This window comes from Alphaproteobacteria bacterium (genome assembly GCA_017308135.1).
Lineage (GTDB): Bacteria > Pseudomonadota > Alphaproteobacteria > CACIAM-22H2 > CACIAM-22H2 > Tagaea.
The window spans coordinates 1-56,889 of record JAFKFM010000009.1 but is presented as its reverse complement, the minus strand read 5'-3'; the positions used below and the strand labels follow the sequence as shown (position 1 = coordinate 56,889).

54 protein-coding genes (1 of these 54 only partly in view) are annotated in these 56,889 nt (G+C 63.7%); 33 read left to right on the top strand and 21 right to left on the bottom strand.

Going from position 1 to position 56,889, the window contains the following annotated elements:
* The 4 genes from J0H39_13420 to J0H39_13405 form a co-directional block, all read left to right on the top strand.
* Positions 1-641: the 3' portion of a phosphoadenylyl-sulfate reductase gene (locus tag J0H39_13420; GenBank protein ID MBN9497749.1), read on the top strand. It extends 61 nt beyond the left edge of the window; the window shows 641 of its 702 coding nt (coding positions 62-702); its start codon lies off the left edge, out of view; the stop codon is at positions 639-641.
* A gap of 4 nt (positions 642-645) precedes the next feature.
* On the top strand, positions 646-1,440 hold the full coding sequence (cysD, locus tag J0H39_13415; GenBank protein ID MBN9497748.1) for a sulfate adenylyltransferase subunit CysD: 795 nt from the start codon (positions 646-648) through the stop codon (positions 1,438-1,440).
* 10 nt (positions 1,441-1,450) lie between these two features.
* The gene (gene cysC / locus J0H39_13410) at positions 1,451-3,352 is read left to right on the top strand and encodes an adenylyl-sulfate kinase (protein MBN9497747.1); all 1,902 of its coding nucleotides are present in this window, start codon (positions 1,451-1,453) and stop codon (positions 3,350-3,352) included.
* Positions 3,353-3,494: 142 nt separating this feature from the next.
* Positions 3,495-3,710: a hypothetical protein gene (locus tag J0H39_13405; GenBank protein ID MBN9497746.1), complete on the top strand. Its 216-nt coding sequence runs from the start codon at positions 3,495-3,497 to the stop codon at positions 3,708-3,710.
* Positions 3,711-3,789: 79 nt separating this feature from the next.
* On the opposite strand, the gene cysA is transcribed toward J0H39_13405, so the two are convergent.
* From cysA to J0H39_13360, 9 genes are all read right to left on the bottom strand, one after another.
* On the bottom strand, positions 3,790-4,857 hold the full coding sequence (gene cysA / locus J0H39_13400) for a sulfate ABC transporter ATP-binding protein (protein ID MBN9497745.1): 1,068 nt from the start codon (positions 4,855-4,857) through the stop codon (positions 3,790-3,792).
* A 10-nt stretch (positions 4,858-4,867) separates the two neighbouring features.
* Positions 4,868-5,743: a sulfate ABC transporter permease subunit CysW gene (gene cysW / locus J0H39_13395; protein ID MBN9497744.1), complete on the bottom strand. Its 876-nt coding sequence runs from the start codon at positions 5,741-5,743 to the stop codon at positions 4,868-4,870.
* A complete protein-coding gene (gene cysT, locus J0H39_13390) occupies positions 5,731-6,570 on the bottom strand; it encodes a sulfate ABC transporter permease subunit CysT (protein MBN9497743.1) in 840 nt (279 codons plus the stop codon). The genes cysW and cysT overlap by 13 nt, the downstream gene beginning before the upstream one ends.
* A 5-nt stretch (positions 6,571-6,575) precedes the next feature.
* The gene (locus tag J0H39_13385) at positions 6,576-7,607 is read right to left on the bottom strand and encodes a sulfate ABC transporter substrate-binding protein (GenBank protein ID MBN9497742.1); all 1,032 of its coding nucleotides are present in this window, start codon (positions 7,605-7,607) and stop codon (positions 6,576-6,578) included.
* A 95-nt stretch (positions 7,608-7,702) separates the two neighbouring features.
* Positions 7,703-7,963, bottom strand: coding sequence for a hypothetical protein (locus tag J0H39_13380; GenBank protein ID MBN9497741.1), 261 nt, complete (start codon positions 7,961-7,963; stop codon positions 7,703-7,705).
* 541 nt (positions 7,964-8,504) lie between these two features.
* A complete protein-coding gene (gene uxuA, locus J0H39_13375; protein ID MBN9497740.1) occupies positions 8,505-9,704 on the bottom strand; it encodes a mannonate dehydratase in 1,200 nt (399 codons plus the stop codon).
* A gap of 108 nt (positions 9,705-9,812) precedes the next feature.
* The gene (locus tag J0H39_13370) at positions 9,813-10,652 is read right to left on the bottom strand and encodes a sugar phosphate isomerase/epimerase (protein ID MBN9497739.1); all 840 of its coding nucleotides are present in this window, start codon (positions 10,650-10,652) and stop codon (positions 9,813-9,815) included.
* A gap of 5 nt (positions 10,653-10,657) precedes the next feature.
* Positions 10,658-11,623 (bottom strand): dihydrodipicolinate synthase family protein, encoded by a 966-nt coding sequence (locus J0H39_13365; GenBank protein MBN9497738.1) that lies wholly within the window; start codon positions 11,621-11,623, stop codon positions 10,658-10,660.
* Between the two features lie 17 nt (positions 11,624-11,640).
* A complete protein-coding gene (locus J0H39_13360) occupies positions 11,641-12,453 on the bottom strand; it encodes an IclR family transcriptional regulator (GenBank protein MBN9497737.1) in 813 nt (270 codons plus the stop codon).
* Positions 12,454-12,566: 113 nt separating this feature from the next.
* On the opposite strand from J0H39_13360, the gene J0H39_13355 reads away from it, so the two are divergent.
* The 7 genes from J0H39_13355 (at position 12,567) to J0H39_13325 (ending at position 19,685) form a co-directional block, all read left to right on the top strand.
* Entirely contained in the window at positions 12,567-13,916 is a 1,350-nt protein-coding gene (locus J0H39_13355; GenBank protein MBN9497736.1) for an extracellular solute-binding protein, read from the top strand.
* A gap of 98 nt (positions 13,917-14,014) precedes the next feature.
* Positions 14,015-14,857: a sugar ABC transporter permease gene (locus tag J0H39_13350; GenBank protein MBN9497735.1), complete on the top strand. Its 843-nt coding sequence runs from the start codon at positions 14,015-14,017 to the stop codon at positions 14,855-14,857.
* A 2-nt stretch (positions 14,858-14,859) separates the two neighbouring features.
* Positions 14,860-15,687, top strand: a complete 828-nt coding sequence (locus tag J0H39_13345) for a carbohydrate ABC transporter permease (GenBank protein MBN9497734.1) — start codon at positions 14,860-14,862, stop codon at positions 15,685-15,687.
* 64 nt (positions 15,688-15,751) lie between these two features.
* A complete protein-coding gene (locus J0H39_13340) occupies positions 15,752-16,603 on the top strand; it encodes a phytanoyl-CoA dioxygenase family protein (protein ID MBN9497733.1) in 852 nt (283 codons plus the stop codon).
* 100 nt (positions 16,604-16,703) lie between these two features.
* Positions 16,704-18,458, top strand: a complete 1,755-nt coding sequence (locus J0H39_13335; GenBank protein ID MBN9497732.1) for a GMC family oxidoreductase N-terminal domain-containing protein — start codon at positions 16,704-16,706, stop codon at positions 18,456-18,458.
* A gap of 10 nt (positions 18,459-18,468) precedes the next feature.
* A complete protein-coding gene (locus tag J0H39_13330; protein ID MBN9497731.1) occupies positions 18,469-19,458 on the top strand; it encodes an aldo/keto reductase in 990 nt (329 codons plus the stop codon).
* A 35-nt stretch (positions 19,459-19,493) separates the two neighbouring features.
* Entirely contained in the window at positions 19,494-19,685 is a 192-nt protein-coding gene (locus J0H39_13325) for a hypothetical protein (GenBank protein MBN9497730.1), read from the top strand.
* 189 nt (positions 19,686-19,874) lie between these two features.
* Here J0H39_13325 and J0H39_13320 read toward each other — a convergent pair whose 3' ends face one another.
* Entirely contained in the window at positions 19,875-20,672 is a 798-nt protein-coding gene (locus J0H39_13320) for a helix-turn-helix domain-containing protein (GenBank protein ID MBN9497729.1), read from the bottom strand.
* 79 nt (positions 20,673-20,751) lie between these two features.
* Positions 20,752-22,167 (bottom strand): CoA transferase, encoded by a 1,416-nt coding sequence (locus J0H39_13315; GenBank protein ID MBN9497728.1) that lies wholly within the window; start codon positions 22,165-22,167, stop codon positions 20,752-20,754.
* A 206-nt stretch (positions 22,168-22,373) separates the two neighbouring features.
* Between J0H39_13315 and J0H39_13310 the strand changes: the two genes are divergently transcribed.
* The 8 genes from J0H39_13310 to J0H39_13275 all read left to right on the top strand — a co-directional run bounded on the left by J0H39_13310 (position 22,374) and on the right by J0H39_13275 (position 30,007).
* Positions 22,374-23,336 carry a tripartite tricarboxylate transporter substrate binding protein gene (locus tag J0H39_13310; protein MBN9497727.1) on the top strand — a complete coding sequence of 321 codons (963 nt, stop codon included), beginning with the start codon at positions 22,374-22,376 and terminating at the stop codon, positions 23,334-23,336.
* Between the two features lie 97 nt (positions 23,337-23,433).
* Complete coding sequence (locus J0H39_13305) at positions 23,434-24,636, top strand: thiolase family protein (protein MBN9497726.1); 1,203 nt, start codon at positions 23,434-23,436, stop codon at positions 24,634-24,636.
* Positions 24,637-24,648: 12 nt separating this feature from the next.
* Positions 24,649-25,041 carry a Zn-ribbon domain-containing OB-fold protein gene (locus J0H39_13300; GenBank protein ID MBN9497725.1) on the top strand — a complete coding sequence of 131 codons (393 nt, stop codon included), beginning with the start codon at positions 24,649-24,651 and terminating at the stop codon, positions 25,039-25,041.
* A gap of 34 nt (positions 25,042-25,075) precedes the next feature.
* Entirely contained in the window at positions 25,076-26,275 is a 1,200-nt protein-coding gene (locus J0H39_13295) for a CoA transferase (protein MBN9497724.1), read from the top strand.
* A gap of 36 nt (positions 26,276-26,311) precedes the next feature.
* The gene (locus J0H39_13290; protein MBN9497723.1) at positions 26,312-26,767 is read left to right on the top strand and encodes a tripartite tricarboxylate transporter TctB family protein; all 456 of its coding nucleotides are present in this window, start codon (positions 26,312-26,314) and stop codon (positions 26,765-26,767) included.
* A gap of 10 nt (positions 26,768-26,777) precedes the next feature.
* Positions 26,778-28,286, top strand: coding sequence for a tripartite tricarboxylate transporter permease (locus J0H39_13285; GenBank protein ID MBN9497722.1), 1,509 nt, complete (start codon positions 26,778-26,780; stop codon positions 28,284-28,286).
* Positions 28,287-28,290: 4 nt separating this feature from the next.
* Complete coding sequence (locus J0H39_13280) at positions 28,291-28,929, top strand: polysaccharide deacetylase family protein (GenBank protein ID MBN9497721.1); 639 nt, start codon at positions 28,291-28,293, stop codon at positions 28,927-28,929.
* Between the two features lie 10 nt (positions 28,930-28,939).
* Entirely contained in the window at positions 28,940-30,007 is a 1,068-nt protein-coding gene (locus J0H39_13275; protein ID MBN9497720.1) for a tartrate dehydrogenase, read from the top strand.
* A 29-nt stretch (positions 30,008-30,036) separates the two neighbouring features.
* On the opposite strand, the gene J0H39_13270 is transcribed toward J0H39_13275, so the two are convergent.
* Positions 30,037-30,927, bottom strand: a complete 891-nt coding sequence (locus tag J0H39_13270; protein MBN9497719.1) for a fumarylacetoacetate hydrolase family protein — start codon at positions 30,925-30,927, stop codon at positions 30,037-30,039.
* Between the two features lie 89 nt (positions 30,928-31,016).
* Between J0H39_13270 and J0H39_13265 the strand changes: the two genes are divergently transcribed.
* On the top strand, positions 31,017-31,682 hold the full coding sequence (locus tag J0H39_13265) for a FadR family transcriptional regulator (GenBank protein ID MBN9497718.1): 666 nt from the start codon (positions 31,017-31,019) through the stop codon (positions 31,680-31,682).
* A 263-nt stretch (positions 31,683-31,945) separates the two neighbouring features.
* Here the strand turns inward: J0H39_13265 and J0H39_13260 are convergent, their stop codons facing one another.
* The gene (locus J0H39_13260) at positions 31,946-32,989 is read right to left on the bottom strand and encodes a mannonate dehydratase (GenBank protein ID MBN9497717.1); all 1,044 of its coding nucleotides are present in this window, start codon (positions 32,987-32,989) and stop codon (positions 31,946-31,948) included.
* Positions 32,990-33,010: 21 nt separating this feature from the next.
* A complete protein-coding gene (locus J0H39_13255) occupies positions 33,011-34,714 on the bottom strand; it encodes an SMP-30/gluconolactonase/LRE family protein (GenBank protein MBN9497716.1) in 1,704 nt (567 codons plus the stop codon).
* Positions 34,715-34,862: 148 nt separating this feature from the next.
* Between J0H39_13255 and J0H39_13250 the strand changes: the two genes are divergently transcribed.
* Genes J0H39_13250 through J0H39_13230 form a run of 5 tightly spaced genes read left to right on the top strand, consistent with a single transcriptional unit; the run spans position 34,863 to position 40,189 of the window.
* Positions 34,863-35,768: a sugar ABC transporter permease gene (locus J0H39_13250; GenBank protein MBN9497715.1), complete on the top strand. Its 906-nt coding sequence runs from the start codon at positions 34,863-34,865 to the stop codon at positions 35,766-35,768.
* Positions 35,765-36,601 (top strand): carbohydrate ABC transporter permease, encoded by an 837-nt coding sequence (locus J0H39_13245; protein ID MBN9497714.1) that lies wholly within the window; start codon positions 35,765-35,767, stop codon positions 36,599-36,601. The genes J0H39_13250 and J0H39_13245 overlap by 4 nt, the downstream gene beginning before the upstream one ends.
* An 8-nt stretch (positions 36,602-36,609) precedes the next feature.
* Positions 36,610-37,704 carry an ABC transporter ATP-binding protein gene (locus J0H39_13240; GenBank protein ID MBN9497713.1) on the top strand — a complete coding sequence of 365 codons (1,095 nt, stop codon included), beginning with the start codon at positions 36,610-36,612 and terminating at the stop codon, positions 37,702-37,704.
* Between the two features lie 5 nt (positions 37,705-37,709).
* On the top strand, positions 37,710-38,873 hold the full coding sequence (locus J0H39_13235) for a mandelate racemase/muconate lactonizing enzyme family protein (GenBank protein ID MBN9497712.1): 1,164 nt from the start codon (positions 37,710-37,712) through the stop codon (positions 38,871-38,873).
* A 26-nt stretch (positions 38,874-38,899) separates the two neighbouring features.
* Complete coding sequence (locus tag J0H39_13230; GenBank protein MBN9497711.1) at positions 38,900-40,189, top strand: extracellular solute-binding protein; 1,290 nt, start codon at positions 38,900-38,902, stop codon at positions 40,187-40,189.
* Between the two features lie 293 nt (positions 40,190-40,482).
* Here the strand turns inward: J0H39_13230 and J0H39_13225 are convergent, their stop codons facing one another.
* On the bottom strand, positions 40,483-41,646 hold the full coding sequence (locus J0H39_13225) for a mandelate racemase/muconate lactonizing enzyme family protein (GenBank protein ID MBN9497710.1): 1,164 nt from the start codon (positions 41,644-41,646) through the stop codon (positions 40,483-40,485).
* Between the two features lie 488 nt (positions 41,647-42,134).
* On the opposite strand from J0H39_13225, the gene J0H39_13220 reads away from it, so the two are divergent.
* The 8 genes from J0H39_13220 (at position 42,135) to J0H39_13185 (ending at position 50,803) form a co-directional block, all read left to right on the top strand.
* Positions 42,135-43,910, top strand: a complete 1,776-nt coding sequence (locus tag J0H39_13220) for an ABC transporter substrate-binding protein (protein ID MBN9497709.1) — start codon at positions 42,135-42,137, stop codon at positions 43,908-43,910.
* A gap of 85 nt (positions 43,911-43,995) precedes the next feature.
* Entirely contained in the window at positions 43,996-45,003 is a 1,008-nt protein-coding gene (locus J0H39_13215; GenBank protein ID MBN9497708.1) for an ABC transporter permease, read from the top strand.
* 14 nt (positions 45,004-45,017) lie between these two features.
* Positions 45,018-45,923 carry an ABC transporter permease gene (locus J0H39_13210; protein MBN9497707.1) on the top strand — a complete coding sequence of 302 codons (906 nt, stop codon included), beginning with the start codon at positions 45,018-45,020 and terminating at the stop codon, positions 45,921-45,923.
* Positions 45,920-46,885 carry an ABC transporter ATP-binding protein gene (locus J0H39_13205; GenBank protein ID MBN9497706.1) on the top strand — a complete coding sequence of 322 codons (966 nt, stop codon included), beginning with the start codon at positions 45,920-45,922 and terminating at the stop codon, positions 46,883-46,885. The genes J0H39_13210 and J0H39_13205 overlap by 4 nt, the downstream gene beginning before the upstream one ends.
* Positions 46,882-47,883, top strand: a complete 1,002-nt coding sequence (locus tag J0H39_13200; protein MBN9497705.1) for an ABC transporter ATP-binding protein — start codon at positions 46,882-46,884, stop codon at positions 47,881-47,883. Before J0H39_13205 ends, J0H39_13200 begins: the two co-directional genes overlap by 4 nt.
* A gap of 27 nt (positions 47,884-47,910) precedes the next feature.
* Complete coding sequence (locus J0H39_13195; GenBank protein MBN9497704.1) at positions 47,911-49,089, top strand: D-galactonate dehydratase; 1,179 nt, start codon at positions 47,911-47,913, stop codon at positions 49,087-49,089.
* An 8-nt stretch (positions 49,090-49,097) separates the two neighbouring features.
* Positions 49,098-49,946, top strand: a complete 849-nt coding sequence (locus tag J0H39_13190) for an NAD(P)-dependent oxidoreductase (GenBank protein ID MBN9497703.1) — start codon at positions 49,098-49,100, stop codon at positions 49,944-49,946.
* Between the two features lie 2 nt (positions 49,947-49,948).
* A complete protein-coding gene (locus tag J0H39_13185) occupies positions 49,949-50,803 on the top strand; it encodes an SMP-30/gluconolactonase/LRE family protein (GenBank protein ID MBN9497702.1) in 855 nt (284 codons plus the stop codon).
* Here J0H39_13185 and J0H39_13180 read toward each other — a convergent pair.
* From J0H39_13180 to J0H39_13155, 6 genes are all read right to left on the bottom strand, one after another.
* On the bottom strand, positions 50,777-51,520 hold the full coding sequence (locus J0H39_13180; protein MBN9497701.1) for a GntR family transcriptional regulator: 744 nt from the start codon (positions 51,518-51,520) through the stop codon (positions 50,777-50,779). The two genes, J0H39_13185 and J0H39_13180, sit on opposite strands and share 27 nt — an antisense overlap.
* A gap of 77 nt (positions 51,521-51,597) precedes the next feature.
* Entirely contained in the window at positions 51,598-52,488 is an 891-nt protein-coding gene (locus tag J0H39_13175; protein ID MBN9497700.1) for an aldose 1-epimerase family protein, read from the bottom strand.
* A 656-nt stretch (positions 52,489-53,144) separates the two neighbouring features.
* Complete coding sequence (locus tag J0H39_13170) at positions 53,145-54,359, bottom strand: ABC transporter substrate-binding protein (GenBank protein ID MBN9497699.1); 1,215 nt, start codon at positions 54,357-54,359, stop codon at positions 53,145-53,147.
* 21 nt (positions 54,360-54,380) lie between these two features.
* Entirely contained in the window at positions 54,381-55,196 is an 816-nt protein-coding gene (locus J0H39_13165) for an ABC transporter ATP-binding protein (protein MBN9497698.1), read from the bottom strand.
* Positions 55,184-55,963 carry an ABC transporter permease gene (locus J0H39_13160; protein MBN9497697.1) on the bottom strand — a complete coding sequence of 260 codons (780 nt, stop codon included), beginning with the start codon at positions 55,961-55,963 and terminating at the stop codon, positions 55,184-55,186. Before J0H39_13160 ends, J0H39_13165 begins: the two co-directional genes overlap by 13 nt.
* Positions 55,960-56,736: an ABC transporter permease gene (locus J0H39_13155; GenBank protein MBN9497696.1), complete on the bottom strand. Its 777-nt coding sequence runs from the start codon at positions 56,734-56,736 to the stop codon at positions 55,960-55,962. Before J0H39_13155 ends, J0H39_13160 begins: the two co-directional genes overlap by 4 nt.
* Between the last annotated feature and the right edge of the window lie 153 nt (positions 56,737-56,889).

Genomic DNA, 56,889 nt, shown 5'->3' with positions numbered 1-56,889 from the left:
TCGCGCTGGGCGTGCGCGATATCTTCAAAGGACGGATCGCATTGGCGACGTCCTTCGGCGCGGAATCGGCCGTCCTTTTGCACATGGTCGCCGCGGCCGATCCGGCCACGCCGGTCCTGTTCGTCGATACCGGCAAGCTGTTTGGCGAAACGCTGCGCTTGCGCGACGAGCTGACCGCGCGTTTGGGCTTGCGCGATGTGCGGAGTTTGCGCGCCGACCCCGCCGCCGTGCGCGCGGCCGATCCCGACGGCTTCCTGTTCCGCGACGATCCCGACCGTTGCTGCGCCGTGCGAAAGGTCGCGCCCTTCGCGGCGGCCTTGGACGGGTTCGATGCTTGGATCAACGGCCGCAAGCGCCATCATGGCGGGACACGCTCGGAACTCGGCGTCGTCGAACAAGACGGCGCCCGGATCAAGCTCAATCCGCTGGCCGATTGGGGCCCCGCCGAAATCGACGCCTATCTCGATCGCTACGATCTGCCGCGCCATCCGCTGGTCGCGGACGGGTTCGTGTCGATCGGCTGCTTCACCTGCACCGAACGCGTGGCGCCGGGCGAAGACTCGCGCGCCGGGCGCTGGCGGGGCACCGCCAAAACCGAATGCGGAATCCATGGTTCCGCGCGACCCAAGGAAACGGCCTGACATCATGGACGATCTCGACCGCCTCGAAGCCGACTCTATCCATATTCTGCGCGAAGCCTACGCGTCGCTGCGGCCGCTCGTCATGCTGTGGTCGTTGGGCAAGGATTCGAACGCGATGATCTGGCTCGCGCGCAAAGCCTTCCTGGGCGAGGTGCCGTTCCCGGTCGCGCATCTCGACACCGGGCTCGAGTTTCCCGAGACTTATGCGTTCCGCGAGCGCTATGCCAAGGAATGGGGCCTCAAACTCATCGACGACGCTTGCCCGCCGATCGAGGAGGTCGATCCCAATCTGCCGCCCAATTCGCGCTTGGCGGCGCGCAAGAGCCTCGGCCTGCGCCAGGCGCTGACGCGCCACGGCTTTAAAGGCGTCATCGCCGGGATCCGGCGCGACGAACAGGCGACGCGCGCCAAGGAACGCGTGTTCAGTCCGCGCGGCGCCGATGGCGCTTGGGATTTCCGCGATCAGCCGCCGGAATTCTGGGACAGCTATCACCCGGCACCGCCGCAAGACGGGCATGTGCGCGTCCATCCGTTGTTGCGCTGGACGGAGATTGACGTGTGGCGCTACATCCAGCGCGAAAGCATTCCGGTCGTGCCGCTTTATTTCGCCAAGAACGGCAAGCGCTATCGCTCGCTGGGCGAAATCGGGATCACTTTCCCGATCGACAGCGACGCCGCCGATATTCCGTCGATCCTGGCCGAACTCGCCGCGACGCGGGCCCCCGAACGCGCCGGCCGCGCGATGGACCACGACTCCGAAGACGCGTTCGAGCGTCTGCGCGCCACCGGCTATATGTGAGATCGTCCCGATGACCGCTGTTCTGGCGCAAGCCGCCCGTCTTCCCGATGCGATCCCCGCCAACGCCAATGGCGAGGCGCCGTTGCCGATTGTGTTCGTCGGCCATGTCGATCACGGCAAATCGACATTGCTTGGCCGCATTCTCCACGACACGGACTCGCTGCCCGACGGCAAGCTGGCGGAGCTGCGTGCCATCTCGGCCAAGCGCGGGTTGGAGAACGAATGGTCCTTCGCGCTCGACGCGCTGCAGATCGAACGCGATCAGGGCATCACCGTCGACACGACGCAAGTTTGGTTCCGCACGCGCCGGCGCACCTATCGCGCCATCGACGCGCCGGGCCACGCCGAATTCGTGCGCAACATGGCGACGGGCGCTTCGGCCGCCGCCGCCGCCGTGCTGGTCGTCGACGCCAAGCAGGGTATCGGCGAGCAGACGCGCCGCCACGCCGCGATCCTCGATCTGCTGGGCCTGAAGCGCGTCGTCGTCGCGGTCAACAAGATGGATCTGGTCGATTTCGCGCAAAGCCGCTTCGGCGAACTGGTGCGCGAGATCGGGGCTTTGTTCGACGCGCTGGGCGGCGCCGTCGCCGCGATCGTGCCGATCGCCGCGCGCACCGGCGACAATATCGCCACACGCAGCGCCGCGATGCCCTGGTATCGCGGCGCCACGCTGCTCGATGTGCTCGATGGGTTCGACGCGCCCAAGCCCTTGTCCGACGGACCGTTGCGCTTGCCCGTGCAGGACGTCTATCGCCGGGGCGACAAGCGCTTCGTGGTCGGGCGCATCGAAAGCGGCCGTTTGGCTGTCGGCGACGGGATACGGATCGTGCCGGGCGGGCGCCTGGCGCGTGTCGCCGAGTTTCACGATTGGAACCGGACGACGCCGCGCACGCGCGCGGAGGCGGGCGAGAGTGTCGCGATCGCCTTCGACACCGAAGTGTTCGCCGAACGCGGTTCTTGGATCACCACGCCCGATACGTCGCGTGACGCGGGCGATGTTCTGCGCGTACGACTGTTGTGGCTTGGTGCCGAAGCGCTGGCACCCGGCAAAGTGCTGCGCGTGGCTTTAGGCACCGGGCAGCGAGAAGCGAAGATCGAGCGGATCGGCCAAGTGATCGAGCCCGGGCACGGAACGGCGAAGCCCGGCACGCTGGGCCGCAACGGTCTCGCCAGCGTCGATCTGAAACTCGTCGCGCCGATCGCGGCGGATAGTTTCGCCGAGTTGCCGGCGACGGGGCGCGGGATCGTGGTGGAGAACGGCCGCGTCGTCGGCGGTTTCGTCGTCGAGCGCGCGACGGATGCGGTGATCGCGGCCTCCGAAAAATTGATTTTCCCGACCGACGATCCGATCGATGCGGCGGCGCGTCATCGCGCCAACGGCCATCGTGCGGGCGTGTTTTGGCTCACCGGTCTGTCGGGGGCGGGCAAATCGACGCTGGCGCAGGCGGCGGCGCGCCGTCTGTTCGAACGCGGTCGTCAGGTCCGTATTCTCGACGGCGACGATCTGCGCAACGGTCTCAATGCCGATCTCGGCTTCGCGCCCGAGGACCGCGACGAAAACGTGCGCCGCACGGCGCATGTGGCGCGGTTGTTCGCGCAAAGCGGCTTCCTCGTGATTGTGGCGTTGATCTCGCCGTTGCGCACCCATCGCGATTTGGCGCGCAAGGTGGTGGGCGACGATTTCCACGAGATCCATATCCAGGCGGATATCGATGCGTGCCGCCAGCGCGATCCCAAGGGCCTCTACGCGCGCGCCGACGCCGGGAAAATCGGCGGCTTCACGGGCGTATCGGCGCCTTACGAGGATCCCGCGTCGCCCGATTTCGCCCTCGATACGGTCGCGTTGTCGCCGGCTGAAGCGGTCGATCGTTTGGTGGACTTCGTCGAAACCCACGCCGCCCGCGCCCGTTAGGCGCGTTTCACGCGCGAAATAGAATTGCTCACTTGTCGGCGGGCCCGGCGCGGCGTTCAATCGTCGCGTCGGGCCTTCGTTCGACCGCGGCAATTTGCGACCCGCTTGCGCCGCGTCACCAAACGCTAAGAAAGGTCAACCCATGTCGAAAATGACCGTTTTTCCCCATCGGCGCGTCCGCCTGGACGATCCGGAACCCGCGATCGCCGATTTGCTCGACGATCCCGTCACGCATGCCGTGATGCGGCGCGACGGCGTGACGCGTCAGACGATTCTGCGCACGGTCGAGGCGGCGCGTGCGCGCCTGGGCCTCGGCTTCGCGGATCGCGTCGGGGCGGGGCTTTGTTGCGCTGCCTGAATAGGCGCGCCGAATACCGGTAAAGACGGCCGGGCCCTTCGCGGGGTCCGGCCGTTTCGCTTTCGGATATTCCGACGGTCTAGGCAGCGTCGGGATAGGCGCGCAAGCGGCGGGCCGACAGCGCAAGCTCGTGACCGACCGTCAGCGCCTTGTCGTCGGCGGCATGCCGATCGAACTCGGCCACCAGCGTGGCGCCCGCACCGGGCACCTGGACGACCACCCCGACCGTCGGTCCGCTGGCGACCACGTCGCGCACGATCCCGGTCAAGCGCTGTCCTTCGGCTTCGTTGCTCGCGATCGGCAACAAATCGGTGTGACGGATATAGGCGAGTGCGGGCCCATCGGGCAGATGGGCGGGGGCGCGGATCTCCAAGCGCAAGGCCGGAATCGTCAAGCGGCCCGCCGCGACGGTGCCCGCGAAGCGATTCGCTTCGCCCAGGAACTCATGCACGAAGGGCGTGGCGGGATCGTCGTAGATCGCTTGCGGCGTCCCGACCTGCACGATCTTGCCGCGATCGACGACGGCGACGCGGTCGGCGAGCTCGAACGCTTCCTCCTGGTCGTGCGTGACCAGGATGGAGGTGAGGCCGAGTTCGGCGTGCAAAGCGCGCAGCCAGCGGCGCAGTTCCTTACGCACGCGCGCGTCCAGCGCGCCGAAGGGTTCGTCGAGCAGCAGCAGACGCGGCTCGACGGCCAGGGCGCGGGCGAGCGCCACGCGCTGGCGCTGGCCGCCGGAAAGTTGCGTGGGATAGCGGCCGCCGAGATCTTTGAGGCCGACGCGGGTCAGCAACTCCTGCACGCGCGCGGCGATCGCATCGGGCGATGGGCGCGCGGCGCGCGGGCGCACTTCCAGGCCGAAGGCGATGTTCTTCGCGACCGTTAAATGACGGAACAACGCGTAGTTCTGGAACACGAAGCCGGCCTTGCGCTCGCCGGCCGGCAGATCGGTCGCGTCGATGCCGTCGATCGCCACATTGCCGGCGTCGGGAAAATCGAGGCCGGCGACGATGCGCAGCAAAGTCGTCTTGCCCGAACCCGAGGGCCCGAGCAGCGCCAGGAATTCGCCCGGCTCGATGTCGAGCGACACGCCGTCGAGGGCGCGGAAAGCGCCGAAGGATTTTTCGATGCCACGAAGATTGACGGACATGGGGGAGACCTCAATGACGATGCGCGGCGGCGAGATCGTCGGCATGCCGCCATTCGAGATAGGATTTGGCGCCCAGCGTCACGAGGGCGAGCAGCGCCAGCAGCGAGGCGACGGCGAATGCGCCGACGAAATTGTATTCGTTGTAGAGAATCTCGATATGCAACGGCATCGTCGTCGTCTCGCCCCGGATGCGGCCCGAGACGACCGAGACGGCGCCGAACTCGCCCATCGCGCGCGCGTTGGACAGCAATACGCCGTAGAGTAACGCCCAACGGATATTCGGCAGCGTCACGCGCAAGAAGGTCTGCCAGCCCGAGGCGCCGAGCGACAGCGCGGCTTCCTCCTCGGACACACCTTGATCCTGCATCAGCGGGATCAATTCGCGCGCGACGAAGGGGAAGGTGACGAACAGCGTCGCCAGCACCAAGCCGGTGACGGAGAACACGAGTTGGATATCGTGTTCGCGCAGCCAGGGCCCGAAATAGCCCTGCGCGCCGAACAGCAGCATGTAGACGAGGCCCGAGATGACCGGCGACACCGAGAAGGGCAGATCGATCAGCGTGATCAAAAAGCTCTTGCCCTTGAATTCGAACTTGGCGATCGCCCAGGCGGCCGCCAAGCCGAAGACGAGGTTGAGTGGTACTGCGATCGCCGCGACCAGCAGCGTCAGTTTGATCGCGAGCCACGCGTCCTCCTCGACGATGTTGTCGAGATAGACCGCCCAGCCTTTGCGCAACGCTTCGCTCAGCACCGCGAAGAGCGGCAGCACGATGAACGCGGCCAGAAAGGCAAGACCGATCGCGATCAGCACGATGCGGATAACCGGGGCTTCGGTCGTCGCGCGGCGCGCGCGCGCCGTGCCGGCGCTCAGGCTCAACGCGCCCATTTGCGGCTCCAAGCTTGCAGCAAATTGATGCCGAGCAGCGCGAAGAACGAGAAGATCAGCATCATGACGCCGATCGTCGCCGCCCCGGCGTAGTCGAATTGCTCGAGCTTCACGACGATCAGCAGCGGGGCGATCTCGGATACCATCGGCTGGTTGCCGGCGATGAAGATGACCGAGCCGTATTCGCCGACCGCGCGGGCGAAGGCGAGCGCGTAGCCGGTGAGGATCGCTGGAAGCAGCGCGGGAAGAATCACCCGGCGAATCGTTTGCCAGCGATCCGCGCCCAGCGTCGCGGCGGCTTCCTCGATATCGGGCTCGAGATCCTGCAGGACCGGCTGGATCGTCCGCACCACGAAAGGCAGGCCGATGAAGATGAGGGCGATGACGACGCCGACCGGCGTGAAGGCGATGCGGATTCCGGCGGGCGCGAACCACGAACCGATCCAGCCGTTCTGCGCGTAGATCGCGGTCAATGCGATACCGGCGACGGCCGTCGGCAGCGCGAACGGCAGATCGACGATGCCGTCGAGCAGGCGACGGAAAGGGAAGTCGTAACGAACGAGCACCCAGGCGAGGATCGTCCCGAACACGGCGTTGACGGTCGCCGCGATGAAGGCGGCGCCGAAGCTCAACCGCAGCGACGCCCAGACGCGCGCGTCCAGAACCACGCGCCAGAACCCATCCCAGCCGAGTTCGATGGGCTTGATGACGAGCCCGGCGAGGGGGATGAGCACGATCAGGCTCAGATAGGTGACCGCGAAGCCGAAGGCCAGATTGAAGCCTGGCAGGATCGACGGCCGCCGAAAAGAAGCGCTGATCGTGCTCATCGCGTTCAGCCGGCCGGCTTGTAGAGTTGGTCGAACGTGCCGCCGTCGCCGAAATGCGTCGGCTGGGCTTTCGACCAGCCGCCGAACACTTCGTCGATCGTGAACAGCGGCACTTTCTTGAAGACGTTTTCGTTCTTCGCGAGCAGCGCCGCGTCGCGCGGACGATAGAAATGCTTGGCCGCCAGTTCCTGGCCCTCCGGCGAGTAGAGATGCTCCAGATAGGCCTTGGCGAGCGCGCGGCTGCCCTTGCGGTCGACGTTCTTGTCGACGATCGCGACGGGCGGCTCGGCCAGGATCGATACCGACGGCACGACGATGTCGAACTTGTCCTCGCCCAATTCCTTCAGAATCAGGAAGGCTTCGTTCTCCCACGACAGGAACACATCGCCCACGCCGCGCTGGCCGAACGTCGTCGTCGATCCGCGGGCGCCCGTGTCGAGCACGGGCACGTTGCGGTAGAGGGCGCGGATGTACTCGCGCGCGGCGTTCTCGTTGCCGCCCGGCTGGCGCAACGCGTAACCCCAGCCCGCGAGATAGTTCCAGCGTGCCCCGCCCGACGTCTTCGGGTTCGGCGTGACGACCTGGACGCCCGCCTTCACGAGATCGTTCCAGTCTTTGATGTTCTTCGGATTGCCCTTGCGCACGACGAACACGATCGTTGAGGTGTAGGGCGACGAATTTTGCGGGAATTGCGCTTGCCAGTCCTTGCGCAGGATGCCGCGTTCCGCGATCGCGTCGATATCGTAGGCGAGCGCCAGCGTCACGACATCCGCATCGAGTCCGTCGATCACGGTGCGGGCTTGCGTGCCCGAGCCGCCATGCGAGGTGTTGATGCGGATTGCCGGGTTGCCGCGCGATTGCCAGAGCTTGACGAAGTTCGCGTTGTACTCGCGATAGAGCTCGCGCGTCGGATCATAGGATACGTTCGTCAGCGTCGTCGGCGCCTGCGCGGCGACGCCGCGCGGCAGGAAACCGGCGGCGATGGCGCTGGCGCCGAGCGCGAGGGCGGAACGGCGGGAGAGGGATGCGAGGGTCATTTCGGGCTCCTTCACGTCGGATGACGTTGGGGCCAAACTGGCGTTGCGCCGTTTCGGCCGCCATTTAGAAGTTCTCGCCGGAGATGCGGGAAAGTTTAAGCCCGAGGGCGGATGGCGACGGATTTAGAAAAACGAAGCCGCGATTCAAATTTTCGAAACGGCGGCGATGCCGGCCGCAAAAGAAAAGGCCGCGCGAGGGACGCGCGGCCCAAGTTGGGGAGGAAGCCGGACGGGGAGCCGTCCGGGTCGCGCCGCCATCCATCCGGCGCGCGACGGTTTTCGCGCGAGAAATCGGCGTCGCGCCACTCAATCTTTCTGATCGAATATTGAGAAACGTTGCGTGCGGCGACGATCACAGCCGCGACGTCGGTCCTATCGCTGCGCGTTGCGGGATATCGCTCTCGAATGACAAAGCGCCTTGCTTCTGCGCCGTGCGATACATCCGTCGCGATTCGGATTTCCCGCAGCTCGCCGCGCGACCTGCGGGAAACCCCATTCCTAACCGATTGATTTCACACGCTGTCCGCGTACGTTGACATAGTAGGGGTCACGGGTTCAATCCCTGTAGCGCCCACCATCCGGACCTTCACGGTCGAGTGGCCGAAGTCGGCGCTTTTGAGAGCGGCGGAGACGCTCAGATCGAGCACGGTCTTCTAGTCAAAGTCTTGTTGAGCGGCGAAGCGCCGGATTACGTGCTCGTTCTCAAACGCAGATGCATCCGCTGGAATTCCCCACAGATGCGGCGTGCTCCACGCTGTTGTTGAGACTTCATGGTCTGCCGCATCTTGGCTCCGAACAGCCTCAGCGGTACGCCAAGTTCCGAAAATTCGATGGAGCATTTTTTGGTGCGCTTCGCTTGCGGGGCGGCCTCGACACGAAGCCGCCCCACCGCGGATCTCAGTTCAATCCCAGTGTTGGGTACTTCGTGGCGCCGAGCGCATGGATGACGCCGCGCAGTTCGGCGAGACCCTTCAGCCGGCCGATCAGCGAGTAGCCGGGGTTGATGCGCGCCTTGCCGATATCGTCGGCGATCAAATGCCCGTGGTCGGGGCGCATCGGGATCAGCCAGTCTTCGCGGCCCGCATCCTTGCGCTTCTGCTGCTCGGCCATCAGTGCGTCGATCACCGCGACCATGTCGGTGTCGCCGTCGAGATGTTCGGCCTCGTGGAACGAGCCGTCCGGCTCGATCGTCACGTTGCGCAGATGCGTGAAATGGATGCGGTCGCCGAATTCCTTCGCCATCGCCGGCAGATCGTTGTCGGCGCGCGCACCGTAGGAGCCCGTGCAGAAGGTGAGGCCGTTATTCGGCGAGTCGTAGGCTTTCAACAGATGACGCGCGTCCTCCGCCGTCGAAACGACGCGCGGCATGCCGAATAGCGAGTAGGGCGGATCGTCGGGGTGGATGCACAGATTGACGCCGAGATCCTCGGCGACCGGCGTCACTTCCTTTAGGAAGTATGTGAGGTTCGCGCGGAACTCGTCGTCCGGCATCGAGGTGAAGTCGAGCAGCGCTTCCTTGAACGCTGGACGGTCGAATTTGCGCTCGGTCGCCGGCAGGCCGGCGATCAAGTTCTTCTCGATCGTCGCGATTTGCGCGTCGTCGAGGGACTCGAACCGCGTTCTCGCCTCGGCGACGCGCGCAGGCGTGTAGTCGCCTTCGGAATTCGGCCGCTCCAGCACAAAGATGTCGTAGGCGGCGAAGTCGATTGCGTCGAAGCGCAGCGAATAGCCGGCATTCGGTAGCGCCCACATCAAATCGGTGCGGGTCCAATCGACCACCGGCATGAAATTGTAGCAAATCGTCTTCACGCCGGCCTTGGCGACGGCGCGCATCGAATCCTTCCAGCTGCCGATCGCCTCGGATCGCTTGGCGCTTGCGATCTTGATTTCGTTGCGCACCGGAATGCTTTCGACCACGTCCCAACTCAGGCCCGCGGCTCTGATGGTATCGCGATGGCGATCGACCTCGTGCTGCGGCCAGGTCGAGCCGTCATAGATGTGATGGAGCGCCGAGACGACGCCGACGGCACCGGCCTGTTTGATGTTCTCGAGCGTTACCGGGTCGTTCTCGCCGAACCAGCGCCAAGTCTGTCGCATTTTTCTCTCCTTTTTCTTCCCGCGTATCGGGAACGCGGTCCCTATAAAACGAAACGGCGCGCGGTTCCGGAAAGAACCGCGCGCCGGCCTGCGTCAGTTATGCCGGGCTCAGACGCCCGACATGCATTTGCTGAGATACTCCTGAGCGCGTGCGAGGCCGATTTCGGGTGCGGGCAATTGCTCCGGCACCCAACGGGTTTCGTATTCCAGCGAGGAATCGCCGGTGAAGCCGGCCGCGCGAAGATCGCGATAGATCCCAACCCAAGGAATGACGCCTTCGCCCGGCACCACGGCGCGCCGGCCGTTCGGATACTCGGGCGCGAAGATGTAGTCCTTGAGGTGGATATGCCGGATGCCGTCGGCCTGCATACGCAGGCTTTCCGGGTAATCCTCCTTCTTGTCGCGGATCAGATTGGCGGGATCGTAGATGATGCCGACATTCGACCGATCGACCGCGCGCCAGATGCGAACCGTTCGGGCGGCCGTATCGGCCATCGAGCCGTCGTGATTCTCGATGTTGAGCGCCACGCCGTGCTTGGCGCCGATGGCCGCGAGCTTACGGATCTGCTCGACGAGCAGATCGAGCGAGGCGTCCCATTTGTCGTCCGGCATGTCGATCCCGGCGAGAACGCGGATCTTGTCGGCCCCCAGCGCCGCCGCATGTTCGATCGCGCGCGTAAAGCCCGCCATTGCGCGGGCGCGGACCGTCTCGTCGGGGTCGTTGATCGCCTTGTCGTAGGGCGTGAGGGCGCGGATCGGCATGCCGCGATCGGCGCCCGCCTTGGCGAGGGCGCGCGCGTCCTCGATCGGAGCCGTCGGGCTCAGCGAGCAATGGTAATTGGCCTGCGTGACAAGATCGACGCCGTCATAGCCGAGTTTCTTGGCGAGCTCGATCGCGCCGATCGGATCGAGTTTCGGCGTCGCCATGGTGTGAAGCAGCAGTTTCATGGTGGTTACGCTTTCATCTTTTCGCGGGCCGGTGCTGCGGCGACAGGCCCCATGCCGGCGGCGATCGCCAGTTCGTGGATATGCAGCTTCTCCGCTTCCGAAACGCCGAGCTGAGGGGCGCGGACGGTCGCATGCGGGAACAAACCTTGGAACTTGAGGAGTTCCTTCATGCGCGGACGGAAGTCGCGCACCGGTGCGCGCCAGCAATAACGCGCGATCGGCGCCAAGCGGTCCCAGATCGCCTTGCCGCGCGCATAGTCGCCGGTCGCGACGGCTTGCTGCATTTCGACGAGTTCGCGCGTCGCCGTGCCGGCGAAGCCGATCAGCGCGCCGTCGCAGCCCATCATCAAGGCTTCGAAGATGAACGTGTCGCTGCCGGTGAGGATCGCCGGACGGTCGGCGTATTTGCCCGCACTCTCGACCGCCTGGATGGTCATCTGCGCGTCGAACGACGATTCTTTGATCGCGAAAAGTTGCGGCACCTTGATGATCGCGTCCATCATCGCGGGCGAGAAATCGGGACCCCAGCCGCGTGGGAATTGGAAGGCGACGATCGGCAATCCGACGCCATCAGCCACGCCGCGATGGAACTCGACGACCATTTCGACCGGCAACGGCGAACCCAAGAAAGTCGGGAACGCGGGGAACACGACCAGTCCTTCGGCACCGGCTTTCTTTAGCGCGCGCCCGTTTTCGACTGCCAGTGCGGTGGACCCGGCGAGCACGCCCGAGAGCAGGGGGCAAACGCCATTGATCGCTTCGCGCGATACCTCGATGACTTTGATCTGCTCATCCATGGTGAGCGCCACGACTTCGCTCGCATCCATGTTCATCGCGATCGCCGTCGGACGCTGTTCGGCGATCCAAGCGATATAGCTGCGCAACGCCACCCAATCGATCGACGCGTCGGGCAGCATGGGCAGCAATGGAGCGGAAATCACGCCGGAAAACGGGCGTTTGAGCGTCCTCATAGAGTTCCCTTTCTTGTTTAGACGGATGCTTTGGAGCGCGGTTTGTCCACGCTTTGGAAGTAGCCGACGAACTGGCAGGCCGAAGCGAGATCGCCCGCGGCGCGCAAGACCTCCGGCACCAGCTCGGCCATGCGCGCCTTGTCGAGTCGCGCGCTCGGGCCGGCGATGGTGACGGTGCCGACGACTTCGCCGGTCTGCAGATTCTTGATCGGTGCGGCCATCGCCGACGTCCCGACGGCAGCGCTGTCGAACACGGTCGCGTAGCCGCGTTCGCGGGTTTCGCGCAGACGTTTTATCAGCGCCGAGATGCTGCGCGGCGCGTTGGGGCCATATTCGTTGAGCTTGCCGAAGCCTTGGCTCGCGACGATGCGCAGCGCTTCGTCTTCCTCGAGAAACGCGAGCCATGCGTGACCGGCGGAGGTGCAGAACAGCGCCGCTTCCTGGCCCATGTCGGGATCGTAGCGAAGTCCCGAGCCCGCACCTTGCGCTTTGGCGATCCAAGTGAGGCGCGATCCGTCGACGATCGCGAGGCGGACCAGTTCTTTGCTCGCCAGCGCCAGGCGATCGAGAATCGGCTGCGCAAGATCGACGATGCCGCTCGCCGACAGGCTTTGAAAACCGAGCGAGACCAGTTTCGTGGTCAGCCGGTATTTCTGCGTTTCCGCCATCTGTCGCACGTATCCGTGCTGTGCGAGCTCACCCAGCAGGCGATGCATGCTGGCGAGCGGCATTTGCATTTTCTCGGCGAGTGCTTGCACGCCGATGCCGCTCGGCTCCTGCGCGAGAAGCTCGAGAATTCCGAGTGCTCTTCCAACGAGACCTGATGCCATGGCGGGTTTCCAAAATTTCGGACTTGATTTCCGTAATGGATAGTGTTTTCATTTTCGTGTCAAGGCTGGAAATTCAAAGCCAACGAAATCGAAGGAAAGCGGGAGGACGCAAAATGAAGTCGTCGTTTATGGGAATTCTGAGGGGCCGTTTGGCGGCGGCCGCGCTGGCGGGATCGGCCGCGGCTGTGGCCGCGCCGACCGGGGCGAAGGCGGTCGAGATCGATTTTTGGACGGTTCTGACGACGGCGTCACAGACGCAAGTCATCCAGAAGCACGTCAATCAATGCGTCGAAGGGATGAAGGGCGTCACCGTCAAGTTCTCGTCCGTGACTCTCGATGGCCAATACACGCGTCTGCTGACCGCGATTCAGCGCGGCGAAGTGCCGAACGTGATGAACGCGACCGAAGGCGTCGTCGCGTTCCTGAACGGGCGCGGCGTGCTGTCGCCGGCGACGGGCGTCATCAACGCTCTGGGGCGTGACGATTTCCGCCCTTCGAGCTTGGCGGCGGTCAGCAAGGGCAACGACATTTGGGCCGTGCCCGATTGGGCGCTGCACCAGGAGGTTTGGTACCGAAAGGACCTGTTCGCCAAAGCCGGCCTTCAGCCGCCGAAATCCTGGGCCGAGCTTCTCGCCGCGTCGAAGAAGCTCACCGTCGATACCGACGGCAACGGCAGCATCGACCAATACGGGTTCGCGGTGCCGATGGCCCGCGTCCAGGTGGCGCCGCAGACCTTCTTCCAGATCTTCTACTCGGCCGGCGGCACGCTGCTCGATCCGAAGACCGGCAAATACGCGTTCGCCGACCATAAGAAGACGGCCGTCGAATCGCTTCAGTTCATGATCGATCTTTACAAGGCCGCCTCGCCGCCCGCGAGCGTGGAATGGTCGTACAACGAGTTCCGTACCGGCTACGTCAAGGGCCAGGTGGCGATGACCAACGAATGGGGTGCGGTCGTCGGCATCGCGCAAGAGCAGAACCCCGGCATGCTCGACAATATGAGCGTATTCCCGTTCCCGGGGCCGAGCGCCGACAAGAAGCCGGCGGCGTCGCTGGGCGGCGGCTATTATTACCTCGTCACCAAGGCGTCGGCCGAGAAGACCGCCGCGTCGGAAGCGCTGGTGAAGTGCATGTTCACGCCCGAGCGCGTGGCCGAGCGCACCAACTCGCGGCCGATCTTCGCCATTCCGGCGACGCGCAGCGCGTTCAACCACCCCGTCTATACGTCGAACGAGATGGTGAAGCGCTTCCGTCCGGAGCTGGAGACGATCTTCAACCAAGTGATGGACACTTGGTATCGCTACGGCAGCGAAGCCGGTCTCAATCTCGTCACCGGCCAGATCGAAGCGACGGCATTCGTCGGCGCGGCGATCCAGAACGCGGCCCTCGGCAAGATGACGGCCGCCGAAGCGATCGACTCGATGGACGAGCAGTTCCGCAAGCTCTCCGCGGGCGCCCAATAATGGCTGGAACGGCTGCAATGGCCGGCGCGACTCCCGCGCCGGCCAAGAGGCAGGTCAGACTTTCCTTGCGGGCACGCGAGTGCCTGCTTGGAATTCTGATGTCGTTGCCCGGCATTTTCGTCATCGCCGTCTTCATCGTCTTTCCCGTCGTCGATGCAGTCCGTATCAGCCTCTACGATATCGACGTTCTGAGCGACATCGAGACGTTCGTCGGCTTCCAGAACTACCTCGAGGTCTTCCGCAGCCCGAATTTCGGCACGGTGCTTTTCAATACGGCGATCTGGTCGGTCGGCTCGCTGATCGGGCAATTCGTTTTGGGATTCGTCGCGGCACTGCTCATCAACCGGAATTTGCCGGGGATGAAGCTCGTGCGTTCCATCCTGCTTATGCCCTACGTGGTTCCGGTGATCGCGGTTGCACTGGTGACGCGCTGGTTGCTCGACGGATCCTACGGCATTCTCAGCCATTCGCTGCAGCAGGCCGATCTGCTGGCGCACAACCAATCCGCCCTCGCGAACTCGACCGGCGCCATGATCGCCGTAATCGTCGCGAATGTCTGGCGCAGCTTTCCCTTCGTTATGATCGCCTATTGGGCCGCGATGCAGGGAATCCCGCGCGAGCAATACGAGGCCGCGCGCATCGACGGCGCCAATAAATGGCAGGAGCTGATTTACGTCACCCTGCCGAATCTCGTGCCGGTCACGGTGACGCTGCTGATCCTGCGGCTGTTCTGGACCGTCACCTATTTCGATCTGGTGTGGCTGATTACGCAAGGCGGTCCCGGCTCGTCGACCGAGCATTGGCCGCTGTGGATCTATCAGGAGGCGATGGGATTCTTCCGTTTCGGGCAGGCGGCGGCGATCGCGGTGACGATGTCGGTCACGCTGATCTTTTGCTGGGGGTTGTACGGCGTTTGGAAGCGCACGGGAGGCGGAAAGTGACGATGCGTTCGGTTGTCGATTTTCTGACGCATTACGGCGTGACGCTATTGCTGGTGTTGTTCGTCGCCTTTCCGCTGACTTGGATGGTGATCGCGTCGCTGACGCCCGCGAACGAGTTGTTCACGTCGCCGCCGAAGATGCTGCCCTCGACGTTGACCCTGAACTGGTATCGCGAGACTTGGCAGGCCTCCGACGCGCCGACCTATTTCATGAACAGCCTCATCATCGGACTCAGCACGACGGCCGTTTGCATGATCGTCGGAGTTCTGAGCGCCTATGCGACGACGCGCTTCGATTTCCCGGGCAAGAATCTTTTCCTAGGAGCGGCGCTCGCCAGCTACGTCTTCCCCGCGATCCTGCTGTTCCTGCCGCTTTACTTGATCCTGAATGCGCTACGGCTGACGGACTCTCTGGCGGGCATCATCGTTGCGCATATCGTCGTCAGCTTTCCCTTCGCGGTGTGGATGCTGCGCTCCTTCTTCCAAGGCGTGCCGCGCGAGCTCGACGAGGCGGCGTGGGTCGACGGGGCATCCTATCTGCGCACGCTCGTTTCGGTGATCCTGCCGGTGTGCATGCCGGGGCTTTTCTCTACGGCGATCTTCGTCTTCGTTCTGTCGTGGAACGAATATCTGTTCGCCAGCGTCATCGCGGGATCGGCGGCAAACAAGACGATCACGGTGGGCATCGCGGAGTTCATCACGTCGTTCGATGTGCGGTGGGGCAACATCATGGCGCTGGGCACCATCGCGACCGTGCCCGTCGTCATCATGTTCATGTTCGTCCAGAAGTATTTCCTGAAGGGCGCGCTCGAAGGCGCGGTCAAAGGATAGTTCCGGGCCGGGCGTGCGTGCTCGGATCGGAAAAATGGCGTCTCAAATGAGGAGGAATCGTTAGATGTCGGCGTTGCAACAGCAATCGGGTACGGGTGCCAAGGCGATTTTGTCGGCGGAGGAAATCGCGTTCTATGAGCGCGAAGGCTACCTCGTGCCGAAATACAAGTTTTCGCCCGAAGACGTCGCTAAGATGCAGCGCCTGACGCGTAAGGCCGTCGCGGACAATCCGGATTACGTCAATCAGCCGCTGGTCTGTCTGCACGTCCCCGGCAATCAGGTGCAGCAGATCAAAACAACCAAGGAATGGCTGGATATCGCCGCCCATCCCGATCTGCTGGATATGAGCGAGCAGTTGATCGGCCCCGATCTGGTGCTGTGGGATTGCGGCTTGTTCTACAAGCGCCAGGGCGGCGGCCCGGCCACGCCGTGGCATCGCGACGGCGTTTACTGGCCGATCAAGCCGCTGGCGTCGCTCAGCGTGTGGATCGCGGTGTTCGACAGCATGATCGAGAATGCCTGCCTGCGGATGATCCCGAAATCACATGCCGCCAAGCAGATCGGCCGCCATTCGAAGGAATTCAAGCAGGACGTCATCTTCCAGCATCAGCTTCTTTCCAGCGAGTTTAACGAAGCAGATGCCGTCGATCTGGAGATGAAGGCGGGCGAGCTCGTGTTCTTCAGTCCGTTCACGATCCACGGCGCCAACCGGAATCTCAGCGACCGCGAACGTGCGGGTGTTGCGATGCGCTACATGCCAGCGACGAGCCATTTCGATCGCGCGGCGATGGACCCCGAGCACGCGCGTACGTCGCCGGGAGCGGCCCATCACCTACGGCCGTTGATGTTAGTGCGCGGCGTCGATCGCTGCGGCAAGAACGATTTCGTCACGGGCCACCCGAAAGACGCGGCCTAAGCGGGCGACGATCTCGAAGACGGCTTCCGGCATCTGTCGTGCCGGGAGCCGTCGCCGGATTCGTCCGGACGACTCAACATGAGGGAACTTGGTGCTTCGAATGTCGGACAGCGCGCACTCTGCAGGATCGACGGGCGACCGCGACGGAACCGTCTACGACTACATCATCGTCGGTGGCGGGACGGCGGGAACCGTGCTCGCCAATCGGCTCTCGGCCCGCAGCGCCAATAAGGTTTTGCTTTGCGAGGCTGGCGTCGATACGCCGCCCGGCAATATGCCGCCGGAGATTCTCGACAGCCATCCCGGCCGCGCCTATCTCAGCCCGAAATACACGTGGTCCGGATTGAAAGTCCGCACGCGCGCAATCTCGCACAACAATCCGGGGGAAAATCCGCCGCCCGCGCGGCCCTATATCCAGGCGCGCGTACTGGGCGGCGGCTCGTCGATCAACGGCCAGATGGCCAATCGCGGCTCGCCCGACGATTACGCCGAATGGGAGTCGCGCGGCGCCACCGGTTGGAATTGGGACGGCGTTCTGCCGTATTTCAAGAAGCTCGAGCGCGATATGGATTTCGACGGCCCGCTCCACGGCAAGGACGGACGGATTCCGATCACGCGAATCATGCCCGAATTGTGGAGCGAGCACGCCAAGGCGGCGGGCGAGGCGTTCCGCGAGATGGGCTACGAATATCTGCCCGATCAGAACGGCGAGTTCGTTGACGGGTATTTTCCGCTGCCGATCGCGAATATCTACGACATGCGTGTTTCGGCGCCGATGGGCTATCTCGACCCCATCACGCGCATGCGCCCAAATCTGCGGATGTCGACCGAGACGCAAGTCACTGAACTCCTGTTCGACGGGCTCAAATGCACTGGCGTCAAGGCGCGGATCGGCGGCCGGGATGTCGTCTTCAAGGGGCGGGAAGTCATCATTTCATCCGGCGCCATCTATTCGCCGGCGCATCTGCTGCGCGCTGGTATCGGACCCGAAGGCCAGTTGCGGGACCTGGGGATCCCCGTGCGGCATGCGTTGCCGGGCGTAGGGCAGGGGCTGATGGATCATCCAGCCGTCGCGATCACAGCGTTCGTCAAGCCGTTCGCGCGGATGAACGGCTTCACGCGGCGCCACCATCTTGTCGGCCTGCGTTACACGTCGGGCATCGAGAATGCGCGCCAGGGCGACATGTGCGTCGTCGCCAACACGAAATCCTTCTGGCACGCTGTCGGCAAGCAATTCGGCACGATGGTCATCTGGGCCAACAAATCCTACTCCGAGAAAGGCGAGGTGCGCCTGCGCTCGGCGGATTGGCGCGAGCATCCGATCGTCGAGTTCAATCTGCTCTCCGACAAGCGTGACTTCGATCGCTTGCTCGAGGGTATGTACAAGATGGCGGCGGCGCACGCGCATCCGGCGATGCGCCGCGTGGTCGACGACGTGTTCCCCGCGATCTGGGGCGACCGCGTGCAGCAGCTCGGCGCCGTCACGCTCAAAAACAAAATCTATACCGAGGTGGCCGCCAAGCTGCTCGACGGGCCGGGCCCCATCCACGACTTCCTCATTAACAATTTCGTGCGCGACCGATACACGATGAAGGACGTGATGGGCGATCCGGAATGCATGGAGGAATTCGTGCGCGAAGGGACGATGGGCGTTTGGCACGCGACGTCGTCGTGCCGGATGGGCCGCGCTGACGATCCGATGTCGGTCGTCGATCCGCAAGGCCGGGTCAAGGGCGTGATGGGTTTGCGCGTTTGCGATACGTCGATCTTCCCGGTCATTCCGACGGCGAACACGTTCTTCCCCGCGATGATGGCTGCGGAAAAGATCTCCGATGCCATCCTCGCCGGACAGTAAGGAATTACGCATGAAACTCCGTACGATCGGCACACTTCAAGTATCGGCGCTTGGGCTTGGCTGCATGAGCATGAGCACGCGCTACGGTCCGCCCGCCGACCGCCAGGAAATGATCAAGCTGATCCGCTTGGCGCATGAACGCGGCGTGACGATGTTCGACACGGCCGAATCCTACGGCCCCTTCGTCAACGAGGATCTTCTGGGCGAGGCACTGGCACCGATCCGCGATAAGGTCGTGGTCGCGACCAAGTTCGGTTTCAATATCGATCCGGTGACGGGCGCGCGCGGCGACGGTTGCAACAGCCGTCCCGAACATATCAAGGCGGCGGCGGAAGGGTGCCTCAAGCGCTTGCGCCGCGAACGCATCGATCTTCTGTATCAGCATCGCGTCGATCCGGACGTGCCGATCGAAGACGTCGCGGGCGCGGTCAAGGATCTGATCGCTGCGGGCAAGGTCGGGCATTTCGGCCTGTCGGAAGCGGGCGTCAAAACGATCCGTCGCGCGCATGCCGTCCAGAAGGTCACGGCGCTGCAAAGCGAGTATTCGCTGTTCTGGCGCGAGCCGGAAGCCGAGTTGCTGCCTGTGCTCGAGGAGCTCGGCATCGGCTTCGTGCCTTTCAGCCCGCTGGGGGCGGGGTTCTTGGCCGGCAAGATCGACGAGAATACGAAATTCGATCCGACCGATTTCCGCCTCAGCATCCCGCGGTTCTCGCCGGAAGCCCGCAAGGCGAATATGGCGCTGGTGGAGTTCGTCAAGGCGATCGCGGTGCGCAAGGGTGCCACGCCGGCGCAGGTCGCGTTGGCGTGGTTGCTCGCGCGCAAGCCCTGGATCGTGCCGATCCCGGCGACGACCAAACGCCATCGGCTGGAAGAGAATCTCGGTGGTGCCGAGCTCGTACTGACGCCTCAGGACATCGAGGAAATCGACGCTGGTCTTGCGGGAATCGCCGTCGAAGGCGAGCGCCTGCCGGAATCGGCATTGAAAATGACCGGCTTATAAAAACGAAGGGGAGGGCGCCTATGTCTCAGATGCTCATGAAATTCGAACGCGTCGCTGAAGTTCGTCACGACGGTGAAAGGTTCGATGCCATGCTGAATTTCCTGAAGAAACTCGCGTCGATCTGCTTTGCGCGAATCAGGAAGGCGCAGCGTCGCGCCATGGCGGTCCATCGACGCGCGCTCAAGCACACCAAAGGTCGCGACACGACGCTGCCGCCGATCGGCTAGGGCACCCGGGTCTGAGATAGGATTTCCCGCAAGTCGCCGCGCGATCTCCGGGAAACCCGATCTTTAACCAGTTGAATTCACTGGATGTCTGCGTGGGTTGATGTGGTCGGGGTCGCGGGGTTCAATCCCGCCGCGCCCACCATCCGGAAATCCCGATATTTGAGCCGAGCCAGACGCTCCGTGTTCGATCTAGTAACGCGCGTCGAGGAAGCGCGACATCGCTTCGGCGGCGCGCAACATTTCGGGCAGATAGCGTTCGACGATCGTCGGGCCGTCATAGGTCAGCGTGGCGCTGGTCGAAAGCCCGTAGCGGATACGCCCGCCCGCGCGGATCGGCACGGCGAGTGACGCCATGCCCAGCGCGGTTTCCTGATTGGTGTAGATCCAGCCTTTGCGCCGCGCATCCTCGATCTGGATCATCAGCGCCGCCTTGTCACAGATCGTGAACGGCGTGATGGCAGGCAGTTTGCGGCCGTCGGGGAATCGACGTTCGAAGTCCGCGGGCGACAGATCGCCGAGCAGGATTTTGCCGGACGCCGACGCGTTCGCGGGGAAACGCGTGCCGACCGCCATGTAGTCGCGCTGCAGGCGTTTGGCCGTGGCGCGCGCCACGCAGACGACCTCCGCGCCGTCCAGGGTCATGATCGAACAGGATTCGTCGAGCTTGTCCGAAAGCTCGACCAAGCGCGGCTGGATGAGATTGAGCGCGGGCAGCGACGCGAGATAGGAATAGCCGAGTTGGAGGGCCCGCGCCGTCAAATGGAAGCGCTTGCTGGCTTCGTCGTAGGCAACGTAGCCGAGCTTCACCATCGTGTACAGCACCCGCCGCGCCGATCCGGGGCTCAAGCCCACCTTCTGCGCCACGCCGCTCAACGTCATCGACGGCGAATCCGCACCGAACGCCTCGATCACGGCCAAGCCTTTGGCCAGCGATTTGACGAAATCGGGATCGTCGCTTTGTTCGATGTCGTCGCGGCTCTTCGCCAAATTCGCCCTCACCGAGTCGGATGTTCGACGTTGTCTTTCAAATCCTAGTTTCGGGGCGGGCGCAAGCGTGTCGCGCATCTCAGCCAACCCACCGTAGCGGAGAGGCGCCGGCGGGCTCCGGCGGCAGTTCCCAATGCGCCGGCGTGCCGGAATAGCGGACGATCGGCACGGGATGCTCGATTTCGCCGAACGGCGTGGCGCGGATCGCCAAATCGGCGGCTTCGGGGTTGGGCAAGGTACCGATTCCGCGCGGTCCGTCGGGCCATTGTTCGCGCGGCAATTGTCCCAATTCTTGAAGCCACATCGAACAAGAGGTCAGCGATACCTTCACGTGATAGCTGCCGCCCGTCCGCGCGCGGCGCAAAAGGGCGGCGTTGGCGCCCGCCGCGGCGAGGTAACCGGCCAGATAATCGTTGAGCGTAAAGGTTGCGGCGAGGACGGGCGCATCGAGCGAACCTTCGCCGACGGCGAGTCCGCTCACGACTTGGCCCAACGGGTCGTAACCCGCGCGCGACGCCCATGGCCCGTCATAGCCGTAGCAACTGACCGAAACATAGACGAGGCCCGGGTTGAGTTTCGCCAACGCGGCGGGCGACAAGCCGCGCGCGTCGAGCGAACTCGGGCGCCAGGAATGGACGAAAACGTCGGCGCTGGCGATCAGTTCGCGCAGCTTGGCGAGATCGCCGGGCCGGTCGAGATCGGCGAAGGCGGAGCGTTTGCCGAAACCCGTATCGACGACGATATGCGTCGGGTCGGGTTGATGCGGCGCCGAGACATGGATCACTTCCGCGCCTTGTTCGGCCATCTGGCGCGACACGACGGGGCCGGCCAGCACATGACCCATATCGACGACGCGCAACCCCGCCAGCGGGCGCGCGGCCGGCGCGAAGGGCATCGGCGCGCCGGCGCCGATCGGCTCGATCTCCACCGGCGTGCGCGATGCGAGATGCCGGCCTTGCGGGCTCGCCAGCCATTCGTCGCGCGTTCGCGCGATGGCGCCGATCACCTTGGCGTCGGCGAGCGCATCTTCGAGCTCGTCGGCCCGCCAGCGTGCGACGGCTATTTCGATCGCCGCGGTATCGGCGCCGCAACCGAGAAAGGCGAGCAGGCGGCTGAAATGCTCGTGATAGAAGGCGTGACGCAGCAGATACATCTGCCGTCCATCGGCGGTCGTGAAGAAGACCTTCCGTTCCGACGCGGGGCGCGCGAGCTGCAACGCGTAGCCGTCGCGCTTGATATAGGACACGGTCCGCAAGCCCGGGACGGCCGCACGGCGCAGGCTCACATCTATCGTCTGGGCATCGCCGCCGCGCAGTTTCCAAATGTCCGACACGCCCGCCGCGTTGGCCGCGAGCGCCACGGCGCTCGCCAAAGCCGGGCGGTAGCGGCTCGCCACAATCGGATCTTCGCCCGCGAATCGGATTTCCGGGCGATCGTTGGGCAGGCCGAGGCGGTCGAGCAAAGCGGCCAAGATCTGCGGAGCGTGCGTCTTCATCGTTTCCTCTCATATTCCGAATGACGGAAAAATATCCGTTTCTCGGTGGTTTTGATTTGGGAGCGGGAAGGGATGCTTTGGCGTTTATTGCAGTGCAGCGAGAGATTCTTCGTCGATGCGGATTGACAAGCCGTCCGAAGGCAGGCATTTTATCGAATAACGGAAATATTTCCGCAATTCGGAAAATAGTCAAGGGAGGAAAACAGATGTCGCTCCGGCTCGCAGGCCTGTCGGTCTGTCTCGGCGTCGCGCTATCGACGGCCGCGTTCGCGCAGTCCTATCCCACGCGTCCCGTTACGGTGATCGTGCCGTTGCCGGCGGGTTCGGCGGCGGACAGCATGGCGCGCATCGTTCTGCCGGCGGCCGAAAAGCATCTCGGCAAAGCGATCGTCGTCGAAAACGAAGGCGGGGCTGCGTCGATCCCCGGCACCGCGCGCGCGGCGAAGGCCGCACCCGATGGCTACACGCTGCTTTGGGGTACGGTCGCGACGCATGTCGCCAACCCCAATATGTTCCGCAATCTGCCCTACGATCCGGGCAGAGATTTCACCGGCGTGGCGCGCGTCGCGGGGCAAAGTCTGTTCCTCGCGGTGCCGACTTCGGGCGGACTTGCGAATGTCGACGCGCTCGTCGCCAAGGCGAAGACCGGCAATCTGACCTTCGCGTCGGCGGGTATCGGCACGTCGGCGCATCTGTCGGCGGAGCTGCTGAAACTCAAGACCGGCATCCGCCTGCGCCACATTCCGTACCAAGGCGGCTCGCAGGTTGTTCTCGACCTGATGCGCGGCGAGACGAACATGATGTTCTACTCGCTGTCGCAGTTCGCGCCCGGTCTGCAATCGGGTCAATTGAAGCTGCTGGGAGTCGCCAGCGAATCGCGTTCGCGCTTCGCGCCCGACACGCCCACGCTGCGCGAGCAAGGCTACGACGTCGTCATCACGTCTTGGTACGGCCTGTTCGCGCGCAGCGGCACGCCGACGGAGATCGTCGCCAAGCTGGCCGACGCGGTGGCCAAGGCGTTGGCCGATCCCGCCGTCGTCCAGGCGCTCGAGAAGACGGGCTCCGAACCTTACGGTTCCGCGTCGCCCGCCGAGTTCCAGAAATTCACCGACGAAGAACGTCGCCGCTACGGCGAGATCATTTCCGCCGCCGGCATTCCGAAGAGCTGATCGCATCGGCGATACGCCGACAGTTCGCGCCCGGCCGCCCCTTGCGTGCGGCGTCCGGCGCGCGGCCCCAAACCAGCAACGCGCAGGAAAAAGTCAGATGCCTTCACCCGCTACCGAAGCCGTGATCGCCGGCATCGGCGAGCCGCCCGTCGGCCGCCTTGTCGGATCCAATCCCACCGAACTCCATGTCGACGCGGCGATGCTCGCCATCGAAGACGCCGGGATCGACAAGCACGATATCGACGGGCTGATGACGTCGGGGACCTTCCTCAACGACAACATCCGCCACCACATGATCATCGGCGAGCATCTGGGCATCCATTGCAAGCTGTTCTGCGACACGCTGCGCACCGGCGGCCAGTCCTATCTGAACGGCGTGCAGATCGCGAAATGGGCCGTCGAAACCGGTCAATGCAAAGCGGTGCTGCTGATCCGCGGCGACAACATCCTGACCGGCGTGCCCAAGGGGACGGGTCTCAAAGCCTATATCGACTACGGCGCGCACCCGATGGAGTTCGAGGTGCCGTTCGGCATCACGGTGCCGGGCGTCTACGCGATGGTGGCGCAACGCCATATGCACGAATTCGGGACGACGTCCGAGCAACTCGCGGCGATCGCGGTCGCTTGCCGCAAGCACGCGTCGCTGAATCCCAAGGCGTTCAAGCGCGATCCGATCACGGTCGACGACGTGCTTGCCTCGCCATTGGTCAGCACGCCGTTGCGGCTACTCGATTGCAGTCCGATCTGCGACGGGGCGGGCGCCATTCTGATCACGTCGCGCGAACGCGCGCGCGATCTGAAGGCCAAGCCGGTGCGGATTCTGGGCATGGGGCAGGCGCAGTCCTATTACCATCTCGCGCATCTCGCGCGCGCAACGGGTGCGCGGGCGGAGGACAAGGCGCGCTTCGGCCTGACGCGCACCGTTCAGTCAGTTGCGGCCCAACAGGCCTTCGGTCGGGCGGGCGTGAAGCCGAGCGACATCGACGTCGCCGAACTCTACGACTCGTTCACGATCACGGTGCTACTGCAACTCGAGGATCTTGGCTATTGCGCCAAGGGCGAGGGCGGGGCGTTCGCGCAGAACGGCCGGATCGAACTGGGCGGCGAACTGCCCGTCAACACGCATGGCGGGCTGCTTTCTTTCGGCTCGAGCGGCGGCATCAATCACATCATCGAAGCCGCGCGCCAGATGCGCGGCGAAGGCGGGGCCGGCCAGGTGCCAAACGCCAAGCTGGCGCTGGCGACGAATGTCAGCGCCGTCGCCTCCAACCATTCGATCGCCATTCTCGCCCGCGACTGAGGAGCGAACACGATGACGTCACGTCCTTTGCCCACCCCGTCGAAGATCTCGCAGCCCTTCTGGGATTCGTGCCGCGACGGAAAGATGAAGTTGCAACGCTGCGGCGATTGCGGCGTCTACGCTTATTACCCCGTCTATGTCTGTCCGGAATGCGCGTCGCGCAAACTCGAATGGACGGTCGTCAGCGGCAACGGGAAAATCCACACCTACACGGTCGCGCCGCGGTCGAGCTTCGATATCCAGGGGCCGCTGATCGTGGCGCTGGTCGAACTGGACGAAGGGGCGATGATGGTTTCGAACATCGTGACCCAAGCGCCCGACAAGCTGCAAATCGGCACGAAACTGCGCGTGCGCTACGAAAAAATGTCCGACGAGATCACGTTGCCGATGTTCGAGCCGGCTTGAACGCGTTCGCGTCACCGTAAGGAGTGAGATGACCATGGAAGGCAATTCGAACGCGAACGCGTCGGCGCAAGGCCGCAAAGGCGCCTTGAACGGAGTTCGTGTGGTCGACGTTTCGCGCGCCCTCGCGGGCCCCTATTCGACGATGCTGATGGGCGATCTGGGCGCGGACATCATCAAGCTGGAGATGCCGGGAACGGGCGACGAATCCCGTTACTGGGGCCCTCCCTTCGCGACCTATATGTCGTCGAACCGCAACAAGCGCTCGGTCGAAGTCGATCTGCACACCGAGGAAGGCCGCAAGATCTGCCTCGATCTGATCCGGACTGCCGACGTGCTGGTGGAGAATTTCCGCCCCGGCACGATGAAGCGTTTCGGGCTCGACTACGAGACCGTCGCGAAAGTGAAGCCCGACATCATCTATTGCTCGATCAGCGCCTATGGCCAGACCGGCCCCATGGCGCATCGGCCGGGCATCGATCTGATGGTGCAGGCGGTCAGCGGACTGATGTCGGCGACCGGCGAGCCCGAAGGCCGGGCGATCAAGGCCGGCGGGCCGGTCGCGGACATCGTCGGCGGCTTTTCGGCGGTGGTGTCGATCATGGCGTCGCTGATGGAGCGTCGCGAAACCGGCAAAGGCCGCTATATCGATATCGCGATGCTCGACGCGCTGATGATGGTGCTGAACCAGCAGATCGTGACCTACACCGCGACGGGCAAGCCCTATGCGCGGATGGGCAATGCGCATCCGCTGATGGCGCCCTATGAAAGCTTCCCGGCTTCGGACCGCGAATTCGTCATGGCGGTGACGAACGAGAAGGCGTGGAAGGCGTTCACGTCGATCCCCGAATTCGCCGATCTGCCGAAAGACCCGCAGTATCAAACGCAGGTCGATCGCAACATCAACCGCGTGCGGATGTTGAAGGAAATCTACGCGATCTTCGCGACAAAGCCCGCCGATTATTGGCTGGCCGAACTCGACAAACGCGGTATTCCGTCGGAGCCGATCCTGCGTTTGGACGAAGTCGTGAAGCTGCCCCATGTGCTGCAACGCGGTTCGCTGATGGAGATCGAGTATCCGCCGGGTTCGGGCACCAAGGTCGTGATCCCCGGCATGCCGTGGCGCGATGTGGCGGCACCCGCGGTTCGGCGCGATCCGCCGGGTCTGGGCCAACACACGAAGGAAGTGCTTGAGGAGCTCTACGGCCCCGATACGACGACCGCAAAACGGGCTTGAACCCGTCGTAAGATCGCATTCGGGGGAGGAGTCGCCATGACGCGCAACCGTATCGACGTAACCGCGGGGTTGGTGTTTTTGGGAATCGGCGTTCTGGCGGGCGCCCATGTCCTGACGGCGCTGGAAATCGGAACGCCCGGGGCCATGGGCCCCGGGTTTTTTCCGCTAACGCTCTGCGGCCTGCTTGTCCTGTTCGGCTTGGCGATCATCGCCGGCGGCCGGTTGGACGAGTTACGTCAATTGGCGCCGATCAATCCGCGTGCACTGGTCGCGATCGTCGCGGCCCCTGTCGTGTTCGGCATGACGCTGCGCGGCTTGGGGTTCGTGCCGGCGCTGGTTTTGTCCTGTGGCCTTTCGGTGACGGCGAGCCGCCAGATCGCGCCGCGCGAGGGCCTCTGTATCGTCGTGGCGGTGACCGCGTTCTGCGTCGCCGTCTTCCACTACGGAATCGGCATGGCGATCCCGCTGCTCAATCCCGCGTTTTTCGGCTGAGGGCGGCGATATGGGCCTGTTCGACGGAATCATCGTCGGCTTCTCGGTCGCGTTCACGCCCGAAGCGCTGTTGTTCTGCCTGATCGGCTGCACGCTGGGCACGCTGATCGGCGTGTTGCCCGGTATCGGACCCAGCGCCACGATCGCGATGCTGCTACCCGTGACACTCGGGCTGTCGCCGCTGATCGCGTTGATCATGCTGGCGGGGATCTATTACGGCGCCCAATACGGCGGATCGATCACGTCCATTTTGATCAACTTGCCGGGCGAGCCTTCCAGTGCGGTGACCGCGATCGACGGGCACCAGATGGCGCGCCAAGGACGCGCCGGGGCGGCGCTGGCGATATCTGCGATTGGGTCCTTCGTCGCGGGCACGATCGCCACCGTCGTTCTCGCAATGGCTTCGCCGCCGCTCAGCCAATTCGCGTTGCGCTTCGGCTCGCCGGAGTATTTTTCGTTGTCGCTGCTCGGCATCGTGCTGGTCGTCGTGCTGTCGCAGGGCTCGCCGCTGAAGGGCCTCGCGATGGCCACGCTTGGCTTGATGCTGGGCCTTGTCGGCACGGACGTCTTCACCTCCGAGACGCGCTTTACGCTCGGGCTCGACGAGCTGCGCAGCGGCATCAATTTCATCGCGCTGTCCGTCGGCGTGTTCGGCATCTCCGAAATCCTGCGCAATCTCGAGACGGACGGCGAGCTGCGTCACACGGTGCATCGCCTGACCAGCATCATGCCCACGCGCGACGACATTAAGCGCAGCGTTGCGCCTATCCTGCGCGGGACGGTCTTGGGCACGTTCCTCGGCGTACTGCCGGGCGGCGGCGCGTTCCTGTCGTCGTTCGCGTCCTATGCCGTCGAGAAGAAATTCGCGCGCGATCCCGGCAAGTTCGGCAAGGGTGCCATCGAAGGCGTCGCGGGGCCGGAAAGCGCCAATAACGCCGGCGCGCAGACATCGTTCATTCCGATGCTGACGCTGGGTATTCCGTCCAACGCGGTGATGGCCTTGATGGTCGGCGCGATGGTCGTGCAGGGCATCCAGCCGGGGCCGCGCGTCATGGTCACGCAACCCGATTTGTTCTGGGGGTTGATCGCGTCGATGTGGATCGGCAACGCGATGCTGCTGGTCCTGAACCTGCCGCTCGTCGGCGTGTGGGCAAGCCTGCTGCGCATTCCCTATCGCTTTCTGTTTCCGGGAATCGTCGCGTTCTCGTGCATCGGCGCTTTCGGCACCAACGACAGCACGATCGATCTCTATATCCTCGCCGCGGGCGGGCTCGGCGGTTATCTGCTATCGCGTCTGGGTTGCGACGTGGCGCCGTTGCTGCTTGGTTTCGTTCTGGGGCCGATGATCGAGGAACATTTCCGCCGCGCGATGTTGATCGCCGATGGCGATTTGATGGTCTTCGTCGAACGGCCGATCAGCGCGCTGTTGATGGCCAGCGTGATCCTGGTGGCGGGGCTGACCTTCGTGCCGTCCCTGTTCAAGGCGCGCGGCGAGATTTTCAAGAATGCGGAGGATTGATCCCATGCGCCGCGTAACGCTTTCATTCGACAACGGCCCCGATCCGGCGGTGACCTCCTTCGTGCTGGACGTGCTGGCCAAGCACGGCATCAAAACCACGTTCTTCGTGGTCGGCAATAAGGTGGCGGGGGCTCGCGCCGCCGTCGAACGCGCGCGCGCCGAAGGGCACTGGATCGGCAACCACACCTGGAGCCATAGCAAGCCGTTCCGCGAGCGCGGCGACGCGGAATTCGTGCGCGACGAGATCGAGCAGACGCAAGCGGCGATCGGCGGGCTGGCGCATTCGGCGCGGCTTTTCCGGCCCTATGGCGGCGGCGGGCGGCTCGACGGCGCGCTCAACCGGGTCGCGGCCGATCATCTCGCGGCGGGCGGCTATACCTGTGTGTTGTGGAATTCCGTGCCCGGCGATTGGAAGGACCAGGAGACTTGGCCCGATACTGCGCTGCGCCAAGCGGAATCGCTCGACTGGCCGCTGGTCGTGTTGCACGATATCCATCCGATCGCGATGCGCCATCTCGACGGGTTCATCGGCGCGTTGAAGGATCGCGGCTTCGCGTTCGAACAGGATTTCCCGCCCGATTGCGTGGCGCTGCGGCGCGGCCGGCCGACGGAAATCCTGTCGCGTGTACTTCAAGCGGCGTGAGGTTCGAGGGATGTCCGGAAACGTAATGCGTATCGCGCTGATCGCGGGCGATGGGATCGGCAAGGAAGTCGTGCCGGAAGGCGTGCGCGTTCTGAACGCGGCGGCGAAGAAATTTGATATCGGTCTCGATTTCGAGGCGTTCGATTTCGCCTCCTGCGACTATTACGAAAAACACGGGCAGATGCTGCCCGACGATTGGAAGACGAAGATCGGCGGGCACGACGCGATCTATTTCGGCGCCGTCGGCATGCCCGATCGCGTGCCCGACCACATCTCGCTCTGGGGGTCGCTGATCCGCTTCCGGCGCGAATTCGATCAATACGTCAATTTGCGCCCCTGCAAGCTGATGCCGGGCGTGCCGTCGCCCTTGGCGGGGCGCAAGCCGGGCGAGATCGACTTCTTCGTCGTGCGCGAGAACACCGAAGGCGAATATTCCTCGGTCGGCGGGATCATGTTTCCCGATACCGAGCGCGAATTCGCGATGCAGGAAACGGTGATGACTCGCATCGGCGTCGATCGCATCGTGCGCTACGCGTTCGAGCTGGCACGCAAACGCGGTAAGCATCTGACGTCGGCGACCAAGTCGAACGGCATTTCGATCACGATGCCCTATTGGGACAAGCGCGTCGAAACGATCGCCAAGGACTATGCCGACGTGCGCTGGGACAAATATCACATCGATATTCTGACCGCGCATTTTGTGCTGAACCCAGATCGCTTCGATGTGGTCGTCGCGTCGAACCTGTTCGGCGACATCCTTTCGGATCTGGGGCCGGCCTGCACGGGCACGATTGGGATCGCGCCGTCGGGCAATATCAACCCCGAGCGCCGCTTTCCGTCGCTGTTCGAGCCGGTGCACGGCTCGGCGCCCGACATCGCGGGCAAGGGGATCGCCAACCCGATCGGCCAGATTTGGGCGGGGGCGATGATGCTCGACCATCTCGGCCGGCCGGACGCCGCCGCCACGATCGTCGCGGCGATCGAGCGCGTGCTGACCGAGAAGAGCTTGCGCACCCGCGATCTGGGCGGCACGGCCGACACGATCGCGTGCGGCAAAGCCGTCGCCGACGCATTGTGACGCCGGCGACGCGAAGCGGAGCGGAGCGGCTATTTATGCGCGGTCGCGAAACCGTTCGTGAGTTTGCCGAGGCCGTCGATCTCGCATTCGACGACGTCGCCGTCTTTGAGGAAGCAGGGCGGCTCCATCGCGTAGCCGACGCCCGACGGCGTGCCGGTCGCGAGGATGTCGCCCGGTTCCAGCGTCAGCCCGGCGGAGAGCGACGCGATCAACGTCGGAATGTCGAAGATCATCGCCGAGGTGTTGCCGTTCTGGCGCAACTCGCCGTTCACCCGCAGACGGATACCGAGATTTCCCGGCGATGGCACGGTGTCGGCAGTGACGATCCACGGCCCCATCGGGCAGGAACCGTCCAGCGCCTTGCCTTTGAAGAATTGGCCGCCATGCCGGCGTTGCACGTCGCGGGCGCTGACGTCGTTGACGATCGTGTAGCCGAACACATGTTCGTAAGCGCGATCGCGCGGTATGTCGCGGCCGGGTTTGCCGATGATCACGGCGAGTTCGACTTCGTAGTCGATCTGAGTCGAGACATGGGGGAACAGCGGCACGTTCGCGCCGGGCCCGACCACGGTCGTCGTCGGCTTGGTGAAGAAGATCGGGTTCTCGGCGACGCCGATCTTGATCTTCTGCGCGCGCTCGCCCTCGGCGATATGTTCGGCATAGTTCCGGCCGACACAGAACACGTTTTTCGCGGGGCGCGGCAGCGGCGCGGCGAGTTCCACATCGCTCGCCCGCACGATCAACTGCGGCGTCTTGTCGGCGTAGGCCACCATGCCGCGCACGCGGTCGAGCGCCGCGCGGCCGCCTTCGATCAAGGCTTGAAGCGACGCGAAGGCGTCGCCCAGCCGCAGGGCGTCGCCGCCCTCCAACATCGCCGCACATTCGAGATGTCCGCCGCGTTTCAAGGTCGCCAGATGCATGTTCCGTCCTCCCGGTTTCCCGCGCAGTTAGCGTCGCGCGCGCGCGGATGTGAAGCCGGTTTGAGCGACCAATCGGGGGATTGGTAGACTTGCCCGACGCGCATGCGAATGCTTTGGCCGAGCGGCTGCGGCTGCATTATTCGGAAGGCGGCTATGGCCACAGCCATCGCTTGCCGCCGGAACGGGCGCTTTGCGGACGATTCGGCGTTTCGCGCACGACATTGCGGAAAGCGCTCGCCATACTCGAGGCCGACGGCCTCATTTGGCGCCATGTCGGGCGCGGCACGTTTCTGGGCGCGCGACCAATCTTCGATCTCGACGATGTGGACTACCTTGCCGGTCTGGCGCAACCGCCGAAAGTCGTTGAAGCGCGGATGGCGATGGAGCCCGAGCTTGCGCGCCTTGCGGCCATCCATGGCGTGAAGGCGAATTTCGACGAGATCGCGGTCTGCGGGCGGCGCTGCCGCGAAGCGCGCGACTGGCGCGTCTACGAGGCGTGGGACGAACGATTCCATCTCGCGATCGCGAAGGCGACCCGCAACAAAATGCTTCTCCATTTGTTCGAGACAGTCAACGCCGTCCGCCGATCGGTCGTTTGGTCGCGGCCCCGACAATCCAAATCGCCGCCGCGAACCCATGCCAGCTTCGACGAACACGACGCGATCGCCGCCGCGATCGCCGCGCGCGATGGCGAACGATCGGCGGCGTTGATGCGCGCGCATCTGTTGTCGGTCCGCTCGCGGACCGAGGCGTGATGACGGCCCTTCAGTTCCGCGCTCAGGGGAAAGAACCGGCGGCGAATTTCCCGCAGATTGAAGCTTGATCTGCGGGAAACCCCATCTTTAAACGCTTGAACTCGCGTGCTGTCCGCGTACGTTGACATGGTAGGGGCCACAGGTTCAATCCCTGTAGCGCCCACCATCCGGACCGCGAAGAAAACATTGAATCACCGGCTTCAATTGCTCTTGCGGAAGCGGCGCATGGAGGCAGCGAAGGCCGCCTCTATGCCGCCTGCATCTTAGCTCGTCGCGCGATCCGCTTCCTCGATGCCGCGGCACAGGCCGCGCAGATAGCCCGTCGAGAACGCGCGGCCGCGATGGCCCCAGGGCGTATCGGCGGTCATTTGCGGCACGTGATCGTCGATCATGAACCCGTCGAAGCCGTTGGTCTTCAGAATGCGCAGAATGCGCACGACGTCGAGATCGCCTTCGTCGATGAAGCATTCGGAGAAATCGGGCACCGAGCCCTTGATGTTGCGCATATGCAGATAGAAGGCGCGTTTCTGCCGGCTGAACTCGTCGAGCGCTTCGTATACGGTTTCTCCGCCCATCTGGCCCCATGTGCCCACGCAGAAGGTCAGGCCGTGATTGGGGCTGTCGCCGATCTTCATGGCACGTCGAAACCCGTCGAGGCTGTTCATGATGCGCGCGACACCACCCAGCGTGGGGACCGGCGGATCGTCGGCATGTAGCGACATGCGCACACCCGCTTCCTCGGCAACCGGCAGCACGCGCGTGATAAAATATTCGAAATTCTCCCACATCTCGGCGATGCCGATCTCGCGGCCATGAGTTTGCGGCGCGTGGCGCGCGTCGTCATAGCTGAATGCGGTCACGCCCGCCCCGCCACGCGCGGGCCGCGCGGTTGAGGTGCGCCAGACGAGATTGGGGCAGAAATGATAGCCGAGTGTGTTGATGCCCGCGCGGCCGAGATTGCGGAGCGTCTCGCAGTAATTCTCGATCTGCGCGTCACGGCCTTCCGCACCGATCAGCGCCTTGTCGTAGAAGCGATAGGGCACGTTTTCGATCGCTTCGAGCTTCAGCCCGAAATCCTCGATCCGCCGGCGTAAGTTCAGCAGATCCATGAAGTCCCATTTGGCCGATTTGTTGAAGTCGGCGGGTCCGTAGGGATAGTGCTTGCCGAGAAACGTGCGCCAGGAAGGCGCGTCGAAATCGGGGCGATTGATCGTGATACCCGTGACGCCGAGTTGCTTGCAGAACGAAAGATCGTCCGGCGTCACTTCCTTGAATTGCCCGACGGCGACGCGAAAACCTAACGACATCGTTTTCTCCCTATTGTCCTTCTATCCGGCGAATCGATTGGGGGGGCGTCCGCGCACACCGGCGCGGATGGCGAACACGCTGCCGGTCAGTGGGGCGCGTTCGATTTGGGTGGCCGACATGCGGATGCGGGCAGAGGTGACGTAAAGCGTGTCCAGATTTTCGCCGCCGAAGGCGACGCTGGCGGGCTTGAGGGCCGGCACATGGATGCGCGCGACGATTTTACCGTCGGGTGCGATGCGCAGGACTTCGCTGTCGTCCCACATCGGCGTCCAAAGATGGTCTTCGAGATCGACGGCGATACCGCCCGGCGCACCACCGTCTTCGGGAAGCTGGGTGAGGATTTCGGGCGTGCCGATGGCGCCGGTAGCCGCGTCGTAGGGATAGACGAGCACCCGGTTACGGATCGCATCGGTCAGATACATCCGGTCGTCGGCGAGGTTCCAATCGGGCCCGTTGCAGATCGTCAGCCCGGTTTCGACCGTCACGAGTTTCAGATCGGGATCGAGCCGGTAGAGCGCCCCCTTGCCCGGTTCGCGCTGCATACTCATCGAGCTGAACCAGAACCGGCCGCGTGAATCGCATTTGCCGTCGTTGAGGCGGTTGGGCGGCTTGTCGGCTTCGGGATGGACGATCGGTGTAACCTCGGCCTTGTCGGACACGAAGGCGAGGCCAGTTTGCATCGCGGCGACCAGGCCGCCTTTTCCGCGCAGCACGATCGAACCGACGAGGCTCGGCATCAGTGTCGTCGTATCGATGCCGGTTTTCGGATCGCCGGAATGGATGGCCGGGGCGAGGATATCCACCCACAGTAAGCGCCGCGCGCGATCGTCCCATACGGGCGAATCGCCGATGAAGGTCGTGCCAGGGAAGGCGCAAGCCACGCGCGGATCGGCGGGCTTGTCGACCGACGCGGGCTCGACGCTGCCCGCATCGCCCAAGCGGCGCAGCGCCATCGTGATGCGGTTGGCGGCGGCGATCAGCTCCGGCGCCAATTCATGGCAGCGCGCCACACTCATCCGGTCGGCGGGGCCGGTCAAGCCGATCGCGGCGATCGCCTGGTTGCGATGATCGAGGATTGCGGCCGCGATGCAGCGCCGGCCGATTTCTAACTCCTCGTCGTCGATCGCGTATTGGCGCTCGCGCGTCAACGCGAGTTCGATCTGCAACGCGGGCAGATCGGTGATCGTGCGCGGCGTATAGGCGGTCATCGCGTTGGCGCCGACCAGGCGTTTCAACTCCGCCGCATCGAGACAGGCGAGGATCGCCTTGCCCATTGCCGTGCAATAGGCGGGGTGGCGGCGGCCCTTCAAATAATAGAGGCGAATCTCGTCGAAGGAATCGCGCTCGTCGACATAGACGATCTGGAAACCTTCGATCGCGGCAATCTGCGCGTTGTCGCCGGTCAGCTTGCGCAGGCGATCCAACTCGCGGGCGAAGGCGCCGGAGAAATCGATGCGCTCCCAGATCTTGCCGGCGAGATCGATCAACCGCATGCCCAGCCAATATGTGCGCTGGTCCGGGTCGTAGCGCACGAGACCGGATTCGGTCAGCGCGCTCAGCATTCGATGCAGCGTCGCGCGCGGCAGGCCGCAGGGCTCGATCAAATCCTTGAACGCGATTGGCCGATCCGAACGCGCGATCACGTCGAACACCGACAAAGCCTTCAAGGCCGTGCCCGCATAAGGCGTTCCGGGCTTTTCGGTGGAGGAATTGTTTTGCGTCATAGCGTCTCCGCGCCGCGAATCGCTGCGGTTAGTAAGGGAACGGAACGCTTGACTTTCGCTCTGCATGGAGCAACATTCGCATATCTCAATTAATGAAACAAGTATCTCATTATTTGAGACAGTAAGAAAGAGGGAGGAAGTTCGGGACATGCGGGCGTGGTTTCAACGCCGACGGAAAGGCGCTTCGCGCGCGGATGCGGATGCATTCGCGCTGCGTTTGGTGGCGCCCGCTCTGTTGATCGAGTTCCTATTCGTCTTCGTGCCGCTGGCGGTGGGGCTCTATTACAGCTTGCACTCGGTGCGCTTCTTCCAGGTCGGGCGCTTCCTGGGCTTCGACAATTATCTGTCGGTGCTGACCTCGCCCGCGGTGCTGAACAGCTTCGCGGTGACGGCGGTCTTCTCCTTCGGCTCGCTGATCCTGACTTTCGTCGTCGGCTTCGCGTTGGCGCTGCATTTGGAACGCGACGGCCGCGTCGCGGTGTTCATGCGCGCGGTCGTGCTCGTGCCCTATGTCATCTCGATGCTCGTGGGCTCGCTGCTGCTCAAATGGGTGCTGTCGCAGGATTCGGGCGTGCCGCAGACCGTGCTGGGGCCGCTGGGCATCGCCGATTTCAGCGTGTTCGCCGATTCCGCGTCGTCGATGGCGGCGCTGATCTACAACGCCGTGTGGCGCGATGCGGCTTTCGCGATGATCCTGCTGCTCGCGGGCCTCAAAAGCATCCCGCTGGAACTTTACGCCGCCGCGCGCGTCGACGGAGCCAGCCCCTGGTATCGCTTCCGCCGCTTGACGCTGCCGCTGCTAAAAACGCCGATGCTGATCACGCTCGTGCGTCTGCTGATGCATTTCGTCAATTCGCTGACGTTCCAGCTGATCCTGACCGGCGGCGGGCCGGTCAACAAAACTGAGACCGTGGCGTTGCGAACGTTCCGCCTCGGCTTCGAGGATTACGCGCTGGGCCGCGCCAACGCGCTGTCCTTCGTCGTGTTCCTAATCAACGTTTGCATGATCGTGCTGCTGGTGAAGCTGTTCAAACCGACGGAGAAGCTGCGGTGAGCTACGTCCGCGTCATCCGCTTGCGCAAGATCGGCGACTTCGCGCTGAACACGGTGATCGTGCTGTTCGCCCTTGCCCCGCTGCTGTGGGGGTTGAGTTCCTCGCTCAAACCCGCCAACCGCATTCTGCAAGTGCCGCCGGAACTGATCCCGTCGGAAGTGACCTTCGCGCATTACGCCACGCTGATCGAAAACCAGCTGTTCCACTACATGGCCAACAGCGCGATCGTGTCGGCCGCGACGGTGGCGCTGTGCCTTGCGGTGGGCGCCTTCGCCGGTTACGCGCTGTCGCGCTTCGCCTTTCCGGGCCGCAATCTGGTGATGCTGACGGTCGTCACGGTGATGTCGATCCCGATCGCGTCGCTGCTCGTCCCCACCTATACGCTGATCGCCAATCTCGGGCTGCTCGATACGCGCACGGGCCTCGTCCTTCTCTACACCGCTTACGAATTGCCGATCGTGATCTGGATCATGTTCGGCTATTTCAACACGATTCCGCGCCAGCTCGAAAACGCCGCGATGATCGACGGCTATAGCCGGTTCGACGCGTTGCGCCGCGTGATCCTGCCGCTGGCGGGGCCGGGTCTGATCGCGTCGGGCCTGTTCGTATTGACGGCGGCATGGAACGATTTCGTCGTCGCGGTGGTGATGACGTCGGCCGAAGCCGTAAGGCCGCTGCCCGTTGCGGTCTATTTCTATCTCGGCTTCTTCGGCCGCGAATGGGGGCCGCTGCTGGCGGCTTCGATGGTGTCGATCGCACCGATCATCCTGATTTTCGTGATCTTCCAGAAATACTTCGTCTCCGGTGTCACCGGCGGCAGCGTCAAGGGCTGAGGGGTAAGATGACCGACGTACGATTTTCGCGTGTCCGGAAGGCGTTCGGGCCGGTTGCGGCATTGGCCGGGCTGGATCTTGAAATCCGGTCGGGCGAGTTCGTCTCGCTGCTCGGGCCGTCGGGATCGGGCAAGTCGACGACGCTCAATCTCCTCGCCGGCTTGCTCGATGCGGATTCGGGCGACATCGCCATCGGCGGAACGCGCGTCAACGATTTGTCGCCCGACAAACGCGACATCGCGATGGTGTTCCAGAATTACGCGCTCTACCCGCATATGACGGTGTTCGAGAATCTGGCTTTCCCGTTGCGCGCGCGCGGCCGCGCGTTCAATGAAGGGCAAATCAAAACGAAGGTCGAAGCAGCGGCCGAAAGCCTCGGCGTGGCGGCTTTGCTGGCGCGCTATCCCAAGGAACTGTCGGGCGGCCAGCAGCAGCGCATCGCGCTGGGCCGCGCGATGGTGCGCGATCCAAAAGTGTTCTTGCTCGATGAACCGTTGTCGAATCTCGACGCGCGTTTGCGCATCCGTATGCGCCGTGACATCAAGGCGCTGCACGACCGGATCAAATCGACGATCGTCTATGTCACGCACGATCAAGCCGAAGCGTTGACGATGTCCACGCGCATCGCCGTGTTCGATCAGGGCCATTTGCAGCAATACGGCACGCCCAACCAGATCTATCACCGGCCGGCGAATATGTTCGTCGCCAATTTCGTGGGCGAGCGCGAAATCAATTTCGTGAATGGCGCGATCGCAGCCAACGGAGGCAAGGCCAGCTTCGTCGCCGACGGATTGACGTTGCCGCTGGCCGAGGAAAAGCGCTGGCGGAATTTGCGCGCCGGCAAGTCCGTGCTGGGCATTCGTACCGAAGCGATCAAAGCGGTCCGTGGCGATACGGGCACGCCCGCAATCGTCGAGCAGGTCGAACTCGTCGGCCCCGAATTGGTTGTCTATGCCGCTGTCGGTACTGCACAGCTTTCCTGCCGCGCCGATCTTAATGCCGATCTGAAGCCCGGCGACAAGGTGCGCCTCGTCTTTGATCCGGCGCATTTCCACTTCTTCGAACCGGATGGTGGCGCATCGCTGGCTGGGGCGGAAGGTTGAGCGCGATGCAGATTACGCGCGTCACCGCCCAACGCTTGGAATGTCCGGTTGCCGAAGGCGAGCGGAACGTCAGCGATTACGGTCCGATGGAAACGCTGTCGACCGTGCTCGTGCGCATCGAAACCGATGCGGGACTGATGGGGATCGGCGAGACCAAGGCCGGCGGCTCTCCCGCCTCGGCGGATGCCAGCATCGCCGCGATCATCAACGGCGATCTGGGGCCGCAGCTGATCGGCGAGGATCCGCGCGATATCACCCGGTTGTGGGAGAAACTATACAACGGCAAGCGCGCCGATGTCGCCGCCCGCGCCGGCCGCGCGATGCCTGCGCTTGGGCGGCGCGGCTTGTCGATCTGCGCCATCGGCGGCATCGACATCGCCTTGTGGGATCTGCTGGGCAAAGCGACCGGTCAGCCGGTGTGGCGGCTGCTCGGCGGCAAGACCAAGCCGACATTGCCCGTCTATGCATCGGGCGGCTGGGGGCCGGTCGAAAAGATCGGCGACGAGCTTCGCCTCTATCTCGATCGCACCGGCGCCAAGGCGATCAAGATGCGCGTGGGCGCCAAATACGGGTCCATCGATGCGTCGATCGCGCGGGTGATCGCGGCGCGACGTGCCATCGGTCCCGATATCGAGCTGATGGTCGACGCACACGGCACGTTCAACCCGGTCGAGGCGAAGATCTTCGCGCGTGGGACGGAATCGGCGCGCCTGCGCTGGTTCGAAGAACCGATGACCGGCGATGCCAAGCGCGAATTCGCCGCGTTGCGCGCCGCCAGCCCCTGCGCGATCGCGGCCGGGGAGAACGACTTCACGCGCTTCGACTATGTGCCGTATCTCGACGCGTCGGCGCTCGACGTGTTCCAGCCCGATCTTGGCGTGTGCGGCGGCATCACCGAAGCGCGCCGGATCGGCGAACTTGCCGGCGCGTTCCAAATCGAAGTCTCGCCGCATGTTTGGGGCGGCACCGTACAGGCGGCGGCGAGCGCACAGTTTGCGATCGCTTGCCCCAGCGTTGCGATCTTCGAATATCCGGCCGCGTCCAACCCGGCGTTTCGGGCACTGGCCTCGGGCGGCTTTGCACTCTCCGATGGGCGGCTTTCCGTCGACGACAAACCCGGTCTCGGCCTCGAACTCGACGAGGCCTATATCGCCCGATGCGCTGTTTGAAACCGATAAAAATGGGAGGAAAGAACATGTCGTATAAAGGAAGAATGCTGGCGGCCGCCGCGCTGGCCGCTTCGCTCGTCGCTGCCGGTCAGGCTGCGGCGCAGACGACGGTGACGATGTGGAGCTTCCTCGATCCCGCGAAGAACACGCCGCGCGAACGCGTGTTGCGCGAATTGATCGAGGAATTCGAGAAGCGCAACCCGACGATCAAGGTGCGCGTCGAGCCGCAAGTCTGGCACCAGATCGCGAATAAATTCACCATCGCGGCGAGCACGCGCACCGCCCCCGATATCGCCTGGATCAATTACCCGAGCCTCGTCCTGCCGTTCTCCGCCGACGTCGCAGCCGATCTGCGCCAGACCGCGTTCGGCAATTGGGGTGCGGCGGAATGGGACGATTACGTCACCAAGGCGCCGTTCGATGCGGTGACGCAGAACGGCCGCATCCTGGCAGCCCCGATCATGCTGCTGTCGAACACGTTGCTGTATCGCAAGGATCTGTTCGCATCTGCGGGCGTGACGGCGAACGACGTGCGGACCTGGGATGGCTTGCTCGCCGCCGCCAAAAAGCTGACCGCACAAACGGCGGGGGGCACGACCTGGGGCCTCGGCTTCCCGTTGTCGCGCGACGGCGCCTCGCAACCTTTGGCGTTCGTCGGCATCGTCGATCAGCAGCCGCGCATCTTCGACGGCAAATGCGTGCCGGTGCTGGCAACTCCGGCGGGCGAGAAAGCCATTCAGATGGCGGCGAACTTCATCACCGAGCGTGCCACCTCGCGCGAAGCTTTGGCGCAAACCAGCGACGACAGCCAGGAACTGTTCATCGGCGGCCGTCAGGCGATCACCGTCGGCGGCACCAGCCGTGTCGCCAGCATCCAGGAACGCGCGGTGTTCGACCGCAACCAGGTCGGCGTTCTGCCGTGGCCGAGCTGGAGCGGCGAAAAGCCGGGCCCGTATATCCTCGACGGTTGGACATCCGTGGTGTGGAAGGGCTCGCCCCGCCAGCGCGAAGCGGGCGCTTTCGTCGCGTTTATGGCCGGTGCCGAAGCCGCCATGAAATGGACGATCCAGGGCGGCCAGGTGCCGTTTCGCAAATCGGTGCTGGCGCATCCCGATCTCGCCACGCCCGCCAATGCCTGGATGCACGAGATCGCGAAGGGCTGGGGCGCCAACGCCACCTTCCCGCCGCCGCAATGCAATGTCGGGGCGCTGTACAGCGATCTCAACGTCGCCGTGCAGAAGGTCGCGCGCGGCGATGCGACACCCAACGCGGCGCTGAAGGCGGTCGAAGCCGAAGGCCGCGAACGCGCCAACTGATCGCGACGGCAAGAAAGCGCGGCGGCCTTGCAAGGGGCCGCCGCATCGCAATTATTTCCCGCAGGATGGTCGTCGCCTTGCGGGAAACCCCATTCCTAAACAATTGATTTCACACGCTGTCCACGTACGTTGACATGGTAGGGGGCACAGGTTCAATCCCTGTAGCGCCCACCATCCGGAAACCCGGAATTGCGGGCGTTGCCGCAAAAATTCAGACATCAAGAATTTCGAAGCCCGCCCCTGGGAAACCAGCGACGGGCTTCGTCGTGTCGCAGGACGGAAACGGCGTCGGATCAGCCGCCGTAACCTTCCGCGGCATGGGCGCGCAGATAGTCGACATTCATAACGACGCCGAGACCCGGCGACGTCGGGACTTTCAAGCGGCCCTTGGCGTTGTCGAGGGGCGTTTCGATGAACACGTCGTATTTGCCGAGATCGTAGCGCGACGTTTCGAGGCGATAGAAATTCGGCGTCGTCATCATGACGTGCGCGCCCGCGAGTATGTTGATCGGACCGGCGGCGTCGTGCGGCGAGACGGGGATGTAGTAGGTCTCGGCCATCGTCGCGATTTTCTTCAGTTCGCTGATCCCGCCCGTCCAGGTGACGTCCGGCATGATGAAGTCGGCGAGGCGCTTTTCGAGCACCGGTGCGATCTCCCAGCGCGTATGCAGGCGTTCGCCCACGGCGATCGGCACGTTGACCTTTTCGCGCACTTGCTGAAGTGCCGCGTAGCTTTCGACGGGAACCGGCTCTTCGAACCAGTCGATCGCGCCCGCATCCTTCAGGCGATTGCACAGGCGAATGGCGGTCGGCACGTTGAACCGGCCATGCGCGTCGATCAGAATCTGGATATCGGGGCCGGCGATCTCGCGTATGCGCGCCACCATCTTGGCGGCGTAGTTCTCGGCCTCCTTGCCGAGACCACCGTCGAGATAATCGTCGTTGCGCGGCGACTCCCCCTCCAGATGCGGAAACGGATCGGTCTTCAGCGCCGTATGCCCGGAATCGACGATCGCACGGATCTCGGTCACCAGCGTTTCGTCGTTGTCCAGAAGTCGGCGCAGCGGATGCGTGTAGAGCAGGATGTCATCGCGCAGTTTTCCGCCGAGCAGATCGTAGATCGGCTTGCCCAGCGACTTGCCGCGGATGTCCCACAGCGCGATATCGATTCCGCTGACGGCGTGACAGGCCGCGCCGCGCGTTCCCATATAGGTGAAGGACCGGAATATCTTGTGCCAGATGCGCTCGATCCGATCGGGGTCCTCGCCGGCGATGAAGCCGCTGAGCTGGCGCAGAATGTTGGAAACCGCCCGATTGGCGTTGGGCGTCGTCGACGTGATTTCGCCCCAGCCGGTGATTCCGTCCGCGGTCCGCACTTCGACGAAAAGATACTCCCCCCAGCCGCTCGCACCGGTTTTGACAATCCAGGGAATGACGGCGGTGATTTTATTCGGCATTGGACGTCCTCTTCTTGGGCTTTGGTCGGCGCGGCGTTGTGGGGGCAGGGGCGGGCCCGGTCGTGCCTCAATGCCCCATTAAAAAATATATTATTTTGTGTTTTTCATACATAATAAAGCAAGTCAATGCACGTCAAAAATGCCGACTCTCGCCGGTTGCTTTGCGGGTCACTTTCGGTGCGGTGGCGGGAATGCCGGGTTTCGGGCGGAGAGAATTCGACCGGCCGAACAATGGACGCAAGCGCCGCTTGGGCTTCGCGCAAGTAGCATCAGAAATTCATATAGTGTCGGCATTAATTGGTCATTGGATGCGCCTGTGGCGGCGCGAATGCGGCGGTTCGAATTGGAACGCCGGCATCCGGATGCCGCCCGCAATGCGGCAGCGATGCCCCAAAATTCGTGTTAACAAATTATATTCTGTACTTGCCTTTTAATATATAATTTGAGACGCTGCCGCCACATAAAAACACTATGGGAGGGCTCTGCCCATGAGCGTCCTTGCGTCCAAAACATCGATCGGCTTATCGGCGCTCCGCGCGCTCTCGTTGGCGGCACTCGTCGCGACGGGAACGATGGCGCACGCGCAGCAGACCCAAATTCCGCGCGAAGACACCTTCATCGCGACCGGACAATCGTCCACCGGATCGCCGACCTTCTCCCAGTACAACGATTTCAACCCGTTCCGTCCGGGCCTGGATCGCCGTTCGAGCGTCACGCACGTGTTGGAAGGGCTCTACTACTACAACGTCTTGAAGGACGAGATGATCCCGTGGCTCGCGACGAGCTACGAGTACAACAGCGACTATACCGCCGTGACGGTCAATCTTCGCGAAGGCGTGAAGTGGAGCGACGGCGAGAAATTCAGCGTCGACGACGTGATCTATACGATCTCGATGTTGCAAGCGAACGGTAAGGGCAAGGCCGATCTGTTCTGGGCCGACGATATGGCCCGCGACATCAAGGCGCTGGTGCGGCTCAACGATCACGCGCTCAGAATCGAACTGACGCGCCCGGATCCGCGCTGGTTCTTCACCTTCTTCGCGATCCGTTTCGCGAGCCAGGCGATCCATATCGTTCCCAAGCACGTCTACGGCACCGTCGATCCCAACGCGATGGGAACGTTCACGGCGCTCGATCCGTCCAAGCCGAACTGGCCGGTGGGCACGGGCGCGTTCCGCGTCACCGAGTTGAAGCCGGAACGCATCATCCTGGACCGGCGCGACGATTGGTGGGGCGCGCAGGTCGGCCTGCGTCCGCTGCCGGCGATGAAGCGCGTCATCTTCATTCCGTTCACGACGCACGAGCAGGCGGCGCAGCTGGTCGCCAACAACGAGGTCGATACGATCCTCGAAGCGCATGTGCCGGTGATGAAGAACCTGATCGCGCGCGCGCCGAAGATCACGACTTTCTCGGGCCGCGAAGCGCCGTTCGGCAACATCGACTGGTGGCCGACGTCGCTGTTCTTCAATCACGACGATCCGCAATGGAAGGATATCCGCATCCGCCGCGCGGTCGGGCTCTATCTGAACCGCAAGCAGATCGTCGATTTCGCCTATGAAGGTGCGGCCGAAATTTCGCCCTTGCCGTATCCGCGCTATCCGGCGCTGCAGCCGTATTTCGGGCGGATGGAAGCCAAGATCAAGCAGTTCCGGGTGGTCGACACCGATGCGCGGGCTGCGGATGCGTTGATGCTGGAGGCCGGTGCCAAGAAGGACGCGCAAGGGTTCTGGACGCTCAACGGCAAGCGGATGGGCGGCGACCTCTACCACACCAACTCGTTGAACGCCGTGTCGCCGGTCATTGCGGAACAGTTGCGCCGCGCGGGTTTCGAAGTGGCGCCCAATACCCGGCCCGGCTTCCGCGACGTCATCTACCAGGGCAAAGCCGCGTGGTGGGTGTGGGGTCACGGCGCCAGCGTCAACGATCCGTTCCACACGCTGCGCCTTTACCATAAGCGTTGGTACCGCCCCGTTGGGACGATCCCGCTATGGCCCGCGCGCTGGCAGAACGACGAGTTCAGCGATCTCGTGGATCAGATCGAAGCCCTGGCGCCGGCCGATCCGAAGGTTCCGCCGCTGGTCGAGAAGGCGTTGACGATCTTCCTCGAACAGCAAGTGACGGTTCCGATTTCCCAGTTCTATCATCGCATCCCGATGAACACGACGTATTGGAAGAACTGGCCGTCCACGCAGAACGCCTATATTCCGCCGACGTTCTGGGCGGATACGGGCTATCTGATGCTGCTCAACGTGCAGAAAAACTAGCGGTGAAGCGGGGGCCGCCGCGCGACATCGAACGCGCGGCGGCCCCGGGCTTTGGATACAATGCCGTAACGTGCCGTAGGGACTTATGACGTTCTTATCGATCTGCCGCCGTTTGGGGATGTTCCTCCTGGTGGTTTGGACGGCCAGCACGTTGATCTTCTTCGTGCCCCGGATCGCGCCGCGCAATCCGATCCAGGACAAGCTGCTGACCCAGCTCGAACAGGGCGGCGCCGCCGGCGATATCAAAGCGTTGGTCGACGCCTACAACGTCAAATTCGGTCTCGACAAGCCGTTGTGGCAGCAATATCTCGCCTTCCTCGGCGATACGGCGCGTTTCGATCTCGGCCAATCGATCGCCTATTACCCCAGCCGGACCATCGACATCATCGGCGGCGCGTTGCCGTGGACGATCGCCTTGCTGACGACCACGACCCTGCTGGGCTTCGCGATCGGCACGATCATCGGCGCGCTGACCGTTTGGCGCGGCTCGTCCTCGTTCTACCGATATCTCGTGCCGCTGCTCATGGTGTTCTCGGCCATCCCGTTCTATTTGATCGGCTTGGTGCTGGTTTACGTCTTCGGCTATCGGCTCGGCTGGTTTCCGTTGGGCGGCGGCATGGGCATCCGGACGTCGTTCGTCTGGAGCGTGCCGCTCGTGCTCGAGATTCTCTATCACTCGATCCTGCCGGCGGCATCGATGCTGCTGTCGACGCTGGGCACCTGGGCGCTCGCGATGCGCGGCATGATGGTGACGGTGCAGGGCGAGGATTACATGAACTTCGCCGAAGCGCTGGGCTTGAAGAACCGGCGGCGCTTCCTGCAATACGGCCTGCGCAACGCGATCTTGCCGCAGCTGACGCTGCTCGCCTTGTCGCTCGGCCATGTTCTGTCGGGCTCGATTCTGGTCGAATTGGTGTTCGGATATCCCGGCGTGGGGCAGCAATTGTTCCGCGCCATCCAGCATCTCGATTATTTCGTGATCTACGGGATCGTGTTCATTTTGATCTGCACCATCTCGTTCGCGATGTTGATCATGGATCTCGTCTATCCGCTGCTCGATCCGCGGATCCGCCAGTCGAGCGCCGCCAGATGAGCCCCGAAACCCGCATGCCGGCGGACGCGGCGGCGCGCTCCAAGCCATTGACGTGGCGCCGGGAGGCGTTCCGCGAGGCCGTTCGCTATATTCGCCGCAATCCCTCGATCGCGATCGGCGCCGCGCTCATCCTGTCGCTGATCGCCTTCGCGGTTTGCGGCCGCTTTTTCGTCGATTGGAACGATGCGTTTCCGCTGTCCGGTCCACCGTCGCGCGCGCCGACGCTCGACTATCCGTTCGGTACCGACGCGAAGGGCCGCAATCTGCTCGCGGTCATGACCTACGGCACGGCGCTGACGTTGAAGATCGGCATCGTCGCGGGGCTGCTCGGTGTGGCGATCGGCACGACGCTCGCCTTCGTCGGCGCCTATCATCGCGGCTGGACCGACGCCATCATTCGCGTCGTCGTGGACGTGCTGATCACGGTCCCGGCCCTGCTCGTTCTGGTCGTCGTGGCGTCGGCGATCCGCTCGAGCATGAGCACGACGATCATGGCCATCACAATCGCGCTGCTCGCGTGGCGCGAGCCCGCGCGGAAGATCCGCGCGCAGGTCCTCGTGATGCGCGAATCGCAATACGTATTGATGGCGCGGCTCAACGGCGCCAGCACCGCGCGCATCATCTTCTTCGAGATGCTGCCGAATCTGCTGCCGTATTTGAGCGCCAGTCTCGTCGTCGCGGTGGCGCAAGCCATTCTCGCCTCCATCGGCTTGGAGGCGCTCGGTCTCGGCTCGCCGTCCGAGCCGACGCTCGGCATGACGATCTATTGGCTGATGAACGAGTCGGCGTTCCTGCTCGGGTTGTGGTGGTGGATTGTGGCGCCGATCACCGTTCTGGTCGTTCTGTTCGTGGGGCTCTATCTCATCACGGTCGGACTCGACGAACTCGCGAACCCGAAGTTGCGCGTGAGGAACTCGTGATCGAGGGCTTGAGCGTCAGGGATTTGACGGTGAACTATCACACGGACGCCGGCCCGGTCGCGGCCGTCGATCGCGTGAGCTTCGACGTGCCGTCGCGCACGCGCCTGGGGATCGTGGGTGAGTCCGGATCTGGCAAGACGACCGTCGCCTTGTCGTTGATCCGGCTCTTGCGTCCGCCGGGTCGGATCGACGGCGGCAAGGCGGAAGTCGACGGTCTCGATCTTCTGTCGCTCGACGCGGAAAAGATGCGCGCGCAACGTCTGCGGACGATCGCCTATATCCCGCAAGGTGCGATGAACTCGCTCAACCCGGTGCTGACGATCGGGCACCAGATGAGCAACGTCCTCGTCGACCACGGCGAAAAATCGGCCAATGGCGACTCCGCGCCCGCGATCGAAGCGGCACTCGCGGGTGTCGACCTTCCGGTCCGCGTGGCGAAGCTTTATCCGCACGAATTGTCGGGCGGGATGAAGCAGCGCGTTTGCATCGCGATGAGCACGATGTTGCGTCCGCGCGTGATCATCGCGGACGAGCCGACCAGCGCGCTCGACGTGGTCACGCAGCGCCATGTGATGCAGACTTTGGGCGCGCAACAGCAGGAATCCGGATCGGCGCTTATTTTGATCGGGCACGATATGGGATTGATGGCCCAGTTCGTCGATAGCTTGGCCGTCATGTATGCCGGGCGGCTGGTCGAGATCGGCGCCATCCGCGACGTGCTGACGCGCCCGCGCCATCCCTATACGCAAGCGCTGGTTTCCAGCGTGCCGCGCCTCGACCATCGCGGCGAGCTGGGCGGCATACCCGGCGTGACGCCGTCGCTGCGCGAACTTCCGGCGGGCTGCGCCTTCCATCCGCGATGCGAACGCGCCGTCGCCGCGTGCCGGGAAACGCGCCCGGCGCTCGACCGGTATATCGGCGAGCATCGCGCGGCCTGTTTTCTGGCGGAAGGTGCGGCATGACCGCGCCGTTGATCGAACTGGACGGCGTGGAGAAGCGTTACGGCTTCGTCGTCGCGTTGCGGAAACTGCATTTCCGGATCGATGCGGGTGAAACGCCGATCATCGCGGTCGCGGGCGAAAGCGGCAGCGGAAAGACGACGCTCGCCGCGATGCTGTTGGGCTTTACCGAGCCGAGTGACGGCGAGGTTCGTTACGGCGGCGTGCCGGTCGCGAAATTGTCCGGCGCGGCGCGGAAGACCTATCGGCGCGAAGTCCAGGCGATCTTCCAGGACCCGTTCGCCGTCTACAATCCGTTCTACCGTGTCGATCACGCGCTGTCCGAGCCTTTGCGGGCCTTCGGATTGGCGGCCAACAGGGAACAGGCGCGGACGATGATGCGTACGGCTTGCGAGCAAGTCGGCCTCAACCCGGCCGACACGCTCGGCCGGTTTCCGCATCAATTGTCGGGTGGTCAACGCCAGCGCCTGATGGTTGCGCGGGCGCTGTTGCTGAAACCGAAATTGCTGGTCGCGGACGAGCCCGTCTCGATGATCGACGCGTCGCTGCGCGCGATCGTGCTGCGCAGCCTTCGCGCGCTCAACCGGGATCACAAGATACCGATCATCTACATCACGCACGATCTGGCGACGGCCTATCACGTCGCCGACCATATCCTCGTCCTCTATAAGGGCGAGGTCGTGGAGGCGGGGTCCGCTGCCGATGTGATCAAGGCGCCGAAGCATCCTTACACGCGTCTTCTGGTCGGCTCGATCCCTTGGCCCGATCTCGACATGCGGTGGGGCCAGGATCAACCGATCCTGAAGGACGAGGCGCCGGGTGATCGGCGCGGCTGCGCGTTCGCCGGACGTTGTGCCAGCGCGACGGACGAGTGCCGGACCACCAAGCCGCCGCTCTACGCGCGCGGCACGACGGCGTCGCGTTGCTATCTCAATCGCGGCGACGATGCGCTCGACGATTCGAAGCTGAGCGAATTCTTGAAACACCAAGCGCGGCCGTGACGGCGCGACAAAACCGGAGCGACATCCATGAAGATTACACGCGTTAAACCTGTCGTCGTCGCGGCGCCGCCGAACCGGAACTGGATCTTCGTCAAGGTCGAAACCGACCAGCCCGGTCTTTACGGCTGGGGCGAGGCGACGCTCGAGTGGAAAACGCGCGGCGTCGTCGGCTGCATCGAGGATTTCGAGCATATCGTGCTCGGGCATGATCCGCGCGACATCACGCAGCTCGTCGAACTCCTGAACAAGGCCGCGTTCTGGCCGCTGGGCGTCTACGGTCTGACGGCGATGAGCGCCATCGAACAGGCGTGCTGGGACATCAAGGGCAAGGAACTCGGGCTGCCGGTCTGGCAGTTGTTGGGCGGCAAAGTGCGCGACCGCATCCGCGTCTACACCCATATCGGCTCGCGCAAGGTCAAGATCAACCGCGACACGTGGGAGCTGTCCGGCTTTTTCGACAGCGCGGCCGAACTCAAGGAGATGGGCTACAACGCGGTCAAGACGCTGCCGATCCCCTATACCGGCTACGACGCCGATATTCGCGCCGTCCGTCACACCGAAAAGCTGATGCAGGGTATGCGCGACGTGCTGGGCGACGGCGTGGATATCCTTCTGGATTTCCATGGCCGTCCGTCGTCGATCGCGGCGGCGATGGCGTATATCGACGTCATCAGCCCGTTCAAGCCGATGTTCGTCGAAGAGCCGATTCAACCCGGCGATCCGGCCGCCATGCGGATCGTCGCCGATCGCGCTGATTGCCCGATCGCGACCGGCGAGCGTCTGTTGACGCCGAAGGAGTTCGAGGATCTGTGCACGATCAAGGCGGTCACCTATATCCAGCCCGATCTGTGCCATTGCGGCGGTTTGACGCTCGGCCGACAGATCGCGTCGATCGCGGCCGCGAATTACATGGGTGTTTGCCCGCATAATCCGATGGGCCCGATCGCGGGCGTTGTCGGCCTTCATTTCGCGGCGGCGACGCCGAACTTCGTCATTCTGGAGGAATCGTCCGGCGCGGTTCCTTGGTACAACGATGTCGTCAGCACGCCGATCAAGCGCGTCGACGGTTACTGGCAATTGCCGACGGCGCCGGGGCTCGGCGTGGAGGTGAACGAGGACGTGGCCAAGCAGCACCCGTTCCAGCAGGAACGGATCGGCGGCAAGGAAGCGATCCTCGCGCGCGACGGTTCGAAAGCGAATTGGTAGAGGCGATCATGGGAGATTCCGCCGCAAGCGCCGGCCGGCCGGTCGATGTCCTGATCACCGGCGCCACCGGGAATATCGGCGGCAAACTGCGCGCGTATCTCGGCGCGACGGGCAAGTATCGCCTTAAGCTGATCTGCCTCAATCCGCAGAAAGACCCCGATGTCGTCTCCGCCGATCTCAGCGTTTACGACCCGGAATGGGCGCGGCATTTCGCGGGCGTCGATACGGTGCTGCATGTCGCGGCGGATCCGAGCCCCATCGCGTCGTGGGGCCGCATCCAGCGTCTGAATCTCGATTTGCTGTTCAACGTCATGGCGGCGGCGCAGCAGAACGGCGTGCGCCGTTTCGTCTTCGCGAGTACCAATTTCGTCGTCGCGGGCTATCGGTACGGGAACGCGCCGTTGACGACGGACATGGATCCGTGGCCGATCAACGCTTATGGCGCGTCGAAGTTGTGCGGCGAGCGGCTGGGCAAGATGTTCGCCGAACGCTACGGCATGTCGTTCATCGGTTTCCGCATCGGCGTGTGCCAGCGCGCCAACCAGAACCGGCACGGTCCTTGGATTCCTTTCGGCCATTGGGGCCAGGCGATGTGGGTCAGCGATCGCGATCTGTGCCGCGCGTTCGAGGCCGCGATCGACGACAGGAACGTCAAGTTCGGCGTCTATAATCTCGTGTCTCGCAATCCGGGCATGCGCTGGGACATCGAGAATCTGGCGCGCGATCTGGGCTTCTCGCCGCTCGATGGCGAGCCGATGCGCGCGAATCTCGGGCATCGTTTGCGGGCGGCCTGCGCTTGGATCCGCGACGTGGCGCTGCCGGCGATCGGCGCGAATCTCGCCGGACGCCGGTGGTAGCGATGAAGATTTCTTGCCTTGTCGACGCGAAGGCCCAGGTGGGCGAAGGCGCCGTTTGGGACGCTGTGGGCGAGGCCCTGTGGTGGACCGATATCAACGGCCGCGTGATCCATCGCTACGATCCGCGGACGAACGAGGATCGCATCTTCGATATCGGCAAGCGCGTCGGCTGTTTCGCGTTGCGCGAAAAAGGCGGTTTCGTATTGGCCGCCGAGCACGGGTTTTGGTTCTGGGATCCGGCCTCGGGCAAGCTCGATCACATCGCGGATGTCGAAGGCGATCTGCCGACCAATCGGATGAACGACGGCGGCTGCGACCGGCAAGGGCGATTCTTCGCGTCCAGCATGAATTTGGAGACCGAGCGCCGGCCGACCGGCAATTGCTGGCGGCTGAACGCCGATCTTTCGATCGACAAGGTCGCGTCCGATTTGTTCATCGGCAACGGCATCGCGTTTTCGCCGGAAGGCGATCGTTTTTATCTGGCCGATACGACCGTCGAGAAGGTTTGGGCCCACCCCTATGAAGCCGGTTCAGGGCGGATCGGCGCGCGCGCGCCGTTCATCGACATGGCATCGATGACGGGGTTGCCGGATGGCGCGACGGTCGACGCGGAAGGCGGCTATTGGCTCGCGGCGGTGCGCGGCGGGCGGGTTTATCGCTTCGCGCCGGACGGGAAGCTCGATCTGACGATCGAAATGCCGATCCCGACGCCGACGAAACCGATGTTCGGCGGCCCGAAGCTCGATCGGCTGTTCGTCACGTCGATCGGCACCGGCGGCGAGCCCTTGGCGGGGGGCTTGTTCGCGATCGACGGGCTCGGCTTTCGCGGATTACCGGAACCGCGTTTCGCGGGCTGACGGCGAAGTCCGGTCGTCGTCCTCGTGCGAGGCCAGGCGCCCGGCGGCCTTCATCCGCTCGATCAGATGCATGCCGGACCGGCGGACATGCATTTCGACAGCACGGGCCGTGCGGTTCTCGTCCTGGGCGCGGATGGCGGCGATGATCGCCCGATGCTCGCGCGCCACGGCCAAAGAACGCGCGCGCGAACGCGGGAACCGGTCGGCGAGCGCGTTGATGAAGTCGTTGTGCTTGTAGGCCATCAACAGCGCTTCTTCGTTGTAGTGGCTGTCGTAACAGATGCCGTGGAATTCGCGGTTGAGGGCGCGCAGCTTCGTCCATTCGCTCGCCTCGATGGCGGCGTCGAAATCGCGCTGGATGGCTTCCAACCTTTCCAGATCGCCGTCCTTGTGATGACGGACGAACCAGCGGGCCAGGAATGGTTCGACCAGTTCGCGGATTTCATAGATGTCGCGGATGAAATCCGTGTCGATCGCGCGAACGCTGGCGCCGCGATTGGCGACGAACCGGACGATCCCTTCGCCTTGCAGCTGCTGCAGGGCTTCGCGGACGGGAATGGCGCTCGCCGAATAGCGCGCGGTCAGCTCCCGGATTTTCAGCCGGCTGCCGGCTTTCAGGCGGTCGTTGACGATGTCGTTGCGGATGAGATTGCGCAGCCGATTATAGTCGGTCTCCGCCGCCGCCATGTCCGCGCTGTCGATGGGCCCGTTCTTCATGTTTCGTCTTGCCGGCTGAAGGTCGACATCGCGGATATTCTATTTGATTCTCCGGCACTTAACAATATGGGGCGAGCTTACGGTATCGCCTCGGCGTCGAGTTCGATCGCCATGCGATAGGCCACGCGATCGCCGGCGGCGATGAAGCGCGGGCAGGGCCGTTCGGCGAGCTCGCCGCTGCCGTTTTCGAACTCGGCAAGACCTTGCCAAGGTTCGATGCACAAGAACGGCGCACCGGCGCGCGTCCAGATCCCGAGTTGCGGGCTGTCCGGAAAGCGCACCTCGATGCCCTTATCGCCGGGACGGCCGAACCAGACCCGGCGCGAGCGCACTTGTTCGAATTGCAAGGCGCCGTCGCCGAAGACGTCGTCCCGCAGGCGGAGAATACGATCGTCCAGCGGCAAGGGGTATTTGTCGCTGCGCAACAATCCGACGCCTTTTATGCCGCGCCGAATCTCGCCCGATTCCCGGCATTCGAACTTGCAGATGTAGGTTTGGCGTTCCTCCGGCGTCTGTGCCCAATGGAAAGCCGGGTGATAGCCGAACGCGAAGGGTGCGGTTCGCGCACCGGTGTTTTCGATCGTCGCCGTGAAATCGAGCCGGCCGTCGCCGATCGTCGCGACGACCGTCAAGCGGAAGGCGAAAGGAAACATCGCCCGCGTGGTGTCGTCGTCGACCAATTCAAACTCGATCCGAGCGGGTTCGGCGGCGACGATCCGAAAATCCCGGCTCAATGCGAAGCCGTGCAACGGCATCGGATAGGCGTTTCCGTCGACTTTGACTTGGTCGTCGCGCGACCGGCCGACGACCGGGAACAGCAGCGGCGCGCTGTGCCCCCAGTTCCACAAGGCGGGATCCGGCTTGCAGATAAACTCACGATCGCGATGGCGCAGACTCAGCAGTTCGGCGCCGCGTCTGGCGAATGTCGCGGTCGTCGCGGAACTCGAGATATTCAGCGCGTCGGACATGTCTTCCCTTTGGATCGATTGTACCGGCTCTTGAATGGCCGGCCGCCATCATACCGGATCGCTGGTGACCTCACGCGCCACGTTTGATCGCCGGCATTTGGGGTGCTGAGGAAGATGTGACTTGGCTCGCAAGCCCGTCGATCCGGCGGCTCGCAAAACTTGCGAAACCGCCGAGGAGATTGCGATTGCCGTCGGCGCTTGAGAAAGAAGTGCTCGTTGTTTTCCGCAAGTCGAACCTCGATCTGCGAGAATCACCACGCCTAACCAATTGAATTCACTGGATGTCTGCGTGGGTTGATGTGGTCGGGGTCGCGGGGTTCAATCCCCGCCGCGCCCACCATCCGGACCTCTTGAAAATCGGGCTTTTTCGTCGATCTTCACGCCCTTAGGGCATGGGGTCGAAAAGGTTGTTCAGCCCCTTCGGCCCTGGCGTTCCCCACAATCCCTGCAGGCAGAAATCTGGCGTCAGAATTGAGCGCCGGCGGTGAATGGTTCGAAGGATAATGCGCACCCACGCAACCGCATTGGTCACGGGCTAGTTTTTGTTTTGCCGTCAGCATCCGATTCTTCTTTTCGTACTTATCCGACCATCACGCGAGACGAAGAAGCCCGCCCTGGGAATCCAGTGGCGGGCTTCGGCGTTTATCGAAACGAGATCAGAGCTTCCAGTTCTCGATTTCCCAGATCGGCGTGCCGCGCGTATCGGGGGCCTTGGGGTCCTTGAAGGCGGCGGCGTCGGGCTTCATGCCTGTCTTCTCCCAGGCTTCACGCGACATTGCGGCGCCGACGGCCAGCGTTGCTTTGACCTTCGCGGGATCGAGCTCGGCCTGGAAGATCGTTTTGACTTTCGACATCTCGATCAGCGAACGAGCATCGCCTTCCGTGATCCAAGACCATCCGCGCGTACGGTACAGGATGTTCTCGACATACGGACGTTGAGCGGCCCGGTCACTGAACCATTCCTTGTTCGCGAGATCGATGACTTCGTCGGTGCTCATCTTGGTGACGATCTCGACCGCGCGCGCATTGGCGACGAGCAGCGCCACGATCGCCTTGGGGTTCTTGCGCATGAACTCCTCGCGCGCGACCCACCAGATGCGATGCGGATAATAGGCTTCGGGATAGAAGCCGGTCTTGGCGAAACTCGCGACCTTATGGCCTTCGCCTTTGCCCTCGGGGCCGTCATAGGCGGGGCCGGTCGAGCCGTCGTTGCGCAGCAGCGCCACCAACTCGCCGGCATTCTCCGCGCCGCGCGCGGCGGGATCGACGTTCAACACGGCGTCGATGCCGGGCTGGGCGCGCGTGAGTTCGGTGAAGGCCTGGATGTTTTTCACCGTGATGCCCAGTTCCTTCACATCGTCGGTGCCGAAATGCGCCTTCAACATCAGCATCAGCACGAGATGGAGATCCGATCCGACGATGGTGAGGATCGTCTTGCCGCGTAGATCGTCGAGTTTCTTGATCGGCGAGCCTTTGGGCACTTGCAAAGGAAATTTGATACCGCCGCCGCCGATGGCGATCGGAATGGCGGGGTTGGGCTGGGAAAGATTGCGGATCGTCGGCGTCGATCCGAGCATGCCGATATCGAGCTGACCGGCGGCGAGCCCCTGTAGCATGCGCAACAGCACGGGGAAATTGAGGTACTCGGAATCGATTGACAGGCCGAGCTCTCCTGCCGCCTTTTCCAGCAGCTTGTCGCGCTGCATCGCGAAGACCAGCGGCGCGCCGTCGTTGGTGAGCCCCACGCCCATCGTCATCTTCAAAGCTTGGGCCATCGAAGGGCTGGCGCGGAACAGCGGAAGCCCGGCCAGTGCGGCAGCACCCGCCGTGCGGAGCGCCGAGCGACGCGAGACGTTTCGTTCGAATTCCATGATTTCCTCCCGTTGGGTTTATTAGGGTTCTTCGACGATCGCTTGCGCCGCCTCTGCGCGGATAAGATTCCAGATGTGATCGATCAGCGCGGCGGCGCGCGGCGTGGTGCGGGCACCGACGCGCGGGCGCGGCAGATCGATATCGACGATCTCCTTCACCTGGCCGGGACGGCGGCCCAAGACGATGACGCGGTCGGATAGGTAGACGGCTTCGTCGATCCCGTGCGTCACGAACAGAACCGCGCGGCGCTGGGCGGGGTCGCCGGCGTCGCCCCAAAGACGCAACAGCTCGTCCTGGAGAATCACGCGCGTTTGCAGATCGACGGCGGCCAGCGGCTCGTCCATCAGCCACATATCCGGCTCGTTGGCGAGCAGCCGCGCTAGCGCGCAACGCTGACGCATGCCGCCGGACAATTCATGGGGATAGCGATCCTCGAAACCGGCAAGGCCGACCATCTCGATGTTGCGCGCGACGATCGCCGCGCGCCGCGCCTTGTCGATTCCGCGCGCCATCGGCCCGAACTCGACATTGCCGCGCACCGTGCGCCAGGGAAACAGCGCATAATCTTGGAACATGACGCCGCGCGCGGGATCGGGGCCGTCGATCGGCTTTCCGTCGAACAGAACCTCGCCGGCGCTGGGCGTCGCGAAACCGGCGATGAGCGACAGCAAGGTCGACTTGCCGCAGCCCGACGGGCCCACGATCGATACGAACTCGCCGGGTTTCATCGCGAACGAAACGCCGCGCAGCGCTTCGACCTTGTCGCCGGTCCGCGCGGAGATATAGATCTTCGATACGCTTCTCGCTTCGATTTTCGGAGTCGTCAGCGTTGCCATGGCGTCGCCTTGCGTTGAAGTGCCCGCACGCCGTGGTCGATCGCCAGGCTGACCAATCCGATGCTGAGCATGTAAAGAACAAGCCCGTTGATGTCGCGTTTCACGTACAACGTGCTGACCATCAACTGGCCGAGCCCGACGGTCGCGGCGCCGCCGGGATTGACCTTGATGCCGATCGCCATTTCCGCCGCGATGATGGAACCCCAAGCGAAGGCCATCGCGATGCGTGCACCCGTCATCACCGTGGGAACGGCGCCGGGAACCACCACGGCGCGCAGAACCAGGAAGGGCGATGCGCCCAAGGCTCGCGCCGCGTCGACCAATTTGCGGTCGATCAGGCGCACGGCTTGAATTGTGTTGAGGACGAAGGGGAAGAACGCCGCGTAGGCGACGATGAACAGCGCGGCGTTGCCGCGGATGCCGAGCCACAGCAGCGCCAGCGGGATCCACGCGATGGGAGCGATCGCCCGTAGCGAGTCGACGATCGGATCGAGCGCGCGGCGCACCGGCTCCACCAGGCCCATCAGAAGGCCCAGCGGCACGCCGAGCAGGGCCGCGACGGCGAATCCGGTGATCACGCGGCGAAGGCTGCCGGCGATCGCGTCGATCAGCGTGCCGTCGCCGATGTCGCGAATGGCGGCGAGCGCGACGCCCGACGGATAGGGCATTATCTTCGCGGCGCCGGCGAGCCAGACCGCGCATTCCCAGGACAGCAGGAGCGCCGGAAAGAAAATCAGCGGCGCTTTGATCCGCAGGGGCAAAGTCATGCCGCCTCCGCGCGCGTATCGGCGCTCCAGCGCGTCAACGCCGCCTGCAGACGGCGCAAGGCCAAGTCGAGCAGATAGCCGAACACGCCGATCGTGAGGATCACGGCCATGACCTTGTCCATGGCGAAGAACTCCTGATACCAGAAGATCCGCCAGCCGAGCCCGGCGTCGGCGCCGGTCAATTCGGCCGCGACCATCGCGGCCCAAGCGACGCCGAGGCTGAGACGCGCGCCCGCCAGAACCAGCGGCATGGCGGCGGGCAGGACGACATGGGTGACGACCAGGCGCGGCGACGCGCCGAGCATGCGCGCCGCGGCGATCAGATTGCGGTCGACCTCGCGCACGCCCGCCAGCGTGTTGACGAAAATGGGGAAGGCCGAGGCGTAGAAGATCAAAAACATCGGCACGCCGCGTCCGATGCCGAAGAAAACGATGGCGATGGGAATCCATGCGATGGCGCCGATCGGGCGGAGAAGCTCCATCGCCGGATCGACGATCGCATCGGCCACGGCCGAACGCGCGCACAGGATCGCCAGCGCCAATCCCAAAGCGGCACCGGCACCGTAGCCGACGCCCAAGTGAACGAGGCTGGCCGCGATATCCGTCGGCAGGTCCGTCCGCAACAACTCGACCCATGCCAGCGCGACGGCGAGCGGCGAAGGCAGCAGCGTGGCGTTCGCGACGCGCACAGACAGGAAGTGCCAAAGGATGACGAGTATTCCCAGCGCCAGGGCGAACTCCGCGAGGCGCGCGATCGGACGCATCACGCGCATATCGCGGCCTCCGCGCCGAAACGTTTGAATGCGCCTTCCGGCGACAATTGGTTCATGTCGAGGGCGAGGCCCCAGCCCGGTCCTTCCGGGATCGGCGCCGCGCCATTCTGCGGGCGCGGGAAGGGGGCGGTCAGAATCGCGTCGAAGACGGGG

Coding starts and splice junctions, on each gene's coding strand:
- cysD (MBN9497748.1), top strand. CDS start 646: ATGGACGATCTCGACCGCCTCGAAGCCGACTCTATCCATATTCTGCGC.
- cysC (MBN9497747.1), top strand. CDS start 1,451: ATGACCGCTGTTCTGGCGCAAGCCGCCCGTCTTCCCGATGCGATCCCC.
- J0H39_13405 (MBN9497746.1), top strand. CDS start 3,495: ATGTCGAAAATGACCGTTTTTCCCCATCGGCGCGTCCGCCTGGACGAT.
- cysA (MBN9497745.1), bottom strand. CDS start 4,857: ATGTCCGTCAATCTTCGTGGCATCGAAAAATCCTTCGGCGCTTTCCGC.
- cysW (MBN9497744.1), bottom strand. CDS start 5,743: ATGGGCGCGTTGAGCCTGAGCGCCGGCACGGCGCGCGCGCGCCGCGCG.
- cysT (MBN9497743.1), bottom strand. CDS start 6,570: ATGAGCACGATCAGCGCTTCTTTTCGGCGGCCGTCGATCCTGCCAGGC.
- J0H39_13385 (MBN9497742.1), bottom strand. CDS start 7,607: ATGACCCTCGCATCCCTCTCCCGCCGTTCCGCCCTCGCGCTCGGCGCC.
- uxuA (MBN9497740.1), bottom strand. CDS start 9,704: ATGCGACAGACTTGGCGCTGGTTCGGCGAGAACGACCCGGTAACGCTC.
- J0H39_13370 (MBN9497739.1), bottom strand. CDS start 10,652: ATGAAACTGCTGCTTCACACCATGGCGACGCCGAAACTCGATCCGATC.
- J0H39_13365 (MBN9497738.1), bottom strand. CDS start 11,623: ATGAGGACGCTCAAACGCCCGTTTTCCGGCGTGATTTCCGCTCCATTG.
- J0H39_13360 (MBN9497737.1), bottom strand. CDS start 12,453: ATGGCATCAGGTCTCGTTGGAAGAGCACTCGGAATTCTCGAGCTTCTC.
- J0H39_13355 (MBN9497736.1), top strand. CDS start 12,567: ATGAAGTCGTCGTTTATGGGAATTCTGAGGGGCCGTTTGGCGGCGGCC.
- J0H39_13350 (MBN9497735.1), top strand. CDS start 14,015: ATGTCGTTGCCCGGCATTTTCGTCATCGCCGTCTTCATCGTCTTTCCC.
- J0H39_13345 (MBN9497734.1), top strand. CDS start 14,860: ATGCGTTCGGTTGTCGATTTTCTGACGCATTACGGCGTGACGCTATTG.
- J0H39_13340 (MBN9497733.1), top strand. CDS start 15,752: ATGTCGGCGTTGCAACAGCAATCGGGTACGGGTGCCAAGGCGATTTTG.
- J0H39_13335 (MBN9497732.1), top strand. CDS start 16,704: ATGTCGGACAGCGCGCACTCTGCAGGATCGACGGGCGACCGCGACGGA.
- J0H39_13330 (MBN9497731.1), top strand. CDS start 18,469: ATGAAACTCCGTACGATCGGCACACTTCAAGTATCGGCGCTTGGGCTT.
- J0H39_13325 (MBN9497730.1), top strand. CDS start 19,494: ATGAAATTCGAACGCGTCGCTGAAGTTCGTCACGACGGTGAAAGGTTC.
- J0H39_13315 (MBN9497728.1), bottom strand. CDS start 22,167: ATGAAGACGCACGCTCCGCAGATCTTGGCCGCTTTGCTCGACCGCCTC.
- J0H39_13310 (MBN9497727.1), top strand. CDS start 22,374: ATGTCGCTCCGGCTCGCAGGCCTGTCGGTCTGTCTCGGCGTCGCGCTA.
- J0H39_13305 (MBN9497726.1), top strand. CDS start 23,434: ATGCCTTCACCCGCTACCGAAGCCGTGATCGCCGGCATCGGCGAGCCG.
- J0H39_13300 (MBN9497725.1), top strand. CDS start 24,649: ATGACGTCACGTCCTTTGCCCACCCCGTCGAAGATCTCGCAGCCCTTC.
- J0H39_13295 (MBN9497724.1), top strand. CDS start 25,076: ATGGAAGGCAATTCGAACGCGAACGCGTCGGCGCAAGGCCGCAAAGGC.
- J0H39_13290 (MBN9497723.1), top strand. CDS start 26,312: ATGACGCGCAACCGTATCGACGTAACCGCGGGGTTGGTGTTTTTGGGA.
- J0H39_13285 (MBN9497722.1), top strand. CDS start 26,778: ATGGGCCTGTTCGACGGAATCATCGTCGGCTTCTCGGTCGCGTTCACG.
- J0H39_13280 (MBN9497721.1), top strand. CDS start 28,291: ATGCGCCGCGTAACGCTTTCATTCGACAACGGCCCCGATCCGGCGGTG.
- J0H39_13275 (MBN9497720.1), top strand. CDS start 28,940: ATGTCCGGAAACGTAATGCGTATCGCGCTGATCGCGGGCGATGGGATC.
- J0H39_13270 (MBN9497719.1), bottom strand. CDS start 30,927: ATGCATCTGGCGACCTTGAAACGCGGCGGACATCTCGAATGTGCGGCG.
- J0H39_13260 (MBN9497717.1), bottom strand. CDS start 32,989: ATGTCGTTAGGTTTTCGCGTCGCCGTCGGGCAATTCAAGGAAGTGACG.
- J0H39_13255 (MBN9497716.1), bottom strand. CDS start 34,714: ATGACGCAAAACAATTCCTCCACCGAAAAGCCCGGAACGCCTTATGCG.
- J0H39_13250 (MBN9497715.1), top strand. CDS start 34,863: ATGCGGGCGTGGTTTCAACGCCGACGGAAAGGCGCTTCGCGCGCGGAT.
- J0H39_13240 (MBN9497713.1), top strand. CDS start 36,610: ATGACCGACGTACGATTTTCGCGTGTCCGGAAGGCGTTCGGGCCGGTT.
- J0H39_13235 (MBN9497712.1), top strand. CDS start 37,710: ATGCAGATTACGCGCGTCACCGCCCAACGCTTGGAATGTCCGGTTGCC.
- J0H39_13230 (MBN9497711.1), top strand. CDS start 38,900: ATGTCGTATAAAGGAAGAATGCTGGCGGCCGCCGCGCTGGCCGCTTCG.
- J0H39_13225 (MBN9497710.1), bottom strand. CDS start 41,646: ATGCCGAATAAAATCACCGCCGTCATTCCCTGGATTGTCAAAACCGGT.
- J0H39_13220 (MBN9497709.1), top strand. CDS start 42,135: ATGAGCGTCCTTGCGTCCAAAACATCGATCGGCTTATCGGCGCTCCGC.
- J0H39_13215 (MBN9497708.1), top strand. CDS start 43,996: ATGACGTTCTTATCGATCTGCCGCCGTTTGGGGATGTTCCTCCTGGTG.
- J0H39_13210 (MBN9497707.1), top strand. CDS start 45,018: ATGCCGGCGGACGCGGCGGCGCGCTCCAAGCCATTGACGTGGCGCCGG.
- J0H39_13200 (MBN9497705.1), top strand. CDS start 46,882: ATGACCGCGCCGTTGATCGAACTGGACGGCGTGGAGAAGCGTTACGGC.
- J0H39_13195 (MBN9497704.1), top strand. CDS start 47,911: ATGAAGATTACACGCGTTAAACCTGTCGTCGTCGCGGCGCCGCCGAAC.
- J0H39_13190 (MBN9497703.1), top strand. CDS start 49,098: ATGGGAGATTCCGCCGCAAGCGCCGGCCGGCCGGTCGATGTCCTGATC.
- J0H39_13185 (MBN9497702.1), top strand. CDS start 49,949: ATGAAGATTTCTTGCCTTGTCGACGCGAAGGCCCAGGTGGGCGAAGGC.
- J0H39_13180 (MBN9497701.1), bottom strand. CDS start 51,520: ATGAAGAACGGGCCCATCGACAGCGCGGACATGGCGGCGGCGGAGACC.
- J0H39_13175 (MBN9497700.1), bottom strand. CDS start 52,488: ATGTCCGACGCGCTGAATATCTCGAGTTCCGCGACGACCGCGACATTC.
- J0H39_13170 (MBN9497699.1), bottom strand. CDS start 54,359: ATGGAATTCGAACGAAACGTCTCGCGTCGCTCGGCGCTCCGCACGGCG.
- J0H39_13165 (MBN9497698.1), bottom strand. CDS start 55,196: ATGGCAACGCTGACGACTCCGAAAATCGAAGCGAGAAGCGTATCGAAG.
- J0H39_13160 (MBN9497697.1), bottom strand. CDS start 55,963: ATGACTTTGCCCCTGCGGATCAAAGCGCCGCTGATTTTCTTTCCGGCG.
- J0H39_13155 (MBN9497696.1), bottom strand. CDS start 56,736: ATGCGCGTGATGCGTCCGATCGCGCGCCTCGCGGAGTTCGCCCTGGCG.